Source organism: Nonomuraea sp. NPDC003707 (assembly GCF_053587055.1).
Genome location: NZ_JBSFNK010000009.1, coordinates 278,922 through 336,131, shown reverse-complemented (window position 1 = coordinate 336,131; position 57,210 = coordinate 278,922). Strand labels below are relative to the sequence as shown.

50 protein-coding genes (2 of these 50 running past the window's edge) are annotated in these 57,210 nt (G+C 70.3%); 22 read left to right on the top strand and 28 right to left on the bottom strand.

Annotated features, from left to right (window positions below; translation table 11 throughout):
- On the bottom strand, positions 1–638 hold the 5' end (the start) of the coding sequence (locus tag ACWDRB_RS25585) for an IucA/IucC family C-terminal-domain containing protein (RefSeq protein ID WP_449897453.1). It extends 898 nt beyond the left edge of the window; the window shows 638 of its 1,536 coding nt (coding positions 1–638); its start codon is at positions 636–638; its stop codon lies beyond the left edge, outside the window.
- A gap of 81 nt (positions 639–719) precedes the next feature.
- Between ACWDRB_RS25585 and ACWDRB_RS25580 the strand changes: the two genes are divergently transcribed.
- Positions 720–2,225 (top strand): IucA/IucC family protein, encoded by a 1,506-nt coding sequence (locus ACWDRB_RS25580; RefSeq protein ID WP_449897450.1) that lies wholly within the window; start codon positions 720–722, stop codon positions 2,223–2,225.
- Between the two features lie 4 nt (positions 2,226–2,229).
- On the opposite strand, the gene ACWDRB_RS25575 is transcribed toward ACWDRB_RS25580, so the two are convergent.
- Positions 2,230–3,318: a sialidase family protein gene (locus ACWDRB_RS25575; RefSeq protein WP_449897448.1), complete on the bottom strand. Its 1,089-nt coding sequence runs from the start codon at positions 3,316–3,318 to the stop codon at positions 2,230–2,232.
- A gap of 167 nt (positions 3,319–3,485) precedes the next feature.
- On the opposite strand from ACWDRB_RS25575, the gene ACWDRB_RS25570 reads away from it, so the two are divergent.
- Positions 3,486–4,892: a dihydrolipoyl dehydrogenase family protein gene (locus ACWDRB_RS25570; RefSeq protein ID WP_449897446.1), complete on the top strand. Its 1,407-nt coding sequence runs from the start codon at positions 3,486–3,488 to the stop codon at positions 4,890–4,892.
- Here the strand turns inward: ACWDRB_RS25570 and ACWDRB_RS25565 are convergent.
- From ACWDRB_RS25565 to ACWDRB_RS25550, 4 genes are read right to left on the bottom strand one after another with little or no spacing between them, the layout of a single operon-like run.
- Positions 4,880–5,320 carry an STAS domain-containing protein gene (locus ACWDRB_RS25565; protein WP_449897444.1) on the bottom strand — a complete coding sequence of 147 codons (441 nt, stop codon included), beginning with the start codon at positions 5,318–5,320 and terminating at the stop codon, positions 4,880–4,882. The genes ACWDRB_RS25570 and ACWDRB_RS25565 overlap by 13 nt on opposite strands.
- A gap of 30 nt (positions 5,321–5,350) precedes the next feature.
- Complete coding sequence (locus tag ACWDRB_RS25560) at positions 5,351–5,872, bottom strand: MarR family winged helix-turn-helix transcriptional regulator (RefSeq protein WP_449897441.1); 522 nt, start codon at positions 5,870–5,872, stop codon at positions 5,351–5,353.
- A 41-nt stretch (positions 5,873–5,913) separates the two neighbouring features.
- Positions 5,914–6,912 carry a hypothetical protein gene (locus ACWDRB_RS25555; RefSeq protein ID WP_449897439.1) on the bottom strand — a complete coding sequence of 333 codons (999 nt, stop codon included), beginning with the start codon at positions 6,910–6,912 and terminating at the stop codon, positions 5,914–5,916.
- A complete protein-coding gene (locus ACWDRB_RS25550; protein ID WP_449897437.1) occupies positions 6,909–8,201 on the bottom strand; it encodes a hypothetical protein in 1,293 nt (430 codons plus the stop codon). The genes ACWDRB_RS25555 and ACWDRB_RS25550 overlap by 4 nt, the downstream gene beginning before the upstream one ends.
- A 297-nt stretch (positions 8,202–8,498) precedes the next feature.
- On the opposite strand from ACWDRB_RS25550, the gene ACWDRB_RS25545 reads away from it, so the two are divergent.
- The 5 genes from ACWDRB_RS25545 (at position 8,499) to ACWDRB_RS25525 (ending at position 14,875) form a co-directional block, all read left to right on the top strand.
- On the top strand, positions 8,499–10,640 hold the full coding sequence (locus ACWDRB_RS25545) for a transglycosylase domain-containing protein (RefSeq protein ID WP_449897435.1): 2,142 nt from the start codon (positions 8,499–8,501) through the stop codon (positions 10,638–10,640).
- Positions 10,641–10,842: 202 nt separating this feature from the next.
- Positions 10,843–11,814, top strand: coding sequence for a LacI family DNA-binding transcriptional regulator (locus tag ACWDRB_RS25540; RefSeq protein WP_449897433.1), 972 nt, complete (start codon positions 10,843–10,845; stop codon positions 11,812–11,814).
- Entirely contained in the window at positions 11,801–13,054 is a 1,254-nt protein-coding gene (locus tag ACWDRB_RS25535; RefSeq protein WP_449897431.1) for a serine/threonine-protein kinase, read from the top strand. Before ACWDRB_RS25540 ends, ACWDRB_RS25535 begins: the two co-directional genes overlap by 14 nt.
- 241 nt (positions 13,055–13,295) lie before the next feature.
- Positions 13,296–14,351, top strand: a complete 1,056-nt coding sequence (locus ACWDRB_RS25530) for a lytic polysaccharide monooxygenase (RefSeq protein WP_449897429.1) — start codon at positions 13,296–13,298, stop codon at positions 14,349–14,351.
- Positions 14,348–14,875 carry a hypothetical protein gene (locus ACWDRB_RS25525; RefSeq protein WP_363977861.1) on the top strand — a complete coding sequence of 176 codons (528 nt, stop codon included), beginning with the start codon at positions 14,348–14,350 and terminating at the stop codon, positions 14,873–14,875. The genes ACWDRB_RS25530 and ACWDRB_RS25525 overlap by 4 nt, the downstream gene beginning before the upstream one ends.
- A 121-nt stretch (positions 14,876–14,996) precedes the next feature.
- On the opposite strand, the gene ACWDRB_RS25520 is transcribed toward ACWDRB_RS25525, so the two are convergent.
- The 3 genes from ACWDRB_RS25520 to ACWDRB_RS25510 form a co-directional block, all read right to left on the bottom strand.
- Positions 14,997–16,580: a cellulase family glycosylhydrolase gene (locus tag ACWDRB_RS25520; protein ID WP_449897426.1), complete on the bottom strand. Its 1,584-nt coding sequence runs from the start codon at positions 16,578–16,580 to the stop codon at positions 14,997–14,999.
- 65 nt (positions 16,581–16,645) lie between these two features.
- A complete protein-coding gene (locus tag ACWDRB_RS25515; RefSeq protein WP_449897669.1) occupies positions 16,646–19,207 on the bottom strand; it encodes a glycoside hydrolase family 9 protein in 2,562 nt (853 codons plus the stop codon).
- The gene (locus ACWDRB_RS25510; protein ID WP_449897424.1) at positions 19,150–22,095 is read right to left on the bottom strand and encodes a glycoside hydrolase family 48 protein; all 2,946 of its coding nucleotides are present in this window, start codon (positions 22,093–22,095) and stop codon (positions 19,150–19,152) included. The genes ACWDRB_RS25515 and ACWDRB_RS25510 overlap by 58 nt, the downstream gene beginning before the upstream one ends.
- Before the next feature lie 267 nt (positions 22,096–22,362).
- Between ACWDRB_RS25510 and ACWDRB_RS25505 the strand changes: the two genes are divergently transcribed.
- Entirely contained in the window at positions 22,363–24,717 is a 2,355-nt protein-coding gene (locus ACWDRB_RS25505) for a glycoside hydrolase family 6 protein (protein ID WP_449897422.1), read from the top strand.
- A gap of 131 nt (positions 24,718–24,848) precedes the next feature.
- Here ACWDRB_RS25505 and ACWDRB_RS25500 read toward each other — a convergent pair whose 3' ends face one another.
- The 5 genes from ACWDRB_RS25500 to ACWDRB_RS25480 all read right to left on the bottom strand — a co-directional run bounded on the left by ACWDRB_RS25500 (position 24,849) and on the right by ACWDRB_RS25480 (position 29,054).
- A complete protein-coding gene (locus ACWDRB_RS25500; RefSeq protein ID WP_449897420.1) occupies positions 24,849–25,244 on the bottom strand; it encodes a DnaJ family domain-containing protein in 396 nt (131 codons plus the stop codon).
- Positions 25,245–25,254: 10 nt separating this feature from the next.
- Complete coding sequence (folP, locus tag ACWDRB_RS25495; RefSeq protein ID WP_449897418.1) at positions 25,255–26,154, bottom strand: dihydropteroate synthase; 900 nt, start codon at positions 26,152–26,154, stop codon at positions 25,255–25,257.
- Positions 26,155–26,199: 45 nt separating this feature from the next.
- Positions 26,200–26,670, bottom strand: coding sequence for an ATP-binding protein (locus tag ACWDRB_RS25490; protein ID WP_449897416.1), 471 nt, complete (start codon positions 26,668–26,670; stop codon positions 26,200–26,202).
- 94 nt (positions 26,671–26,764) lie between these two features.
- A complete protein-coding gene (locus tag ACWDRB_RS25485) occupies positions 26,765–27,820 on the bottom strand; it encodes an NAD-dependent epimerase/dehydratase family protein (RefSeq protein WP_355193653.1) in 1,056 nt (351 codons plus the stop codon).
- A 52-nt stretch (positions 27,821–27,872) separates the two neighbouring features.
- Entirely contained in the window at positions 27,873–29,054 is a 1,182-nt protein-coding gene (locus tag ACWDRB_RS25480) for a zinc-dependent alcohol dehydrogenase (RefSeq protein WP_449897413.1), read from the bottom strand.
- Positions 29,055–29,249: 195 nt separating this feature from the next.
- Between ACWDRB_RS25480 and ACWDRB_RS25475 the strand changes: the two genes are divergently transcribed.
- The 4 genes from ACWDRB_RS25475 (at position 29,250) to ACWDRB_RS25460 (ending at position 34,919) form a co-directional block, all read left to right on the top strand.
- Positions 29,250–30,299 carry a polyprenyl synthetase family protein gene (locus tag ACWDRB_RS25475; RefSeq protein ID WP_449897411.1) on the top strand — a complete coding sequence of 350 codons (1,050 nt, stop codon included), beginning with the start codon at positions 29,250–29,252 and terminating at the stop codon, positions 30,297–30,299.
- 13 nt (positions 30,300–30,312) lie between these two features.
- Positions 30,313–31,254 (top strand): 4-hydroxy-3-methylbut-2-enyl diphosphate reductase, encoded by a 942-nt coding sequence (locus ACWDRB_RS25470; protein ID WP_350723657.1) that lies wholly within the window; start codon positions 30,313–30,315, stop codon positions 31,252–31,254.
- A 30-nt stretch (positions 31,255–31,284) separates the two neighbouring features.
- A complete protein-coding gene (locus ACWDRB_RS25465; RefSeq protein ID WP_350723659.1) occupies positions 31,285–32,703 on the top strand; it encodes a family 2B encapsulin nanocompartment shell protein in 1,419 nt (472 codons plus the stop codon).
- Positions 32,704–32,771: 68 nt separating this feature from the next.
- A complete protein-coding gene (locus tag ACWDRB_RS25460; protein WP_449897409.1) occupies positions 32,772–34,919 on the top strand; it encodes a terpene synthase family protein in 2,148 nt (715 codons plus the stop codon).
- Here the strand turns inward: ACWDRB_RS25460 and ACWDRB_RS25455 are convergent.
- Both ACWDRB_RS25455 and ACWDRB_RS25450 read right to left on the bottom strand, forming a co-directional pair.
- A complete protein-coding gene (locus tag ACWDRB_RS25455) occupies positions 34,904–35,245 on the bottom strand; it encodes an STAS domain-containing protein (protein ID WP_449897407.1) in 342 nt (113 codons plus the stop codon). The two genes, ACWDRB_RS25460 and ACWDRB_RS25455, sit on opposite strands and share 16 nt — an antisense overlap.
- Before the next feature lie 287 nt (positions 35,246–35,532).
- Positions 35,533–35,799, bottom strand: a complete 267-nt coding sequence (locus ACWDRB_RS25450) for a hypothetical protein (protein WP_449897405.1) — start codon at positions 35,797–35,799, stop codon at positions 35,533–35,535.
- Positions 35,800–36,226: 427 nt separating this feature from the next.
- On the opposite strand from ACWDRB_RS25450, the gene ACWDRB_RS25445 reads away from it, so the two are divergent.
- Complete coding sequence (locus ACWDRB_RS25445) at positions 36,227–36,748, top strand: C40 family peptidase (protein ID WP_449897403.1); 522 nt, start codon at positions 36,227–36,229, stop codon at positions 36,746–36,748.
- A 178-nt stretch (positions 36,749–36,926) separates the two neighbouring features.
- Here ACWDRB_RS25445 and ACWDRB_RS25440 read toward each other — a convergent pair whose 3' ends face one another.
- Positions 36,927–37,193, bottom strand: a complete 267-nt coding sequence (locus tag ACWDRB_RS25440) for a hypothetical protein (protein ID WP_350723666.1) — start codon at positions 37,191–37,193, stop codon at positions 36,927–36,929.
- A gap of 405 nt (positions 37,194–37,598) precedes the next feature.
- Here ACWDRB_RS25440 and ACWDRB_RS25435 point away from each other — a divergent pair, with 405 nt between their 5' ends.
- Positions 37,599–38,063 (top strand): hypothetical protein, encoded by a 465-nt coding sequence (locus ACWDRB_RS25435; protein WP_397368520.1) that lies wholly within the window; start codon positions 37,599–37,601, stop codon positions 38,061–38,063.
- 129 nt (positions 38,064–38,192) lie between these two features.
- Here the strand turns inward: ACWDRB_RS25435 and ACWDRB_RS25430 are convergent, their stop codons facing one another.
- Positions 38,193–38,639, bottom strand: coding sequence for a MarR family winged helix-turn-helix transcriptional regulator (locus ACWDRB_RS25430; protein ID WP_449897400.1), 447 nt, complete (start codon positions 38,637–38,639; stop codon positions 38,193–38,195).
- On the bottom strand, positions 38,636–39,253 hold the full coding sequence (locus ACWDRB_RS25425) for a type 1 glutamine amidotransferase family protein (protein ID WP_363977825.1): 618 nt from the start codon (positions 39,251–39,253) through the stop codon (positions 38,636–38,638). Before ACWDRB_RS25425 ends, ACWDRB_RS25430 begins: the two co-directional genes overlap by 4 nt.
- Before the next feature lie 61 nt (positions 39,254–39,314).
- Between ACWDRB_RS25425 and mads6 the strand changes: the two genes are divergently transcribed.
- On the top strand, positions 39,315–40,661 hold the full coding sequence (gene mads6, locus ACWDRB_RS25420) for a methylation-associated defense system protein kinase MAD6 (protein WP_449897397.1): 1,347 nt from the start codon (positions 39,315–39,317) through the stop codon (positions 40,659–40,661).
- 412 nt (positions 40,662–41,073) lie between these two features.
- On the opposite strand, the gene ACWDRB_RS25415 is transcribed toward mads6, so the two are convergent.
- Positions 41,074–43,764 carry a BTAD domain-containing putative transcriptional regulator gene (locus ACWDRB_RS25415; protein ID WP_449897395.1) on the bottom strand — a complete coding sequence of 897 codons (2,691 nt, stop codon included), beginning with the start codon at positions 43,762–43,764 and terminating at the stop codon, positions 41,074–41,076.
- Positions 43,765–43,872: 108 nt separating this feature from the next.
- Here ACWDRB_RS25415 and ACWDRB_RS25410 point away from each other — a divergent pair, with 108 nt between their 5' ends.
- A complete protein-coding gene (locus ACWDRB_RS25410; RefSeq protein ID WP_449897393.1) occupies positions 43,873–44,769 on the top strand; it encodes a M23 family metallopeptidase in 897 nt (298 codons plus the stop codon).
- Between the two features lie 38 nt (positions 44,770–44,807).
- On the opposite strand, the gene ACWDRB_RS25405 is transcribed toward ACWDRB_RS25410, so the two are convergent.
- Positions 44,808–45,614: an FKBP-type peptidyl-prolyl cis-trans isomerase gene (locus ACWDRB_RS25405; RefSeq protein WP_449897391.1), complete on the bottom strand. Its 807-nt coding sequence runs from the start codon at positions 45,612–45,614 to the stop codon at positions 44,808–44,810.
- A 114-nt stretch (positions 45,615–45,728) separates the two neighbouring features.
- Here ACWDRB_RS25405 and ACWDRB_RS25400 point away from each other — a divergent pair, with 114 nt between their 5' ends.
- Complete coding sequence (locus ACWDRB_RS25400) at positions 45,729–46,760, top strand: DUF2293 domain-containing protein (protein ID WP_449897389.1); 1,032 nt, start codon at positions 45,729–45,731, stop codon at positions 46,758–46,760.
- The gene (locus ACWDRB_RS25395) at positions 46,757–47,137 is read left to right on the top strand and encodes an MmcQ/YjbR family DNA-binding protein (protein WP_449897387.1); all 381 of its coding nucleotides are present in this window, start codon (positions 46,757–46,759) and stop codon (positions 47,135–47,137) included. Before ACWDRB_RS25400 ends, ACWDRB_RS25395 begins: the two co-directional genes overlap by 4 nt.
- Here the strand turns inward: ACWDRB_RS25395 and kynU are convergent.
- From kynU to ACWDRB_RS25370, 5 genes are read right to left on the bottom strand one after another with little or no spacing between them, the layout of a single operon-like run.
- A complete protein-coding gene (kynU, locus tag ACWDRB_RS25390; protein ID WP_449897666.1) occupies positions 47,130–48,326 on the bottom strand; it encodes a kynureninase in 1,197 nt (398 codons plus the stop codon). The two genes, ACWDRB_RS25395 and kynU, sit on opposite strands and share 8 nt — an antisense overlap.
- Positions 48,327–49,415, bottom strand: coding sequence for an ABC transporter substrate-binding protein (locus ACWDRB_RS25385; protein ID WP_355193619.1), 1,089 nt, complete (start codon positions 49,413–49,415; stop codon positions 48,327–48,329).
- A 17-nt stretch (positions 49,416–49,432) separates the two neighbouring features.
- Positions 49,433–49,864 carry a RidA family protein gene (locus tag ACWDRB_RS25380; protein WP_397368512.1) on the bottom strand — a complete coding sequence of 144 codons (432 nt, stop codon included), beginning with the start codon at positions 49,862–49,864 and terminating at the stop codon, positions 49,433–49,435.
- Positions 49,861–50,658 (bottom strand): 2-keto-4-pentenoate hydratase, encoded by a 798-nt coding sequence (locus ACWDRB_RS25375; protein WP_449897385.1) that lies wholly within the window; start codon positions 50,656–50,658, stop codon positions 49,861–49,863. The genes ACWDRB_RS25380 and ACWDRB_RS25375 overlap by 4 nt, the downstream gene beginning before the upstream one ends.
- Positions 50,651–52,060 (bottom strand): aldehyde dehydrogenase family protein, encoded by a 1,410-nt coding sequence (locus ACWDRB_RS25370; RefSeq protein ID WP_449897383.1) that lies wholly within the window; start codon positions 52,058–52,060, stop codon positions 50,651–50,653. Before ACWDRB_RS25370 ends, ACWDRB_RS25375 begins: the two co-directional genes overlap by 8 nt.
- A gap of 124 nt (positions 52,061–52,184) precedes the next feature.
- Here ACWDRB_RS25370 and ACWDRB_RS25365 point away from each other — a divergent pair, with 124 nt between their 5' ends.
- The 3 genes from ACWDRB_RS25365 to ACWDRB_RS25355 all read left to right on the top strand — a co-directional run bounded on the left by ACWDRB_RS25365 (position 52,185) and on the right by ACWDRB_RS25355 (position 54,386).
- Positions 52,185–52,898, top strand: a complete 714-nt coding sequence (locus ACWDRB_RS25365) for a dienelactone hydrolase family protein (protein WP_449897381.1) — start codon at positions 52,185–52,187, stop codon at positions 52,896–52,898.
- A gap of 40 nt (positions 52,899–52,938) precedes the next feature.
- Positions 52,939–53,481, top strand: coding sequence for a VanZ family protein (locus tag ACWDRB_RS25360; RefSeq protein ID WP_355193609.1), 543 nt, complete (start codon positions 52,939–52,941; stop codon positions 53,479–53,481).
- A gap of 152 nt (positions 53,482–53,633) precedes the next feature.
- Positions 53,634–54,386 (top strand): GntR family transcriptional regulator, encoded by a 753-nt coding sequence (locus ACWDRB_RS25355; protein WP_449897379.1) that lies wholly within the window; start codon positions 53,634–53,636, stop codon positions 54,384–54,386.
- A 634-nt stretch (positions 54,387–55,020) separates the two neighbouring features.
- Here the strand turns inward: ACWDRB_RS25355 and ACWDRB_RS25350 are convergent.
- Positions 55,021–55,983 (bottom strand): hypothetical protein, encoded by a 963-nt coding sequence (locus ACWDRB_RS25350; RefSeq protein ID WP_449897377.1) that lies wholly within the window; start codon positions 55,981–55,983, stop codon positions 55,021–55,023.
- Positions 55,984–56,132: 149 nt separating this feature from the next.
- Here ACWDRB_RS25350 and ACWDRB_RS25345 point away from each other — a divergent pair, with 149 nt between their 5' ends.
- Positions 56,133–56,654: a gamma carbonic anhydrase family protein gene (locus ACWDRB_RS25345; protein ID WP_185069301.1), complete on the top strand. Its 522-nt coding sequence runs from the start codon at positions 56,133–56,135 to the stop codon at positions 56,652–56,654.
- On the opposite strand, the gene ACWDRB_RS25340 is transcribed toward ACWDRB_RS25345, so the two are convergent.
- Positions 56,626–57,210, bottom strand: the 3' portion of a protein-coding gene (locus ACWDRB_RS25340; RefSeq protein WP_355193605.1) for a hypothetical protein. Its footprint extends 297 nt past the window's final position; 585 of the gene's 882 nt are visible here — the last part of the coding sequence; the start codon falls outside the window, past its right edge; its stop codon occupies positions 56,626–56,628. The two genes, ACWDRB_RS25345 and ACWDRB_RS25340, sit on opposite strands and share 29 nt — an antisense overlap.

Below are 57,210 nucleotides of genomic sequence, written 5' to 3'. Positions count from 1 at the left end.
GGGCCGCCCAGCAGCTCCACCTGCCAGGGATGAGCGGGCAGCAGGGCCAGGCCGTCGCCGGGATGCGGCCCCAGCCGGTCGAGCGCGCCCGCCTCCCCCACCTCCACCAGCCGCTCGGCCGGCACGCCGAACAGCGGCAGCGCGAAGCTCGCGTACGCCTCCGGCGCGTACGGGAGCCAGGCCCCCGGACCGGACCCGCCGCGGGCCTTGGGCGCGGGGTGGTAGCGATGGCCCGCGACGAGGGCCTGTTCGGAACGCAGGTAGAGGTCCGCGGGCGGCGTCCCGGCCCGCCTGGCGGCCAGCAGGGCGGCCATGACGTCCCGGCTGTGCGTGATCTCGGCGGGCAGCGTGTCGTTGTCGACCCCGGTCCCCGCACGCAGTTCGGCGGCCGTCAGCGCGACCAGGTCGTCCAGGGAGAGGAGGCGCCAGCCGTCGGACGTCCGCTGCTCGGCCCGGTCCGGGAACCGCCCGCCGGCGACGCGCAGGAGCCGGCCGGTCGCGGGCAGCAGGAAAGCGCCGGCGCGCGCGGGCCGGGCCACTTCGCGGATCAGGCAGTTGAGCAGTGCCGTCGTCGCGAGGTTCGCGGCGTCTGTCTGTGCCTCTCGCGGGAGAGGAAGAAGGCCGTCGGTAGGTGCCATGGCGACCTTATCCCTACCCTTTGTCCCTATTGGTGCCAACAGGGTAGCTACTGGGCGTGTTTCCTGGAAATGGTGGGAATTATGAGGCGTTGGGAGGCGGAATTCGCGGCCGACCTTTCCCTGGTGCGCCCGGAGCTCTCGGCGGCGTACTTCGCGGCCCTCCCGGACGCGCGGGCCGCCGTACTCGGCCGCCTCTGGCGCAGCCTCCTCCACGAACCGCTCCCCGGGCTCCTGGGCACGCGGGGACAGGACCGCGTCGAGCTGGCGGACGGCCGCGTGCTCACCGGGCCGGCGCGGGAGCCGTACGACCTCGGGGGCGAGCCGGCGCTCTGGCTGGACGACCACCCCCACACGCACCCCGCCGAACTGCTCGCCGCCCTGGACCTGCCCGGCACCGCCGGGCTGGTCGAGGACCTGGACAACAGCGTGGCCTCGCTGGCGCTGTCCCGCGCGGAGCCCGCCCGCGTCCCGGCCACCCCCGAGGAGTACGAGCAGAGCGTGGTGGACGGCCACCCGTACCACCCGGGCTGCCGCAGCCGCCCCGGCGTCTCCGTGGCGGAGCAGCTCGCCTACATGCCGGAGCACCGCGCCGTCGTCCGCCTGGACCTGCTCGCGCTGCCCGCCGCGGACTGCCTGGTCTCGGGCCCGTGGCCGGCCGCGCTCATGGACGGCGACCGGCTCCTGCTCCCCGTGCACCCCTGGCAGAGCGCCCACGTCCTGCCCGCGCTGGGCCTGCGTCCGCAGGTGACAGGCGCCGTCCCGGCCCGCCCGCTGATGTCCGTACGGACCCTCGCGCCCCTCGACGGCGGCCCGCACATCAAGACGGCGTTCAGCACCCGGATGACCTCCGGCGTCAGGGACATCTCCCCCGGCTCGGTACGCGACTGCGTCCACCTGTCGGACCTGCTCTTCACCCTGTCCGGCCGGCTGGGCGGGCGGCTCGGCATCGCCCGCTACCTGGCCGGCGCCGCCGGGAAGGTGAACGGCGAGCACAGCCCCGACGTGTCGGCCATGCTCCGCGAGCCGACCGGGAACGCGATCCCCGTCGGCGCCGTCACCCGCGCGACCGTGCGGGACCCGGCGGCCTGGCTGGCCGCGTTCGCCCGCCTGGTCTGGAGGGACGCGCTGGGCCTGCTGGCGCTCGGCGTGGCGCTCGAGGCGCACGGCCAGAACCTGCTCGTCGAGCTCGACCCGGACGGCCTCCCGCGCCGGCTGGTCTACCGGGACCTGGCCGACGTCAGGATCAGCCCCGCCAGGCTCGCCCGCAACGGGATCGAGGTGCCGCCGGTCAGCGCCAGGCTGCTCACCGACGACCCCGGGACGCTGCACGCCAAGCTCTTCGGCGGGCTCGTCGGCACCACGTTCGGCAGCCTGATCGCGCTGTTCTGCCGGGGCGACCGGGCCGCCGAGTCCCGGTTGTGGGACGTCGTGGCCGCGGCCGCGCGCTCCGCGGAGTTCGCGTGCGCCGAGGACCGCCGGGCCCTGTTCGGCCCGCACCTCACGGTCAAGGCCCACCTGCTCGCCCGCCTGGAGGGCGCGCCGCCCGGTGACAGCTGGACCAGGCTGCCCAACCCGCTCGGCTCGTGACCGGTCAGGGGGCGAGTTCGGTGACGGGGAGGCGGCGGAAGGCGATGCTCTCGTACGCGCCGAAGTCGCCGGTCTCGAACAGCAGGCCCACCGTGTCCCCGTCCACCCGGACCAGGTCGGAGTAGGCCGCCGGCAGACCCGACACCGTGTGCGCGACCCGCCAGGTCACCCCCAGGTCGTCGCTGGCGCGTACGGTCATCAGCGCCCGCGCGTCCGGAGCGGCCGGCCCCGAGAACAGGAGCACGTCCGGCGACGAGCACCACAGGGTGCTGCCCTCCACCACCGGCCCCACCAGCCCCGCCTGGGGCCGGAAGGGCAGCAGGAGGGTCTGGCCGCCGTCGGCCGAGTAGGCGTCGGCCCTGGTGCCGGGGGCGGTGGACTCGGTGCGCGTGTTGAGGTAGAGGCGCCCGTCCGGCAGCTCGGTGGCCGTGGTCTCGTTGACGTTGACGTATCCGTCCGGGTTGTCGTCGACGTATCCGATGCGCCAGGTCTGGCCGCCGTCGTCGCTCAGCAGCCCGTGGCCGCCGTTGTACTTGCCCTCGGTCCCGTTGTCGGACCCGCCGGGCGGCAGCGAGTGGTTGGCGGGGACCACGATCCGCCCGCTGCGCAGCGCTACGGCGTGGCCGGGAGCGGTCGCGTACCAGCGCCACTCGGAGCGCTTCACGCTGCCGGTGATCTCGCGAGGCGCCGACCACGTGACCCCGTCGTCCGAGCTGACCTGCACGAACACCCGCCGCCCGTCGGCCGCCGCCACCTGGCCGCGCCGGATCTTGTCCTCGGTGGCCTGCGGCCCCTGCCTGACGAAGACCAGCACGATCCGGCCGTCGGCCAGCGCCACGGGCGCGGGGTTGCCCGCGGTGCCCCGGCGCGGCTCCGTGGCGACCACCTGCAGCGCGCCCCAGGTCCTGCCGCCGTCCGTGGAGCGCCTGAGCACGACGTCGATGTGGCCGGAGTCCCCGGCAGAGGCGTGCCGCCCCTCCGCGAACGCCAGCACGGTGCCCGCCTTCGTCACCACCGCCGCGGGGATCCGGTACGTGTTGTAGCCGTCCGTCCGCTGCCGGTACGGCACTGACGTCGGGTAACGATCCGCCATGCGGGCACGCTACGGCCGCCGGGTGAACGAGACGTGAAGACGAGTGTGACGGGCGGTGGAGGAGGGATGTAAGGGACAGAGGGGGCGTCCAACCGGCCTGTCCTCAGCATGGCCGGGCCGGCGGCATGAAAGAGTTCACCCCATAAGCGAGTGCTCCTGGAGGCGTGGTGGCTGACGAGTTCGACGTCATCGTGATCGGTGCCGGTCCCGCCGGTGAGAACGTCGTGGACCGGGCGGTCCGCGGCGGCCTGACCGCGGCGATCGTCGAGGAGCGGCTGGCCGGCGGCGAGTGCGCCTACTGGGCGTGTGTCCCGAGCAAGGCGCTGCTGCGGCCGGTCGACCTGATAGGCGAGGTGGCGCGGGTCCCCGGGCTGTCGCTGGGGCCCGTCGACGCGGAGGCCGTGCTGGCCCGGCGCGACGAGACCGTCTCGAACTACAACGACTCCGGGCAGGTCGGGTGGATCGAGAGCGTGCCGGCCGAGTTCGTACGCGGGCACGGGCGGCTCGACGGCCCCAAGCGCGTACGCGTCACCACCGAGGACGGCGGCGAGCGGGTGCTGACGGCCCGGCAGGCCGTCGTCCTGGCCATGGGCAGCACGGCGGCCCTCCCCCGGGTCCCCGGGCTGGTCGAGGCGGAGCCCTGGACCAGCCATGAGGTGACCGCGGCCCGCGCCATCCCCGAACGGCTGGTCGTGCTCGGCGGCGGCGTGGTCGCCTGCGAGATGGCCCAGGCCATGCACGGGCTCGGCGCGCGGCAGACGACCGTGCTGGTACGCGGCGGCGGGCTGCTGGCCAGGATGGAGCCGTTCGCGGGAGAGCTGGTGGCCGAGTCGTTCGCGGAGGCGGGCATCGAGGTGCGCACCCGCACCGACGCCGTCAGGATCGAGCGCCCCGAGCCCGGCGGGAAGGTGACCGTCCACCTGCCCGAGGGCCCCCCGGTGGAGGCCGACGAGCTGCTGGTCGCGACCGGCCGCCGGCCCGCGACCGGCGACATCGGGCTGGGCACGATCGGCCTGGCCGACGGGAAGTACGTCGAGGTGGACGACAGCATGCGGGCGACCGGCGTCCCCGACGGCTGGCTGTACGCGGTCGGCGACGTCAACGGGCGCGCGCTGCTCACCCACATGGGCAAGTACCAAGCCAGGATCTGCGGTGACGTGATCGCCGCGCGGGCGCGTGGCGACGAGTTGCCCGCGATGCGGGATCTGGCGGACGGGTTCGGCGCGCCGCAGGTCGTCTTCACCGATCCGCAGGTCTGCGCGGTCGGCAGGACCGAGGCGGTGGCCCGGGAGGACGGGTTCCGGGTGCGCGTGGTGGACTACGAGCTGGGCTCGGTCACCGGGGCCTACCTGCTGGGCGACGGCTACCGCGGCCGGGCCAGGGCCGTGGTGGACGAGGACAGGAAGGTGCTGCTCGGCGTCACGTTCGTCGGGCCGGGCACGGCCGAGCTGCTGCACAGTGCCACGATCGCGGTGACGGCCGAGGTGCCGCTGGAGCGCCTCTGGCACGCCGTCCCGTCCTTCCCGACGGTCAGCGAGGTATGGCTGCGCCTGCTGGAGGCTTACGGCCTCTGACGCCCGGAGGAGTCAGGGGCGGGGGTCGAGGGGCGCGGGTGCGCGGACGACGGCGAGCCGCGGGCCGAGTCGTCCAGCATCAGCTCCGCCACCGTCTCCTCGACGCTCTCCCGCAGCTCCACCCGCGACAGCAGGTCAGTCAGCCGCAGCACCGACAGCAGGTGGTCCGACGGCCGGACCAGGATGATCCGGCCGCTCCCCTGCTCCTCCATCCGCTGCATCGCCATCGCCAGCACCCCAATGACGGACGAGTCGTAAAAATCCAGATCCGCAAGATCGAATACGAGCACGGGCCCCACACTCCAGTCCCACACCGCGTTGATGCAGGCGCTGAAGCGGACCCGGCCCGCGTGGTCGAGCTCGCCGCCGGCGCGCAAGACCGTGCAATGGAGGTGCCGGATCGTCTCGATGTACAAGCCGTTCCTCACCTAGAAACGACTTCCCCCTGAGCGGGGATATCACGGATTTTCGCGATTTTTTGGGAGCTCCGGGTTGCCGAGCGGCCCGTCCAGCAGCTTGCGCAGGATCGCGGCGAGCGTCTCGGTGTCCTCGGGGGTGAGTGGGGAGGCCAGGTCGGCCAGGTTGGCGGCGTGCTCGGTGAGCGTCTCGTCGATGATCCGCAGGCCCTCGCCGGTCAGCCGGACGTGGAAGCTGCGCCGGTCGTCGGGGTCGAGGCTGCGCTCGACCAGCCCCGCCGCCTCCAGCCGGTCGAGCCGGTTGGTCATGCCGGCCCGCGACATCATCAGCACCGCCGACAGCTCCGACGGGATCAGCGTGTACGGCGGGCCGGCCCGGCGCAGCGCGGCCAGCACGTCGAACTCCCCCTGCCGCAGCCCGCGCCGGGTGAGCACCCGGTCGACCCGCGGCTCCAGGACGCGCATCACCTGGGCGAGCCGCCCGAAGACGCCCATGGCCGTCAGATCGAGATCAGGCCGCTCGCGCCGCCACTCCCCGAGGATCCTTTCGACCGCGTCGTCCATGACCCAGGATTTTATTCGAGCAGGGATAGTTCACGCCCGTACTAGTGCGTGGCGCCCGACTCCAGCGTCGGCACCGCGCCCAGGCACTGACCCATGATCACCAGGTACGGCGATCCCGTGGGGCTGGGCAGCGTGAGCTCGGTGACGTTGCCGTCCGTGCGCAGCTCGGGCAGCCCCAGGTCCCCGTCCCTGATGCTGATGACCCGCTCCACCGGCGGCGCCGCGATGCCCAGCAGCTTCCTGGTGGCGTGCCGCATCCAGCGCCACTCGCTGTTGACCCGCCGCCACGTCGCGGGGATGAGGCTGGCCGGCTCCGCCTTCGTGCCCAGCCTGAGCGTGAGGCGGCCACTCGACCCGAACGTGTCCTTCAGCACCGGGTTGACCACGAACATGCCCGCGCGCAGCACGCGTGTGCCCTGCCGATTGCGGTTGGCCAGGCCGCCCGCGCTGATCAGCGAGGACACCTCGCAGCGCAACCCGTCGAGCGTGTCGGGATCGAAGTCCACCGCCGGCGGCTCCTCGAACACCACCTTGTCCAGCCGCAGCCCGGCCACGCCGTCGGGCACGACGTGCCCCGACACGGCCTGGCGGACCTCCTCGCTGACCCCGTCGCCCTCCGTGATGTCGAGCACCTCGACGCAGATCAGCCCGTCGTCGGGGATCTCATCCGCCGTCAGGTCGAAGGCCACCTGGGCGTGCGCCCGCCGCCCCCTGAGCAGCACGCACTGGCGCAGCCGCCCCTGGGAGCGCACCTGTACCAGGCGCGGCTGCAGGCCGACCAGGTCGGTCTTGCCGGCGTCCCAGCCGCTCACGGACCGATCGTCGGTCGACAGCGACACCAGCACCCGCAGCGCGCGCCCCTGCGCCGAGACCTTGAACCCGGCCAGCCCCGAGGTCTCGAACCTGCCCACGATCGAACTGCCGCGCTGCAGCCTGTCGGTCACCTGCAGCGCGGCGATCTGGCCGCTGCGCACGTGGACGGGCGGGATCGCGGGGAGGATCAGCTGGTCCAGCTCGGTGGCGGATCCTGGGGTGCTCATGGGGTGCTCCTCGTGAATGACGACTCTTCCGGCTCGTGGAAGCTGCTCATGGGGTCTTCGTCGGTACGGACGACATCGCCGAACCGCGGGAACCGGTCAAAGGCGTTCCTGATGAACGGCCCCGCCGGGTCGTGGAAGTCGAACCGCGTGAGCATGGGTTCGCGCCTGGTCCACATGCGGGCGACCGCGCTGTAGAGAGGGTCGCCGTCGCGCTCCACGTGCCACAGGTTCACGGCCAGCGCCCGCGCGTAGTCGACGCCGTACTCCCAGTGCGGCAGGAGCTGGGTGGGCACGTCCGCGCCGCAGCGGCGCAGCCAGAGCCACAGGCGGGCGCGGTCGCGCTGCTCGGGCTCCAGGATGGACTCGCCCTTCTCGTGCTTGGCGATGGCCTCGTCCAGCCACAGGCGGATGTCCGACGGGTCGCGCGCCACGTGCGTGCCGCCGCAGGCGCTCCCCACCGACCAGCCCGCCTGGACGACCGGGATGCCGAACGCGGGCAGGTCGCTGTCGCCGAAGGTGACGCACACGTCCGCCATGCTCCACAGGAGGTTCGTGGACAGGGCTCCCGTCACACACCTCACCCGGGAGTGCGGGTAGCCGACGGGGTCGAGGAACAGCCAGTTCGCCGACGGGTCCGACGAGGCGAAGTCCACCGTCGACTGGAACAGCTCGGTGTCCTCGCCCGGCGTGTGGCCGAAGACCGCGATGGTCGGCCGCCGCGGGTCCAGGCCCAGGCGGGCGCAGCCGTAGTCGCGCAGCTGGTTCCGCTCGGTCTCCGTGCGGATCTGGTAGCCGCTCTTGGCCCGCCAGGCCGTCCGCTCCGCGCCCGGCCTGATCGTGTCCCGGTACGGCCAGACGTGCCGCTCGAAGAACGCGCCGACCCTGGCGGGCAGCTCCTCGCGGAACGAGCAGGGCCCCTGGTCGGGGAAGATCGCGTACGCCTTCAGCGACCCCGTCCCGTGGACGTGCACGACCGGGATGTCCCTGATCACGTACGGATCCGCCCGGCTGGTGACCAGCGCGGCCGGCGGCACCCGCGGCCGGCCGTCCCCCTCGGCCCCGAACATCTCCGCCAGCCTCCGCCACTCGGGCTCGACCAGCGCGAACAGCCGCGCGGAGAGCAGCTCGCAGACCGCCTTCGCGACCATGAGCGTCCGTACCACGACTCTGATGTCCTGGTCGAACGCCTCGGCCACGACGCAGCTCTCACCGCTGGGGCTCTCGCCCCAATATGTCCTCGCAGCGGCGAGCAACCGATCGAAATGCTCGCCATCTCCGGCACGACGCATAAGTCCCCCCACCATGACCGGCAGGAAACAGACATTGCCAGACGGGCGGACGATCACCCGCGCGTCAACACGCTTCTTTGCCCGCACCTGGCAGAAACTGAAGATCGTCACAGGCGCCACAGGCGCCCCACCCGCCACGATCCGGCGTAACGACGCCAGAGCCGGAAAAATCCCGCTTCCCGTGCGAACAAAACTGCCCCATGCGGCGTCCAAGCTTTTACCGAGAGCACGTCATGGCGGGGTTTAGGATGCACCCTAATGCCACGAGGGGGAGGTTTTACAACCATGGGTTCCCGTTTGTCGAGTATCGCGCGCCTGACCGGGGCGGCGGCAGCGGCCGGTGTAGTGGCCGCGGCCATCGCACTGCCCGCGGTCGGAGGCACCGGAGCGATGTTCGTCTCGGCATCGGAGGACCTAGGCCTCAAGGCGCGGGACCTCAAGGAGCCGCCCCTCGCGGAGAGGACGACGGTGCTCGACTCCACGGGCAAGCCGATCGCGACGTTCTACGAGGAATACCGCGAGAACGTCAAGCTCGACGACATCGCCGAGATCATGAAGACGGCCATCATCTCGATCGAGGACTACCGCTTTTACGAGCACGGCCCGATCGACATCGAGGGCACCGTCCGCGCCCTGGCCAAGAACCTCACCTCGGGCGGCATCGCCCAGGGCGGCTCGTCCATCACCCAGCAGTACGTCAAGCAGGTGCTGCTCAACTCGGCGAGCACCACCAAGGAGAAGAACGCGGCCCTCGAGGCCAGCTACGCCCGTAAGCTCAACGAGCTGCGCTACGCGATGGCGATCGAGGAGAAGTACACCAAGAACGAGATCCTCGAGAAATACCTGAACATCGCGTACTTCGGCGCCCGGGCCTACGGCATCGAGGCGGCCGCGAAGCGCTTCTTCGGAGTCAAGGCCGCCGACCTGACCCTGCCCCAGGCCGCCACCCTGGCCGGCGCCGTGCAGGACCCGCTCCAGACCGACCCCAGTCGCGGCAAGGAGTTCAAGGAGCGGCTGCTGTTCCGGCGCAACGTCGTGCTCGACCGGATGGCCGAGCTGAAGAAGATCACGCCGGAGCAGGCCGCCGAGGCCAAGAAGACCAAGCTCGGCTACAAGGGCACCCCGCTGCCCGGTGGCTGCGAGGCCAGCGACTACCCGTACTTCTGCATGTACGTCCGCAACGAGATCCTCAGCAACACTGACTTCGGCAAGACGAAGAAGGCCAGGACCGCGTTCCTCAACCGGGGTGGCCTGGAGATCAAGACCACGCTCGACCCGAAGATGCAGAAGGCCGCCGAGCTGGCCATCAAGAAGCACGTGTTCGCCTCCGACAACCCGGTCGCCTCCGAGGCGCTCGTCCAGCCGGGCACGGGCGCGATCAAGGCCATGGCCGCCAGCCGCAAGTACGGGACCAGCAAGCGCAAGAACGAGATGTCCTACAACCTCGTCGCCAACGCGGTGCACGGCGGCGGCACCGGCTTCCAGGCCGGCTCGACGTTCAAGACGTTCACCCTGCTCACCGCCCTGAAGCAGGGAATGAAGATCAACGACGGGATCTCGGTGGGCAGCGGTTACCGCGCTCCGGCCTACTGGTCGTTCAAGAACTGCAAGGGCCAGAACATGGGTGAGCCCAGCTTCACCGTCACCAACGCCGAGGGCGGCGGCGGTGGCTTCAAGTCGCTGGCCACCGGCACCTGGGGCTCGGTCAACACCTTCTTCATGGCGCTGGAGCAGAAGGTGGGCCTGTGCAACGTGGTCAAGACGGCCAAGTCGCTGGGCATCGAGCGCTCCGACGGGCAGGACCTGCAGGAGTTCGAGACGTTCACGCTCGGCATCAACGAGATGGACCCGGTGACCGTGGCCAACGCGTACGCCGCGATCGGCGCGCGCGGCAAGTACTGCGAGCCGATGGCCATCTCCTCGATCAAGGACCGCGACGGCAAGGTCACGAACTACAAGCCCAAGTGCAAGCAGGCGCTCGACGCGGAGGTCGCGGACGCCGCCTCCAGCATCCTTTCCGGCGTGTTCACCAAGGGCACCATGAAGGGCGTCGGCGGCATCGGCCGGCCGGCCGCCGGCAAGACCGGCACCACGGACGAGCAGTCCACCGCCTGGTTCGCCGGGTTCACCCCCGACCTCGCGGGCGCGGTCAGCATCGGTGACCCGCGCGGCGCGGTGACGCACAAGCTGAACCGCATCACCATCGGCGGCCGGTACTACCCCTCGGTCTTCGGGGCGTCCATCCCCGGCCCGATCTGGAAGGACACCATGCTGTCCGCGCTGAAGGGCATCCCGGCGACGGACTTCACCCCGGTGAACACCGCGCGCTTCGGCGGCTGCGGTTCGAGCTGCCAGCCCCAGCAGCCGGTGCGCCCCCAGCCGGACGACACGGACGGGGGCCTCGACGAGGCAGAGATCGGCACCAACGTGACTCAATGACCGGATAGGGCAAAATCAGACACGCAAATATTGCGTGATCAACGTTCGGCACAAAAACAACTGTCGGTTACCAGGGCCTCTAGCTGAGCAAATTCGGAGTGCGTCCGCACAGTGGGACGCACTCCCAGCAAAGGCCCTATTAACAGCGCCGAAACATTGGTAACGTGGGAGCGCTCCCAGGATCTTTTCCGCGAGGTGCTCCATGACCGAGCAGCCCACACTGGCACAGGTGGCGGCCGCTGCAGGGGTTTCCCCCGCGACCGCATCTCGAGTCCTCACGGGCTCGGTGCGGGTCAGTACCTCGACCCGCCGGCAAGTCTACGACGCCGTGTCCCGCATGGGATACGTCCGCCAACGAGCCCCCCGGGGAACGGCCGCCAAGACCATGGCCGACGGCGTCACGGCGGTGATCTGCGACCACCTCCCACGCCTGTTCTCCGAGCCCTACTACGCACGGCTCCTGTCCGCCGCAGGAGCCGTGATCGCCGAACACGGCACCCATCTCATGGTGACCACCGTCACGCCCACGTCGTCCGTACTGCCGGTGCTGTCCGGCGCGGTGCTGATCGTGGGCGCGCGCGAGCGGCACCCCCTGGCGATCAAGTTGTCCACCTCGGGCGTCCCCGTGCGCAACATCGGCCGCCCGCCACACGACCTCAAACTCCCGTACGCCGACGTGGACAACCTCGACGGCGGCCGCCAGGCGGCGGAGCACTTCCTGTTATCCGGCCGCCGCAACGTCGCCGCCATCGGCGGACCACCGTCCTTACCCGGCGCGCGCGACCGATTAGAAGGCCTGGTACGCACCCTGCAGGCGGCGGGCGCACCCGACGTGCCCGTGGCCTACGGGGACTTCACCGCGGCCTCCGGCACCCACGCCATGCAGTGGCTGTTACGCCACGCCCCAGGTCTGGACGCCGTCTTCGTCGCCTCGGACCTGATGGCGGCAGGCGCGATCCAGGCACTGCGCAGGGCCGGGCGCAAGGTGCCGGCGGACGTGGCGGTGATCGGGTTCGATGACGCCCCGGTCGCCAGGCACACCGTCCCGACCCTGACCACCATCCGCCAGCCCGTCGAGGAGCTCGCCACCGTCGCCACCCGGCTGCTCCTGTCGGGGGCCGCGGGGATCGACCCCGTACTCCCTACGGAACTGGTCGTCCGTGAGTCGGCTTGAGCCGGGGGACATACTGGCCCGCAGGTATCTGTTGCTGGATCCGCTGGCCCGCGGGGGCATGTCGGTCATCTGGCGTGCCTTCGACCAGTCGCTGCACCGGATGATCGCCGTCAAGGTGCTCACCGCCTCACTTCATGCCGGCGGCGGCGAGCGCATGAGCGCCCGCAGCGAGGCGCGCGCCGCCGCCCGGTTCATCCACCCCGACTCCATCGACATCTACGACTACGGCGAGACCGTCACCACGAACGGCGGCGTCGCCGCCTACGTGGTGATGCCGCTGCTCGACGGCACACCGCTGGCCGAGCGCATCGAGCAGGGGCCGCTGCCGTGGACCGAGGCGGCGGCCATCGCGCTGCGGCTGGCCCGGGTCCTGATGGCCGGGCACGCCCGCGGCCTGGTCCACCGGGACGTCACGGCCGAGAACGTGCTGCTCACCGCCGACGGACCCAAGCTGCTCGACTTCGGCATCGCGGCCTGGGCCGGAGACCCCGACGACGACCGCGGCACCCCTCCCTACGTCGCCCCCGAGCGGCTGCTCGGCGCGCCGACCCATCCCGCGGTCGACGTGTACGCCCTCGGCGTGCTGCTGCACACCATGCTCACCGGGCGGACGCCGTACCCGGAGACGACGTGGGAGGAGATCGAGGCCGCGCGCAGGACGTATCCCCCGCCCCGCGTCGCCGGCGTGCCGTACTCCGTGGCCACGCTCTGCCAGCGCTGCCTGGCGGACCGGCCGGACCGGCGGCCGACCGCGGCCGAGATCGTCTCGGCGCTGACCTCCGCGCTGAGTGCGGCGACCCTCGGGCGGCATGTCAGACGTGGCCTCACGGTCGCCGGTTCGGCGGCCGTCGCGCTCTCGGCCCTGCTGTGGTTCCAGCAGACGGGACTTCAGCAGGAGCAGCAGAAGCCGCAGCCGGAGGTGACGGTCAAGGCGCCCCCGACCGCCAGGCTGATCGAGAGCACGCCGGCCACGGCCGCCACCGTCGAGCAGGCCGTGGACGGCTTCAACACGGTGCTGGAGGCCAGGACGCCGTGCGGCGCGACCGACGCGGACGTGGTGCTGGACCTCAAACAGGTGCTGCACGCCGCGGTGGGACCGCACGGCCCGTCGGTGTCGAGGACGGACAACCTGCGCCAGAAACTGTCCGACCGCTTCGGCGAGGGGCGGCTCGCGCCCGCCTGCCTGAGCGAGCTGCAGGCCAGGCTCGACGACATCGACGCCGCGCTGGATCGTGATTGAGGAGGGGTACGGCAGCACCCGCCGTACCCCTCATACGCGGTCCGTACCCCTCGCAAAGCACGCCGCGTGCCACATCCCCTGATGGGAGCGCTCCCAGAGTAGCGCCTGCACCGGCTATGACCAAGATCGAATGAAACTTTCACAGCGCGTTGTCGACGTCGTGCGGGGCGTGATTCAATGCGCTGGCCGGGCGGGCTGCTCGTGGGCGGGTTTCCTCATTCGTCAGCGCAAGGGAATCCCCATGAGGTTATTCAAGTCGGCGGCGATCACCGCCGTCATGGTCCTGATCACGACTGTTCTGATGGTGCCCACGCAGGCACTGGCGCACGGGGTGTCGATGTTCCCCGCGGCGAGGACGTTCCTGTGCTGGCAGGACGGCCTGCGGGAGAACGGCCAGATCATCCCCTACAACCCCGCGTGCGCGGCGGCCGTCGCGCAGAGCGGCACGACCCCGCTGTACAACTGGTTCGCGGTGCTGCGCTCCGACGGCGCGGGCCGGACCACCGGGTTCATCCCCGACGGGCAGCTCTGCAGCGGCGGCACCGGCGGCCCCTACGACTTCTCGGCCTACAACGCGGTGCGCAGCGACTGGCCGCTGACCCACCTGACCTCGGGCGCCACCATCCAGATGCGGCACAGCAACTGGGCCAAGCACCCCGGCGCCTTCAACTACTACATCACCAAGAACGGCTGGAACCCCAACGGGCCGCTGAAGTGGTCCGACCTGGAGCCGTTCGGCAGCGTCACCAACCCGCCCGACACCGGCCCCGCCGGCGCGCTCAACTACTACTACTGGAACGCTCAACTCCCGTCCGGCAAGACCGGCCGGCACATCATCTACACGCACTGGATCCGCTCCGACAGCAACGAGAACTTCTACAGCTGCTCCGACGTCACCTTCGACGGCGGCAACGGCGAGGTCACCGGCGTCGGCCCGGGCCAGAGCACCCCCACCGCCACCCCGACGGTGACGCCGACGGTCAACCCGGGCGCCTGCACCGCCACGTGGAAGGCCACGGACACCGGCTGGGCCGGCCACTTCCAGGGCGAGGTGACCGTGAAGAACACGAGCACCTCGTCGATCAACGGCTGGACGGTCAAGTGGACCTACTCCGGCGGCCAGGGCTTCGACGGCTCGCCATGGAACGGCGTGCTGTCCGGGCAACCGCCCAACGTGGTGGTCAAGAACGCCACCTACAACGGGCAGCTCGCGCCGAACGCGACCACCTCGTTCGGCTTCAACGCCACCGGTTCGATCCCCAACCCGGCCCCGGCCCTGACCTGCACCAGCCCGTGATCAAATCACGTCGCGGGCTTGCCGCGGCACTCGTCACCCTGGCCAGCCTGACCCTGGCCGGGGTGATGTTTTTCGCCGCCCGCCAGCCGTCCTCCCAGCTGAACCAGGAGCTCGCCGCCCAGGTGACGCTCATCCTCGAACAGTCCTCGCCCGACGAGCACCACGCGCACGGCCACGACTTCGACTCGCGCGTCGTGTGCGCCGTGGAGCCCTTCGGGTTCGATCCGCCCGACGCGACCTCCCTCGTCGAGGTGAAGTGGGTCTACGCCCGCCACATGTGCGCGATCACCGGCGCGGGCACCGACTGGGCCACCTCCGTACGGGCCGCGGGCCCGATCGCGGTGCGCGTCGGCATCCCTCCCCTGGTCCGGGTGCCGGAGCCGGGCGTGGGCTATCCGGACCGCGTCAAGCGGCTCATCCCCGCCCGCTACCACGAGGCGGCCTTCGCCGAGTTCCAGGACGAGTCGGCGATCGACGCCGCCCGCGAGCGCTTCGCCGAAGCCGTCAAGACCCAAGCCAAGTAATACAACGGACGCGGCCGACTGGAGGTATCGGCCGCGTCCGTCCCATCCGGGCGGGATGGTCTCATTGGGCAGGGATGTTCTTTCGCCTCACCTCCTCATACGCAGCGGTACGACGGGCGGTTCAGTTGGCACACGTGTAGCCGGACGGCACGGACGTGTTGCCGCTGGGCCGGCTCGCCTGCACCCCGAAGCTCGTGCCGGCGTTGGGTGCGAGTGTGCCGTTGTAGCTCAGGTTCTTGGCCGTCACGGTCTGGCCGCTGACCGTCACCGCGGCGTTCCAGGAGCCGGTGAGCGTGTGGCCGGCCGGCAGCGTGAAGGTCACCGTCCAGCTCGACTTGGTCGAGGTGCTGGTGTTGGTCACGGTCACGGGCTGCACGACGTACCCGGTGCCCCACTGGCTCTGCACGGTGCCGGCAGCGGTGCAGCCGCCGCCGGTGCCGCCGCCGCTGAGCGTGGTGAACGACGCCGTCGGCGACGCGGCGGACTGGTTGCCGGCCGCGTCCCTGGCCTTGACGTACACCTGGTACGTGGTCGCCGGCGACAGCCCGGTCAGCGTGATCGAGTTCGTCGCGGTCGAGCCGAGCGAGGTCCCGGTCGAGGTGTAGACGTCGTAACCGGTCACGCCGACGTTGTCCGTGGAGGCCGTCCAGGACAGGTTCGCCCCCGACGAGGTGATGCCGGACGCCGACGGGGTGCCGGGCGTGCTCGGCGGGGTCGGGTCGGTGGTGCCGCCGCCGTAGATCGAGGCCTGCTTGGAGGTGGCGGCGATGCCGTTGGCGCCGTTGAACAGCCGCCGGCCCCAATCCGTGAGCTGGGTGACGTCGAAGTTGGTGACCTGGTCGAGGTATTCGACGCCGCCGCCGTTGCCGCTCCACGACCAGCCCAGGTAGCCGAGGCCGCGGCTCACGGACTGGGCCATGATCGTGTCCTCGTCCGGGTTGCCGTCGGAGTGGTTGAAGCCGAACTCGCCGACGACCAGCGGCAGCCCCGCGGTCTTGAACGCGTCCATGTACGCGTTGATCTCCGCGGCCGTGTCGAAGACGCCGTACATGTGGATGGAGAAGATCGTGTTCTTGTTCGGGTCGCTGTCGAAGACCGCCCGCGCGTTGTCGCGCATGCCGAACTGCCAGTCCTGACCCCAGTTGGGCGCGTCCACCATCAGCGCGTGCTGGAAGCCGTTGCTGCGCAGCTTCTGGATCGCGGCCGTGGTGGCGGCGGCCCAGCCCGGGGTGACGGCGTTGTTGCCGATCGGCTCGTTGCCGATGTTGACGATGACGTAGTCCTCCTGGCCGACCAGGGCGGACTTGACGCTGATCCAGTAGTTGGCGGCCTGGTCGAGGGTGTAGGCGCCGCTCTGCTCGCCGTACCCGGTGGTGTCGTGGTTCTCCAGCACGCAGATGAGCTTGTTCTGCTTGCAGAGGGAGACGACGTTGGCCACGTCGGAGACGCTGTTGGGGGTCCAGCGGCCGCCGCTCAGCACGACCCGCACGGTGTTGGCCTTCAGCGACTTGATGTCCGCGAACGCCTTGGTCTGCGTCGCGTACCACGTGTGCGCGTGGCTGGTGCCGCGCATGACGAACTCCTGGCCGTTGGCCTCGACGATCTTCGTACCGCTCACGTGAATGCCGACGGCGGCGTTCGCGGGGGCGACGGGGGCGACGAAGAAGGCGAGGAGGCAGGCCAGCGCGGTGATCAGTGATCTCATGTGCTGCCTTTCACTGAGCTGTGGAACCGCCCCCGCCGCTACTGCGGCGGGGGCGGGGTCTTCACTCAGGCGGGAGTGCAGGTGATGGGGTCGGGGACGGTGGGTGTGCCGTTGGCGATGAAGCCGAACGTGGTGGTGGCGCCCGGGGCGAGCGCTCCGTTGTACGCCTCGTTCCTGACGGTGACGCCGGACCCCGACTGGGTGTGCTTGCCGCCCCAGAGTTGGGTGATCTGGTTCGCCGACGTCCAGGCGACCGTCCATCCGGTGGTCGCCGAGGTGCCGTTGTTCTTCACCGTCACCTCGGCCTGGAAGGCGCCGCCCCACGAGCTCGTCACCTTGTACGTCGCCGCGCACCCGCCGGTCGGCGGCGGCGTCGTGTTCGTCGTGGTGAACGAGGTGCCGTCGGACGACGCCGAGGCGTTGCCCGCCGCGTCCCGCGCCACCACGGAGGCGGTGTAGGAGGTGCTAGGGGTGAGCCCGCTCAGGTTGAAGGACGCGCTCGTGGCCGTGCCTACCTTTTGGGACCCCAGGTAGACGTCGTAGCCGCTCACGCCCACGTTGTCCGTGGAGGCGGTCCAGCTCAGCTTGGCCGTCGAGCCCGTGATCTCGGAGACCGCGGGCTTGCCCGGCTTGCTGGGCGCTGTCGTGTCCTGCTCCTCCGGACCCGGGGGCTCACCCCAGATCTTGGTCGCGCCGCTGTAGAGAGTGATGTTCCCGGTGCGCACCGGCGTCGCGCCGGGCGTGGTGGGGATGTTCCGGTACGACCAGTCGTTCGCCGGGTCCCACGTGCCCGTGCTGGTGATCCTGAACTGCACCTCTCTGCGGTGCTGCGACTGCCCGGCCGGGGCGATGGCCTGCCCGGAGCAGTCGATGTTCACGTAGTACGTGCTGCCACTCGTCTGGTGCAGCGTGGGCGCCTTGCACTGCGTGTAGGCCGACGACACGGTGATCTGCGAGGCCGTCGTCGTGCCGTCGAGCGTGAAGTAGTAGCGGAACGAGCCGTCGGACAGGACCCTGGCGGGCCAGGCCGACTGGTTGCGGACGATGGCCTTGATCTCCGTGAAGCCGGTGCCCGAGGCGTTCACGCCCGCCTCGACGAAGAGCTCGGGACCGTCCGGGGTCTCCGCCACCGGGAAGTTCGCCGCGGGAGCGCCGCCGTACTCCTTGTAGAGCCGGGCCAGCGCGCTGGTGAAGCCGGCGTTGTAGTCGGTGGCGACCTCGTTCATGACGTAGTCGTCGCGCTTGTCGGTGTAGGCGTCGTTCGGGTCGGGCGGTCCGCCGACGAGCGCGCCGTACAGGGTGTGGCGGGTCTGCTCGGGATTGGTGATCTGGTCGGTCCACGAGCCGTGCGCCGTGCGGTGATGCGGGTTCTTGGGCGGGTTGGCGCCGAACCCGATCAGGTACGAGGAGTTGCGCGGGTTGTCACCGAGCGCGTAGTTGATCTGCCGCACCGCGAAGTCGTGGTAGCGGGCCTTGCGCGTGGTGTCGGTGATGGTGTCGCTGTGCACGAGCGCCGCGAACGAGGTGTTGGCCGCGTACCGCAGTGAGCCCCACCGGTCGAGCACGGCCTGGCCGCCCGGCGAGTACGCCACCTTCGCGCCGTTCACGCCGACGGTCCACCAGTCGAGCCAGCGGTTGGCGTCGTCCAGGTAGCGCTGCTTACCGGTCAGCTTGTACAGCAGCACGTACGCGCCGTACGACTTGTCGTCCCACGCGATCGTCCACTTGTACGACTTGGTGGTGGTCTGCGGCTCGTTGCCGAGGTTGTCGTACCCGGTCTCGGCCTTGGCCAGGTAGGAGGCGTCGTTCGTGGCCCGGTAGAGCCAGATCGCGCCCCACACCAGCTCGTCGTTGTAGCCGCTCCACGAGTTGTAGTAGCCCTGCGCGTCGGTGATGCAGTCGGTGTACTTCTTCCTGACCGTGTCGGCGAAGGAGTACAGCTGCTTGGCGTGCGTCAGGAGCGTGTCAGCATAAGCCGGATTTGTCGGGCGGAAGACGATCGAGGAGGCGGCCATCGCCGCCGCCGTCTCGCCCGCCAGGTCCGACCCGCCGCACGACGCGTCGATCTTGTACGCGGGCCGCGACATCTGCATGGCCTCGGCCGGGCCCCACCAGGCGTGGTCCGTGCCGCCGTTGCCGACCTGCCCGTAGAGCACGTTCGCCGACGGGTGGGCCTTGATGAAGTAGTCGTTGACGAACTTGAGGTTGTCGAGCAGGTGCGTGAGCTGCCCGGAGCTCGCGTACGCGTCGCGGTACTCGACCGCGCCCCAGGCCAGCATGGTCGTGGAGAACGCCATCGGGAAGCCGAACTTGACGTGGTCGCCCGCGTCGTACCAGCCGCCCGTGAGGTCCACGCCCACGTCCTTGCCGTCGTTCATGCCGGAGTCGCCGCGCCAGCCGACGCGGTTCCAGCTCGGCAGGTCGCCCGACTGCTGGGCCTCGTAGAACCACAGCGCCTTCTGCAGCGCCTCACCGTACGCGAACGCCGGTGCGGCGGCGTGGGCCGCCGGCCCCACCCCTGCGAAACACAGGGGCAGGACCAGCGACGCCACGGCGATCAGTGCTTTTCTCACGGGAAGAGCCGTCCGTACTCGCCCAGGGCGACGGCGACGTCCACCTGTGCCCAGAACCGGTGGTAGTTGAAGACCGGCGCGGGGCCCGTGCCCTTCAGGAAGGCGTCGACCTTCGGCCAGTCCGGGTCGTTCTTGTAGAAGGACCTGATCGAGATGAAGGTCGAGCTGGAGTTGATGGTGTCGCCGTTGGGCATCTTGCCGCTCCAGCCGGACGGCACGTAGACCGGGTCGTCCACGCGGTTGTAGTCGGTCTTGGTCTCGGGGACCGACACGCCCTTGGCGTCGCGGTTCTTCCACACGCCGTCGAGCAGCGCCTTGGCCATGTTCTTGGCCGCCGTGTTGTTCGCCTTGGCCGCGTAGTACATGAGCGTCTTGGCGTACGCGCCGGCCACGCCCACGTCGTTCGTGTAGTCGGCGATCGTCACGTGCAGGCCGGGGTTGGCCGGAGGCATCCCGGAGGTGGCGGTGAAGTCACCCACGGGCTGACCGGTCCACCGCAGCGTGGACGGGATCTGGTACGAGCCGTCCGCGTTGATGGTGGTGTTGTTCATGGCCCAGGTGACCCACTTGTCGAGCAGCGCCTTGGCGTCGGCGTTGCCCGAGGCGTAGTACAGCTCGGCCACCCGCTCCATCGTCCACGCCTGGAAGCCGAACCACTGGTTCGACGGCGGGTCGTGGTAGACGGGCTGCCAGTCGTAGGTCAGGCCGTGGAACTTCGGCAGGCCGGCCGGCGGCGCCGCGTAGTGGCCCTCCCAGCTGTTGGTCGCGCCACCGGCGATGGCGCCCTCGGCCGACTGCAGCCAGCCGTAGAACTGCAGCTGCCGGGTGAGGCTGGTGCTCCAGTCGGCCACGCCGGTGCTGCTCTTGGGCTTCAGCTCGGTCACGTTCGCCAGCGCCCAGGCCGCGAGCGGGTTCTGGTAGCCGGAGTGGTTGTGGCTGGAGCCGATGCGCCATGCCCAGCCGGCGCTGGAGTCGGTCGCGCCGCCCCAGGCGTAGTACCAGCTCAGCAGGTAGTTGGAGGCGTCCTTGCCGGTGCCGGCCGCGCACTGCGGGCTCGTGCAGCCGGGCTTCTTGAAGTACTTGTCGTACATCGCGTAGCGCAGGTAGTCGCCCATCTTCGCGGCCTTGGCGACCGACCCGGAGATCTGCGACTCCTTGCCCTGCGCCTTGGCCCACGTCTGCGCCCAGTAGGCGGCCTGCACGGCGCGCGCGTCGGCGTCGGGGGCGTTGGTGTACTTCCACTGCTTGGCGTAGGAGCTGTCCTTGATGAACAGGTCCAGGTAGCCGTTGGTGCCGCCGTGCTTGAAGGTGTCGCAGGACGGCTGCGGGATCGTCTCGAAGACCGACTCCTCCGGGCCGCGCTGGTAGGTGTTGATGTAGGCGGGCTTGGTGGTGCCGTCGCCGCAGCGGCCGAAGCCGTAGGTGTTGTCGACGTCGAGCAGCCAGTGCATGCCGTAGATGTCGCGGGTGCCGTACGCGCTCTGCAACTCGCCCGAGATCGGGTCGACGCCGGGCGTGACGCCGGAGTCGAGCGCGGTCGGGTAGTTGCTGATCTGGTTCCACTCCGGCGCGTACGTGGCCGGCTTGTTCGGCGTGTAGAAGGAGTTCGTCGGCTGGTCGGCCGCGGCCGGGATGATGTACTTCTCCATCGAGGCCCAGGCGTTGTTGAACTTCGTCCAGTCGCCGGTGACCTGCCCGTAGACCGCCTCCAGCCACAGGTAGTAGCTGTAGGCCTCGGACGTGGTCTCGTGCCCGTGGTCCGGCGCCTCGACCATGAACGTCTCGATCGAGTGGTACGGCACGCCCTCGGGCGAGAAGTAGCCGTTCGCCGGGTCGTGGAGCTCGTTGTACATCTCGACGAAGCGCTGGACGTAGGTGTTGTTGCCGCCGACGTCGTCGTCCGCCTCGGTGGCGGTGACGTCGACCGCGGTGTAGCCGGTGGCGCTCACCCGGAACACGCCGGAGCCGGCGGTGGTGTCGCTGTCGTTGGCCGCCGCGAGCGTGACGTTCTGCGCGGTGTTCCAGTTGGACGGCGTGAAGGTCAGGCTGGCGCCGCCGGAGACGGTCAGGTCGGTGTCACCGCTGGCGCGTGCCGTGGTGACGGTCACGTTGGCCGAGGGCGCCTGCGACAGCTTCACGCTGAAGCTCGCGGTCCCCGCCTCCGGCACGGACAGGCTCGTCGGGCTCACCACGAGCGCGGGACCCGTGTTCTGCGAGACCGTGATCCCGACCGGCGCCGAGGTGGTGGTCGCGCCGCCGTTGTCGGTGGCCCGCGCGGTGATCGAGTAGCTGCCGGCCGCCACGTTCGTCCAGCTGTAGCTGTACGGCGCCGAGGTGTCGGTGCCCAGCAGCGTGGAGCCCTGGTAGAAGTCGACCTTCGAGATCGTGCCGTCGGAGTCGGACGCGTTCGCCGCGATCGGCACGGTGGCCGGGGCGGTGAACGTCTGCCCCGCGGTCGGCGAGGTCAGCGACACCGTGGGCGCGGCGTTGGCGCCGCCGCAGGTGACCCCGTTCACGCTGAACGTGGTCGGGTTCGGGTTGCTGCCGGTCCAGGTGCCGTTGAAGCCGATGGACACGGACGCGCCGGTGCTCAGGCTGCCGTTGTAGGGCATGTTGGTGCCCGTGACGCGCGTGCCCGACTGGCTCCAGTTGGCGCCCCAGCCCGTCGGGGTGTACTTCTGACCTGTGGTGGGGAAGTCGAAGCCCAGGTTCCACGAGGTGATGGGGTCACCGGTGTTCTTCAACGTGATGCTCGCGGTGAAACCGCCCTGACCGGGGCTGCTGGTCCATTGATTGGCCGTGTACGTCACGTCGCACGCCACGGCCGCCTGCGCGGGTCCGGCCGACACGGCCGAGGTCACACCCGCCACAAGGACAAGCGTCGCGGCCACGGCCAGCCGCCGCGACAAGCGGGAGAGAAGGGGAGGAGGTCTGTACTTCACGGGGTCTCCATGGGAGTAGAGGAGTGGGAGCGCTCCCAAACGGGATTGTGGGTGCCCCAACGCGTATGTCAACGGAATGGCGGTTCGGTAACCCCCGTGTTTCCTCTCACCAGGGTGCCCGGGATGAAAGTTTCATCCGCGTTCCGGGGCATTCAACGAGCATGCGGCGCGGCGGACACCTCCGCGAGCATCGCCCTCTGTACACGGATGGAACCACGACGGACCATGGGAGCGCTCCCAGCCCTCTAACACTGGAGATGATCGCTCGTGAGACTCCAACGCGGCCTCCGCAAATGGGCCGTGACCGTGACCGCCGCGAGTGTCGCGGCCTTAGGGCTCGTCGTCGGCCAGAGCACGGCAGCCAACGCCGCCGTCGCCTGCGACGTGACCTACTCTGCCAATTCGTGGACGAGCAGCCCCGGCCAGGGCGGTTTCACCGCGAGCATCACGTTGAAGAACACCGGTGACCCCATCACCTCGTGGAACCTGGGCTTCGACTACCCGACCACGGGGCAGAAGTACACCCCGACGGGCTGGGGGGCCAACTGGAGCCAGTCGGGCACGCGGGTGACCGGGACGAACATGCCGTACAACGGCAGCCTGAGCACCGGCGGCTCGGTCTCCATCGGCTTCAACGGCACCTGGACCGGCAGCAACCCGAACCCCACCACGTTCACCGTGAACGGGGTCACCTGCGGCGGCGGCGGGAACCCCACCACCCCGTCGGTGGTCACCTCGGCCAGCTCGGTCGCGGTGAACGAGGGCGGCACGGCCACGTTCACGGCCCGGCTCTCCTCGGCCCCGTCCGCCAACGTGACCGTCACCACCACCCGGACCAGCGGTGACACCGACCTGTCCGTCAGCTCGGGCGGCTCGCTGACCTTCACCCCGTCCAACTGGAACACCGCCCAGACCGTCACCCTGGCCGCGGCCCAGGACGCCGACACGACCGCGGGCACCGCCTCCTTCACCGTCGGCGGCACCGGCGTCACCCCGGCCACGGTCTCGGCCACCGAGGTGGACGACGACGCCGTGGTGGAGCAGTCGATCATCGTGACGCCGACCGCGGTGACCGTGCCCGAGGGCGCCACCGCCTCGTACACCGTGCGCCTGGCCGCCGCGCCGACCTCGAACGTGACCGTCACCTCGACGGCGGGCACCGGCGACACCAACATCACCGTCTCCAGCGGCGGCAGCCTCACCTTCACGCCGTCCAACTGGAGCACGGCGCAGACGGTCACCCTGGCCGCCTCCGAGGACTCCGACACGGCCAACGGCAGCCGCACCATCACCGTCGCCTCGACCGGTCTGACCTCCAGGACGGTCACCGCCACCGAGGCCGACAACGACGGCGGCACCACCCCCGGTGGCCACGTCGAGAACCCGTACGCCGGCGCCACCGGCTACGTCAACCCCGACTGGAAGGCCAAGGCCCAGGCCGAGCCCGGCGGCTCCGCGGTGGCCAACACCTCCACCGCCGTCTGGCTGGACCGCATCGCGGCCATCGCCGGCTCCTCCTCCGCCATGGGCCTGCGCGCCCACCTGGACGAGGCCGTCAGGCAGGACGCCGCCAACGGCTCCACGCCGCTGACCGTCCAGTTCGTCATCTACGACCTGCCCAACCGCGACTGCTCGGCGCTGGCCTCCAACGGCGAGCTGCTCGTCGCCGAGAACGGGCTCAACCGCTACAAGACCGAGTACATCGACCCGATCTCGGCGATCATGAGCGACTCCGCGTACTCGAACCTGCGCATCGTCACGATCATCGAGCCCGACTCGCTGCCCAACCTGGTCACCAACCTCAGCTTCGCCAAGTGCGCCGAGGCCAACTCGACCGGTGCCTACGTCGACGGCGTCCGCTACGCGCTCAACAAGCTGCACGCCATCACCAACGTCTACACCTACGTCGACGCCGCCCACCACGCCTGGCTGGGCTGGGACTCGAACTTCAACCCGTCCGTCAACATCTTCTACAACACCGTGGCCGGCGCCACCGCCGGTGTGGACAGCGTGGACGGCTTCATCGTCAACACCGCCAACACCTCCGCGACCACCGAGCCGTACTTCACGATCAACTCGACCGTGAACGGCACGTCGGTCCGGCAGTCCAAGTGGGTGGACTGGAACTGGTACGTCGACGAGGCGACGTTCGCCACGGCCCTGCGCAGCGCCCTCATCTCCAAGGGCTTCAGGAACGGGCTCGGCATGCTGGTCGACACCTCGCGCAACGGCTGGGGCGGCTCCGCCCGCCCGAGCGGGCCGAGCACCTCGACCGTCCTGGACGACTTCGTCAACCAGTCGCGTACCGACCGCCGCATCCACGCCGGCAACTGGTGCAACCAGAGCGGTGCCGGTATGGGCGCGCGGCCGACCGCCAACCCGGCGGCCGGGTTCGACGCCTACGTCTGGATCAAGCCTCCGGGCGAGTCGGACGGCGCCAGCTCGGACATCCCGAACGACGAGGGCAAGAAGTTCGACCGGATGTGCGACCCGACCTACCACGGCAACAACCTCAACGGCAACAACCTGTCGGGCGCGCTGCCCAACGCGCCGCTGTCGGGACGCTGGTTCTCGGCGCAGTTCCAGGAGCTGCTGAGGAACGCCTACCCGCCCGTCAACTGACGACCGTCAGGACCGGGGGCCATCGCCCCCGGCATGAGCCCGAGAGACCCGCCTGACCCGGGTCTCTCGGAGGGACCCGCCTGACCCGGGTCCCTCGATTCACCCGAAGGGGCCCCGTCCGCGGGGCCCCTTCACCTCTGCGCTCTGCGCCACTCCGAGACGATCTCGTCAACGTCGAAAGGCATCAGGTTGAGCGGCGGCCCGGACAGCCCCGTCCTGATCGCGTCGCGGATCTTCTGGTTGATCTCGTCGAGGATCCGCCGCACCTCGGTCTCCGACCGGGCCCCGCGCGCGTCGGCCAGCGCCTCCTCCGCCTGCTTGCGCAGCGCCAGCGTGGGCGGAAGGGGCATCGACAGCCCTTCGCTCTCGATCTTCTGCTTGATCCACCACATGTCGTCGTGCGGCCGGTCCGGCAGCGGCTTGCCGGCCCCGGGCAGGTCGTCGAACTCGCCGCGCTCCTGCGCCTCGCGGATCTGCCGGTCGATCCAGCTCTCGAACGGCATGCCCAGGGGTTTCCGCTCGGTCAAGACGGCCTCCTCAGGCCAGGTTGTGACTCGGGGTCAGCGGGCCACGCCAGCCGAGCATGGCCTCGGTCATGCGTACGGACGCGACCGTGGCGGCCACGTCGTGCACCCGCAGGATGCGGGCGCCCTTGACGATCGAGAAGACGTTGGCGGCGATCGTGCCCTCCCTCCGCTCCTCCTGCGGCCGGTCGAGCGTCTCGCCGATGAAGTCCTTGTTGGACAGCGCCACCAGCGTCGGGTAGCCGATCGCGGTGATCTCCTCCAGCCGCCGGGTGATCTCCAGGGAGTGGAAGGTGTTCTTGTTCAGGTCGTGGCCGGGGTCGATGATGATCCGGTCCGGGGCGATCCCGGCCTCCAGCGCGTACGCGACCCGCTCACGCAGGTAGCCGGCCACCTCGGCGACGACGTCCTGGTAGCTCGGCCGGAAGACGCGCCTGCCCGGGCCGCCGAGGCTGTGCGTCACGATCACGCTGACCCCCGACTTGGCCGCGAACTCCGCCATGCCGGGCTCGCGCAGGCCGTTGGTGTCGTTGATCACGTCCGCGCCCGCGTCGACGGCCGCCCGCGCCACGTCGGGCCGGTGGGTGTCGACGGAGATGACGGCGTCGGTGGCCTTCCTGACCTCGGCGATGACCGGGGCGACCCGGTCGATCTCCTCGTCCGCGCCGATCTGCGCCTGGGCCGCGCTGAAGGCGAACCCGCCGATGTCCACCCAGTCGGCCCCGTCGTCCACGGCCCGGCACGCGGCCGCCACGGCATTGTCGAGCTCGAACGTGCTGCCCTGGTCGTGGAAGGAGTTGGGCGTCCTGTTGACGATGGCCATGACGGCGACCTGGCGCGCGAAATCGAACTCCCGCCGCCCGATGCGCCGGACGGGCGAGATGATCCCCGGGGAAAGCGCTTCGCCGCTCACGTAGCGAGCCTACCTGGCACCCCACCGCCCGGCGCGGAGCGGGGGTCAGGCCATGAAACGGCCGAAGGGGCGGCAGCCGGCCATCACGCGGATGCGTTTCATGACCTCGTGGGCCGCGCGATCGGGCCCGCCCGGCAGCCGCATCGTGAGCAGGACCGTCGTCCCCCCGGGACCGGTGTCGAAGTCGGCCGTGTCGCACAGCCGGCGGATGAGGTAGATCCCCCTGCCGCCCTGCGCGAGTTCGAGCGGGGTGATGCTGCCGTTGACGTACCCGTCGGGGATGCCCCTCCCCTCGTCGGAGGTCTCCGAGCGGATGACGCCGTCCACCGTCCACAGCTTGAAGTACCCGTGCCCACCCCCGTGCTCCACGGCGTTGACGACGCTCTCGTGCACGGCCAGGACGAAGTCGTCCAGCCGAGGGCTGCTCAGCCCGCAACTCCTGGCGCACTCGGCCACGGCGCGGCGCAGCCTGGTGACGTCGTCGAGGGCGAAGGGCTGGGCCATCAGGGTCCGCATGCGCTCCCTCCGTGTCGTCCGACAGGGCGACTACAGGGCGGCTCTCGCGCTTCAGGACCTCGCGTCGTGTGTCACGTTCCCCGGAGGAGACGACTTACACCCCGGACGCCCCACCGACACCGGCGGCGAGCTCCTTGACGCGGCCGACGGGTCCGCCATCGGGGGCCAGCGGCGCGGTGTCCATGCCGGCCCCGTCGTGCAGCCCCTCGAACAGCTCCCGCACGGCCTCCCACGACGGGTGCCGCGGCGTCCACCCCAGCACGTCCCTGGCGCGGTCGGTCTTCATGATCGGGGCCCGCAGGACCAGGTCCAGCAGGCCGGGCGCGGCCGGCAGGAGCCGCAGGTGCCAGGCCGCCGACATGACCGTCCTGGCCACGGCGGGCGAGACCGGGACCGTACGGGTGCCGAGCAGCTTGGCCAGGTCGGGCGGGTCGAGCACGGGCGCGGCGGCGAGGTTGAACGCCCCCCGCACCTCCTTGGTGACGGCCAGCCGGTACGCCTCCGCCGCGTCCTCCGCGTGCAGCGCCTGCAGCCGCAGGCCCGGGATGTCCGGCACGAACGGGATCCGCCCCTCCTTGATCAGCCACCCCGGCACGAACGGCCCGCCGAACAGCCTGCGCTGCTCGGTGGCGGCCACCCGCTGGAAGACGAACCCCGGCCGCATCCGCACCACCCGGATGCTCGGGTGATCGTTCTCGAAGACGTCGAGCACCCGCTCGACGTACGCCTTCTCCCGCCCGTACGCGGCCCCCGGCCAGCCGTGCGTGGGCCAGCTCTCGTCCACCGCCCGGTCCTCGGGCCCCGGCGAGTACGCGCCCACGGACGAGGCGTGGACGAGCGCGGGCACCCCCGCCTCGGCGACGGCGCGGAAGACGCGCATGCTGCCCAGCACGTTCGCCCGCCAGGTCGTCGCCGGGTCCCTGGTGGGCTGGAACAGCCACGCGAGATGGACGACGGCGTCCGCCCCGTCGAAGATCCGCGTCAGATCCGCGGTCGCGACGTCCGCCTGCCGCCAGTCGGTGCGGTCGATCCGCCATCCGGGCAGCCGACGGGCGACCCCGACGATCGAGGTCACGCCGTCGTCGGCGGCCAGCGCACGCACCAGGCTGGTGCCGACGTTGCCGGTCGCACCCACCACAACGACTCTCATGGGTGCTTCGCTGCCCGCCGATCGGGCAGCGAAACCCCTCTGACCTGCCAGATTATGGCTGGAGCAGGATCTTGACGGCTCCGTCGGACTTCTTCTGGAACATCTCGTACGCGAGGGGCGCCTGCTCCAGGGGCATCCGATGGGTGGCGAGGTCCATCACGCCGAGCGGATCCGACTCGTCGATCACCAGCGGCATCAGCGCGCTGGTCCACCGCCGGACATGGGTCTGCCCCATGCGCATCGTGATGCCCTTGTCGAACATGCGCAGCATGGGCATGGGGTCCGTCATGCCCCCGTAGGTGCCGACGACGGAGATGACACCGCCGCGCCGTACGGCGTCGATGGCCTGGTTGAGCGCGGCGAGGCGGTCGACGCCCGTGTGCGACATGAGCGGCGCGGCCACCGCTCCGGGCAGCATCGTGGCGATCGTCTGGGCGAGCTTGGCGGCCGGGGAGCCGTGGGCCTCCATGCCGACCGCGTCGATGACGGAGTCCGTGCCGCGCCCGGAGGTCCGCTGCCGGACCTCCTCGGGGACGTCGGTGACCTCGCTCGCGTCGATGACCTCGATGCCGTGGCGGCGGGCCATCTCCAGGCGCTGCGTGACGCCGTCCACGCCGATCACCCGGTAGCCGAGGTGGCGGGCGATGCGGCAGCACATCTGGCCGATGGGACCGAGGCCGAAGACGGTGACGCTGCCGCCCTCGGGGATGTCCGCGTCCGCGACGGCCTGCCAGGCGGTCGGCAGCACGTCGGACAGGTAGAGGAAGCGCTCGTCCGGCGGCCCCTCGGGCACCTTGATCGGGCCGAACTGCGCCTCGGGCACCCGCAGGTACTGGGCCTGCCCGCCGGGCACCTGGCCGTAGAGCTTGGTGTAGCCGTACAGGGCCGCTCCGGTGCCCTGCTCGCGCACCTGCGTGGTCTCGCACTGCGCGTAGAGCTGCATGTCGCACATGTGGCAGTGGCCGCAGGAGATGTTGAACGGGATGACCACGCGGTCACCCGGCTTGATGTTCTCGATCGCGGAGCCGACCTCCTCGACGACGCCCATGGGCTCGTGCCCGATGATGTCGCCCTCGGCCATGAACGGCCCGAGCACCTCGTACAGGTGCAGGTCGGAGCCGCAGATCCCGGTGGTGGTGATCCTGATGACCGCGTCGTTGGGCTCCTTGATGGCGGGGTCGGGAACCTCCTCGACCCGGATGTCGCGCTTGCCGTGCCAGGTGACTGCCTTCATGGTGCCTCCTTACGGAATAGCCACAAATGCCGCATACCCGGACATATGCCATCAAATCGGCAGTGACTCCAGGTGGCCTCCCGACACGCCTGGATCTTGGCAAAGGGCGAACGCTCCACGCCAAAACGCTTTACACGCTCTGTATTGGGTGAGTAACTATTGGTAGCTGACGCCCTGACAGAAGGAGCCGCGCGCATGCCGGTGAGCTTCACTCAGCACAACGTTGGATCACGCATCGACCGTCGCCTGGCCGGTTTCCTCGAGACCTGGCGAGCTCCCGTCGACGACCCCGACGTCGAGGCGGCGTACCAGTTGCTCACCGACTTCGTCCTCAACGGCGGCAAGCGCGTCAGGCCGCAGCTCTGCTACTGGGGCTGGCGGGGCGCCGGCGGGGGCGACGGCGACGAGATCATCACCGCCGCCGCGTCCCTGGAGCTCTGCCACGCCGGCCTGCTCATCCACGACGACATCATGGACGGCAGCGAGCTGCGGCGCGGCCGGGCCACCGTGCACAGGAGCCTGGCCGGGCTGCACCGCGGCCCGGGCTCGGACGCGTTCGGGCAGGCGGGCGGCATCCTGCTCGGCACGCTGAGCCTGGCCTGGTCCGACACCATGCTGTCGTCGTGCGGCGTGGAGCCGCACCGGCTGCGGGCCGCGCACCACGTGTTCGACACCATGCGCACCGAGGTCATCAGCGGCCAGTATCTCGACGTCCTGGCCCAGCTCCGCTCGGGCGCGAGCGTGGACGAGGCGCTCACGGTGATCCGGTTCAAGACCGCCAAGTACACCGTCGAGCGGCCGCTGCAGATCGGCGGCGCGCTGGCCGGGGCCTCGCTGGAGCTGCTGGAGTCCTACTCGCGCTTCGGCCTGCCGCTGGGCGAGGCGTTCCAGCTCCGCGACGACGTGCTCGGCACGTTCGGCCTGGAGTCGGAGACCGGCAAGTCGGCGCTGGACGACCTGCGCGAGGGCAAGCACACCGTGCTCGTCGCGCACGCCGTGCTGCGGGCCACCCCCGCCCAGCTCGCCCATCTCAAGAGCTGGCACGGCAACCCGGAGCTGACCGAGGAGCGCGCCGAGGAGCTGCGGCAGATCCTGCGCGACACGGGAGCGCTGGACGAGGTCGAGGAAATGATCGAAGACCGTGTGCGCGAGGCCGTGACGGCGCTGGCCGCGGCGCGGATGGAGCCGGACGCGGCGAGAGCGCTGGCCGTGCTGGCCGACCAGCTCGCGCACCGCACCAAGTAGAGGGGTTCCCCAGATGGGACAGGTTCTTCTTGCGGCCCCGCGCGGCTTCTGCGCGGGTGTCGAGCGTGCGATCAGCACCGTCGAAGAGGCGTTGAGACGCTTCGGTCCACCGGTCTACGTGCGCAAACAGATCGTGCACAACACGTACGTGGTCGACGACCTCACCCGGCGCGGCGCGATCTTCGTCGAGGAGCTCGACGAGGTCCCCGACGGCTCGCTGGTCGTCTTCTCCGCCCACGGCGTCGCGCCGGCGGTGAAGGACGAGGCGGGGCTGCGCGGCCTGCGGACGATCGACGCCACCTGCCCGCTGGTCACGAAGGTCCACAAAGAGGCCGTACGCATGGCCGAGGCGGGCTACGAGATCGTGCTCATCGGCCACGCCGAGCACGAGGAGGTCGAGGGCACGTTCGGCGAGGCCCCCGAGCGCATCCACGTCGTGGACCCGGCCAGGCCCGACGAGCTGACGGCGGGCGGCTCGCGCCCGATGAGCTGGCTGTCGCAGACCACGCTGGCCGTGGACGAGACCATGCAGGCCGTCGCCGAGCTGCGCAAACGCTTCCCCCAGCTGGTCGACCCGCCCAGCGACGACATCTGCTACGCCAGCCAGAACCGCCAGGAGGCGATCACCAGGATCGCCCCGCGGTGCGAGCTGGTCATCGTCGTCGGCTCCGCCAACTCGTCGAACTCCCGGCGGCTGGTCGAAGTGGCCCTCAACGCGGGCGCGGGGGCGGCGTACCTGATCGACCGGGCCGCCGACGCCGACGAGCGCTGGCTCGACGGCGTGCGGACGGTCGGGGTCAGCTCCGGCGCCTCCGTCCCCGAGCGGCTGGTCGGGGAGTTACTCGGCTGGCTCGCCGCCCACGGATACGACGACGTGGAGCCGGTGACCGTGACCGAGGAGACCCTCACGTTCTCCCTGCCGCTCGAAATCCGATCCACCCGCAACCCCGGCTAGGTCCCAAACCCAGATTGGTGGTGCAGCACGATGACCGAAACGACCAACTCGCCCACACCTGAGGCCGCCAACGGCAACAGCCAGCTCAGCCTCAGCACCGAGGCCGCCAGACAGCTCGCGACCACGACCAAGACCGCGCCGCAGATGCAGGAGATCACCTCCCGCTGGCTGCTGCGGCTGTTGCCGTGGGTGCAGTGTTCGGGCGGTGTGTTCCGGGTCAACCGGCGGCTGACGTACGAGCTGGGTGACGGCCGCATCACGTTCAGCACGACCGGTTCGGACGTGCGGGTCATCCCTGCGGAGCTCACCGAGCTGCCCATGCTGCGCGGCTTCGACGATACGGAGGTGCTGGGGGCACTGGCCGATCGTTTCGCCCAGCGTGAGGTGGAGGCGGGCGAGGAGATCGTCTCCGAGGGCCGCCCCGTTGACCGGCTCGTGCTGATCGCCCACGGCCGGGTGGCCAAGGTGAGCCGCGGCGCGTACGGCGACGAGCAGAACCTCGGCGTCCTGGCCGACGGCGACTATCTCGGTGAGGCGACGCTGACGAGTGGCGGCAGTTTCGACTTCACCGCGCGGGCCAAGACCAAGACCACCGTTCTCACGCTGTCCCGGCAGGACTTCGAGCAGCTCGCCGACCAGTCTCCCGGCCTGCGCGAGCACCTGGACCAGTGGCTCTCGGCGAGCGGGGAGCACGCCCACAACGACTACGGCGAGGCGGCGATCGACCTGTCGGCCGGCCACAGCGGCGAGCCCGTGCTGCCCGGCACGTTCGTGGACTACGAGCTGAGCCCGCGCGAATACGAGCTGAGCGTGGCGCAGACGGTCCTGCGGGTGCACACCCGGGTCTCCGACCTGTACAACCAGCCGATGAGCCAGCTCGACCAGCAGCTCCGCCTCACCATCGAGGCCCTGCGCGAGCGGCAGGAACACGAGATGATCAACAACAAGGAGTTCGGCCTGCTCAACAACGCCGACTTCAGCCAGCGCATCCGCACCCGCTCCGGCCGCCCCACCCCCGACGACCTCGACGACCTGCTGGCCACCGTGTGGAAGGACCCGGCGTTCTTCCTCGCGCACCCGCAGGCCATCGCGGCCTTCGGCCGGGAGTGCAGCAAGCGCGGCGTCTACCCGCAGTCCATCGAGGCCTTCGGGCACAAGGTGCCGGCCTGGCGGGGCGTCCCGATCTTCCCGTGCAACAAGATCCCGGTCTCCTCCACGTACACGACGTCGTTCCTGCTCATGCGTACCGGCCAGGAGAACCAGGGTGTCGTCGGCCTGCACCAGACCGGCATCCCCGACGAGTACCAGCCGAGCCTGTCGGTCCGGTTCATGAACATCAACGAGAAGGCGGTCATGTCCTACCTGGTGAGTGCTTACTACTCGCTGGCGGTGCTCGTGCCTGACGCGCTCGGCGTGCTGGAGGACGTCGAGGTCGGCAGGAACGGCTGAGCGAGAGACCGGACGGCCGGCACCGCCTGCGCGCGGTGCCGGCCGATCACTTACGTGGAGGAGCTGCCATGAGCCAGCCGTTCGAACTGCCGGACTTCTACATGCCGTACCCGGCGCGGCTGAACCCGCATCTCGAAGAGGCTCGCGCGCACTCCAGACAGTGGGCGCGCGACCTGGGCATGTCCGAAGGCTCCGGCATCTGGGAGGAGGCCGACCTCGACGCCCACGACTACGCGCTGCTGTGCTCGTACACGCATCCCGACTGCGACGCCGTCGAGCTCTGCCTGGTCACCGACTGGTACGTGTGGGTCTTCTTCTTCGACGACCACTTCCTGGAGGTCTTCAAGCGCACCGGCGACCTGGCGGGCAGCAAGGCGTACCTCGACCGGATCGCGCGGTTCATGCCGATGGGCGATGACCTGACCATGCCCGAGCCCACCAACCCCGTCGAGGCGGGCCTGGCCGACCTGTGGGTGCGTACGGTGCCCAGCAGGTCGGCGGACTGGCGGGCGCGCTTCGCCGAGAGCACCAGAAACCTGCTGAACGAGTCCCTCTGGGAGCTGGCCAACATCAACCGGGGGCGGGTGGCCAACCCGGTCGAGTACATCGAGATGCGCCGCAAGGTCGGCGGGGCTCCCTGGTCGGCGGGGCTCGTCGAGCACGCGGTGGGCGCCGAGGTGCCCGCCCGGCTGGCCGGGACCCGGCCGCTGCGGGTGCTGAAGGACGCCTTCGCGGACGCGGTCCACCTGCGTAACGACCTGTTCTCGTACGAGCGGGAGGTCGGGGACGAGGGTGAGCTGAGCAACGGCGTGCTGGTGCTGGAGAGGTTCCTGGGATGCGGCACGCAGGAGGCCGCGGACGCGGTCAACGACCTGCTGACCTCGCGGATGCAGCAGTTCGAGCACACGGCGCTGGGCGAGCTGGGGCCGCTGTTCGTGGAGTACGGCGTCGACCCGCTCACCGCGGCCGGCGTGCTGGCCTACGTCAAGGGGCTGCAGGACTGGCAGTCGGGCGGGCACGAGTGGCACCTGCGCTCCAGCCGGTACATGAACCAGCGGGTCGCCGCCCGCAAGCCGCTGGGCATGCCGTCGATCGTCAACATGCTGGGGGCCAAGCGGCTGCGTAACTTCACGTACGTGCCGTACCAGCGGGTGGGGCCCTCGCGGATCCCCGACCTGCCCACGCCGTTCCAGGTCCGGCTGTCGTCCCATCTCGACGCCGCCCGGCGCAACACCGTGGCCTGGTGCGGGGAGATGGGGATGCTCGACTCGACCCTGTGGGACGAGCAACGGCTCGTCGACCTCGACCTGCCTCTGTGCACCGCGGGCCTGCATCCCGACGGCAGTCCCGAGGAGCTGGACCTGGCGTCGTACTGGATGGCGTGGGGCACGTACGCGGACGACTACTTCCCGGCCGTCTTCGGCCGGTCCCGCAACCTCGCGGCGGCCAGGATCGCGGTGGAGCGGTTCTCGGCGTTCATGCCGCTGGACGGCTCGCCCGCGCCGACGCCCGCGAGCGTGCTGGAGCGGGGCCTGGCCGACGTCTGGGCGCGTACGGTGGGGCCGATGCCGCCGGAGGGACGCCGCGAGCTGCGCGAGGCGGTCGAGAGCACGTGCCTCGCCTGGCTGTGGGAGCTGGGCAACCAGTTCGCCAACCGCATCCCCGACCCCGTGGACTTCGTCGAGATGCGCCGGCAGGCCGCCGGCAGCGAGCTGACCATGAGCTTCAGCCGGATGCGGCACGGCCGGCGGCTCCCCCGTGAGCTGCGCGAGAGCGGGCCGATCCGGTCACTGGAGAACACCGCCGCCGACTGCGGGACGCTGATCAACGACGTCTTCTCCTACCAGAAGGAGATCGAGTTCGAGGGGGACCTGCACAACGGCATCCTGGTGGTGCAGCACTTCTTCGACTGCGACTACCCGACGGCGCTCGGCATCGTGACCGACCTGCTGGACTCTCGGGTGGGCCAGTTCCAGCACATCGTCGAGCACGAGCTGCCGGTCGTCGCCGACGACCTCGACCTCGACGCGGACGCCCGGCAGGACCTCGACGCGTTCGTGGACGGGCTGCGTAACTGGGTGGCCGGGGTGTTCCACTGGCACCACCACTGCTCCCGGTTCGACGAGGCCTCGCTGCTCCGCCACAACCGGGTGCCCGAGCGGCGGCTGGGCGGGCCGACGGGCCTCGGCACCTCGGCGGCCTACGCGGGCAGGTGATGGGTGCGGGGCTCGTAGAACCAGCCCATCATGCGGAGCAGTCGCCGCTGGTACGGCGTGACATTGTGCAGGCGGATCCACCGCTCCGCGGGCGGCAGCGTGGGCATGACGAGCACCCGCAGGCCGGAGACGTCGATGAAGGTCAGCTCGCCCGTGTCGACGACGATGTACGTGCCCTGGCGGCACCCCGCCAGGGTGTCGGCCACCGCGGGGCTGTTGGAGGCGTCGATCTCGCCGACCAGCGCGACGGCCGGCGGTCCGGGCACAGCGCGCACCGTGATCGTCAGCTGCCCATCCTGGTAGAGCAACCGCTCTTGGACGCTCACGCTCTTCGCCCCCCAACACGCACGCTCTGGGGGTGTAATCCGGTCTCTGGCAAATAACCAGAACCCAGGTTACACGAAGTATGTTTGGCTATGTAATTTTCGCCGGAAAATGACCGAATTACGGGGAAATTATGAAGGGCACGGCATGGCCGTGCCCTTGACTGCTGCGAAAGATCCGACTCGGACGGTGCCGCCCCCGGCCCGGGGAGCGCTCCGATAAGGTGCCGCCACTGGTGCCGCCACAGGGGCCGTGGCTACCGGAGCGCCCTCACGTCAGGCGTACGCGCTCAGTTGTTGTCGCCCACGTGGGACTGGTTGTTGAGCAGGTTGACGTCGAGGTCCTGCAGGTGACCGATGGTCGCGGCGTCGATGTACTTCACGGAGTCGTTGAGGACGTCGTTGGCCAGCGTGAGGTCGTCGAGCAGGCTCAGCTGACTGAGGATCTGCTGCTTCTTGTTGAACGCGTTGGGGCCGACGTCGGCGGAGGCGCTCATGGCCGAGAACCCGAGCAGGCAACCCGCGATCGCTGCACCAGCGAGAATGCGACGCATCATTTCTTGTTTCTCCTTCGTCGGAATTTGCGCGGGATGCGCGTCATCGTGAATCACTCGCACCGGGCTGCGAGATTCCAGGAATACCATTTCGCGGCGCCTCGACGGGCCGCAACCCGACTGTGCCAATCCGGAGTCAAATGCGCGCACCAATTCCTTGATTGTTGATCATGGATCGTCCGGATATATACGACTAGCACGCATTTGCCCTGGGGTGGCGTGAGGGCAGTTTTTCAGCTTATGGCCATACGGACCTCCCGTATGGCCAAAGTCCGTTTTATCGCTATACAGAAGGAGGAATGCTATCGGGGGAACGGGCCGGCAGAGGCGGGTCGACGGGAGCGCTGAATATGTCATGAATGGAACACGGCGGCTGCTGCCAATAGCACTGGCACCGATGATTCTGTGCGCGGTTCCGGCCATTCCCGCGATGGCCCGGCGATCGGCGAGCGGGGCGATCGCGATGCGTGCGGCGATAGAGATGATCGGCGTCCCGTACTCGTGGGGCGGCGGCGGGGTGAACGGCCCCGGATTCGGCACCGGAAGAGGCGCGAAGACGTGGGGATTCGACTGCTCGGGGCTCGCGGAATACGCGTGGGCGCGGGCGGGGGTGTCGATCGGCACGACCACGCGGGAGCAGTGGCGCTCCGGGATCCGGATACCCAAGGAGCGGGCGGAGCCGGGGGATCTGGTCTTCTTCGACAGCGACTCTCACAGCCCCGGGCCCGAGCACGTCGGCATCGTCGTGGACGCGACGCGGATGGTGCACGCCCCGTACACCGGGCAGTCCGTCCGGGTGGACCCGCTCGGCAGGCGTACCTTCCTCGGCGTGGTCCGGCCGAGCGACACCTGGATGAACGGCCACGCGCTGAGCTCCGCGGCCCCGGACGGCGGCGACGCTCCGAGCTCCGCCGCCGTGAACGGCCACGCGGCCCAGGTCGTCCTGCAGTGATCGACCTGGGCCGCGGGACGGAGAGCTCGGTGCGCACCGGGCCCGTGCCGTGGGTTCGCGAACGTCCACGGCCCGTTTTCGCGGTTCACCTCAAGGCACCAGGAAGACGACCTTGGCCGGGCGGAGTCCCTCCCGGGAACCGCCGATCGGCTTCCTGCCTACGCCACGAGAGGAGCCGTCAGTTGTTGTCGCCCGTGTTCTCCTGGTTGTTCAGGATGTTGGCATCGATGTCCTGCAGGTGGAGGAGGGTCAGGATGTCGACGTACTTCACGGAGTCGTTGAGGACGTCGTTGAGCGCGGTCAGGTCGTCCAGGGCGCTCAGCTGACTCAGGATGGATTGCCCGCTGTTGTGCGGGTTGGGGCCGACGCTGGCCGAGGCTCCCGTTGCGGAGAGACCGAACGCGGCGGCCGCGATTGCTGCACCGGCCAGAATGCGACGGATCATGTGTGGTTTCCTCCATGGAACGGCGCCGGAATTCAGCGCCTAGTCGTTTGTGCAGGGCTGTGAGGTGCCGGAAATAACCATCGCGGCAGGCGGCCGGAACTGCAACTCAAAAAGCCCACCTCGAAGTCAAGGCGGCACCTCGCTTTCTTGGCACGGAGTTTTCCCGACCGTCGCCGAAACGGGACTCACGCGCAGGGTTCGAAGCCCTTTTGGCGGGATTCATTTTGGCCCGTCACGCACCCGATGGGCCGAACCTGCACTGTCGTTTAGGAAACGATCACCCGAAACTTGAGAAGCGCCCCTACGCCTGCCGGCGTACCCGGAGAGCCCTCCGGAGGCTGACGTGCCGAACGAACAAAGCGTCGATGATGGCCGGCGAGTTCACTCAATGCGGAGGTGAGATCGATGCGGCCGAGTATCCGCAAGACGGTCATGGTTATCCATGTCATCGCGTCCGTCGCGCTGGTCGGAGAGGTGTGGGGCCTGGTCGTGCTGAATACGGCGGCGGCCCTGACAAAGGACGCCGGACTGGCGCACGCGGCCTATCGGCTGATGCCCGCCTTGGTCTTCGCGGGCGGCATACCGCTCAGCCTCATCGCATTGATCAGCGGCATCACACTGGGGCTGACCAGCCATTGGGGGCTGTTTCGCTATTACTGGGTGGCGGCCAAGCTCGTACTCCTGGTGGCCGTGATCTGCGTGGGCATGTTCCTGTTCGACCCCGAGGGAATGGCGGCCGCCACCGAAGGCGGCGCCGCCGTCCCCGCCACTCGCCAGTGGGGGCAGGTGGCCGCACTGGGGACGCAGATCGCCATGCTGATGACCGCGACCACGCTCTCGGTCTTCAAACCCCGCCGCAAACTCCGGTGACGGCCGGGTGGGCGGCGGGATTCAAAAACGACCATGAATTCCGCCCCACCCTTCGCACCCGCCGCACCACGTCCCGCCGACGCGGCGCTCCAGGACGCCGGGGTGCTGTCCGCGTGCGGCGGCGGGGGCCTACGAGGGGGTGGTGAGGCGGTCGAGGGTGGTGGAGAGGAGGTGGAGGGCGGCGAGGCAGTCGCGGGCCGCGTCCACCCCCATCTCCGCCACCAGCCGATCGGCGAAGGCCTGGTGGCCGGGGTTGATCTTGGCGACGGCGGCGCGCCCGGCGGCCGTGGGCTGGAGGAGCTTGGCGCGCCGGTGCGCCGGGTTGGGCTGGTATTCGGCCAGCCCCCGCTCCACCAGCAGGTCCGCGATCCGCTGCACCCCCTGCCTGGTCATCCCCATGACGCGGGCCACCCCCGCCACCGGGAGCGGCTCCCGCAGGACCGCCCCGAGCACCTGCCACCAGGCCGCCGTCATCCCTGACGGGCGGGCCAGCCCCTCCGCCACCTGCAGGAACTGCCCGTTGAGCCGGAACGACCCCAGCGCCAGGCCCGAGAGCAGCTCCCCCGTGTCGGTCATGCCGCCATCAACACCCCGAACGCCGCCGGGTCGCTGCTCGCGAACAGCCGGAACCACGCGTCCAGCACCTCAGGACGGTAGATGTCGAGCCGGCGGAAGATCTCCCGCGCGAACGCCACCGGCTCCGTGGGACCAGCCGTGATGAGGTCGCCCCCGAGCACCGCGTCCCGGTCGAGGTAGTGACCGGCGCCGGCGTAGCCCTCCTGCGCCTCCAGATACTGCACCACCGCGCTCGTGTGGTCACGCGAGTCCAGGAGCCCTTCGCGGGCGAGCCCGGCGGTGGCGCCGCAGATGGCCGCCACCGGCACCCCCGCGTCCAGGAACTCCCCGGCCTTGGCGGCGAACGGCGCCAGCGACGGGCCGGCGTCCCACAGGTCGGCCCCGGGCAGGATGAGCAGCGCGCTGGAGGCGGGCGAGAGCTGGTCGAGCGCCAGGTCCGGGGTGACGCGCAGCCCGCCCATGCTGACGACGGGATCCGTGGTCAGCCCCACGGTGACGATCTCGAAGCCGCCCGGCTCGCGCTGGTAGCGCCCGTTGCGGAGGTGCGTGGTCGCGTGACCGGTCTCCCAGTCGGCGAACGTGTCATAAACGGCGTGGTGCACGATTCCCTTCATGACAACATCCTGTCATTTCGACAACATGCTGTCAATACACAATCGTGGGAGGATACCTCTCATGGCAGAGATCGTCGGCGGGGGACGTCCGGTCAACGACGCCGAACGGCGGGTGATCGCTTATCTGCGCGACCAGGCGCCCGCCGACTGGCTGCTGCTGCACAACATCGAGGTTCCGCGCGGCCACGACGTCTTCGAGGTCGACCTGATCGTGCTGACCGGCCACTCGATCGTGGTCGTCGACGTCAAGGGCACCAGGGGCCGCATCGAGGTGTCGGGCACGCGCTGGTTCCCGCCGCGCAGGGAGGCGTTCGGCTCTCCCGTGGCCAAGCTGAGGGGCACCGCCAAGGCGCTGAAGGGCCTGCTGGTGTCCAAGGCCACCCAGCTGGAGCGGGTCTACGTCGACAGCCTGGTCGTGCTCTCCTCGCCCGATGCCGAGCTGATCGACCCGGCCGGGCGCGACTCGATCAACGTCACCGATCTGCCCCGCCTGCTCGCCACGCTGAGCGACGTCTCCAGGGTCAGGCGCGGCTGCAGCCCGGACACCAAGCCGTACCTCACCGCGATCCTCGACGCGCTCAACCAGAGCGTACGCCGCAGCACCGCGCCGCCGAGGTTCGGCAACTGGGAGGTCGAGGAGCAGCTCGGCGGCGACACCAAGATCACCGAATACCGCGCGTTCAACGCCACGCTGCCGGGCAGCGAGACCGTGCTGCTGCGGGTCTACCAGGCCGACCCGCTGGCCGATCACCACGCGCGGGCGGCCGAGCGGCAGCGCATCGCCAACGCGTACCAGACCCTGGCCAGGATCCCCCCGCACCCGTGCGTGGTGCGCTCGCGCGACTTCTTCGCCATCGACGACGAGAGCCGGTTCGTGCTGGTGCTGGACGACGTGCACGGCGAGACGCTGCAGCTGTCCCTGGGCAAGGGCGCCCGGCTGGGCGTGATCCAGGACCTGCTGCGCGGGCTGGCGCACGCCCACGCCCACGGCGTCGTCCACCGCGCGCTGACCCCCGCCTCCGTCCTGGTGACCGACGACGGGCACGCGGTGCTGACCGGGTTCGACTACGCCAAGCCGGGCCCGCGCAACTACACCGTCGCCCACGAGCTGGGCAACGTGCTCGACGCGCACTACGTGGCGCCCGAGTGCCAGGAGCGGCCCGACCTCATGACGACCGCCTCCGACGTCTACGCGGCCGGCGCCATCGCCTACCAGCTCCTCACCGGCCAGTTCCCGACCAGCGCCGACGCCCACGGTCCCGACGTGCCGGAGGTCGTGCGCCGGATGCTCGACCACTCCCCGGCCAAGCGCCCGACCGCCGCGGAGGCCCTTGACGCCCTTGAGGGCGCCCCGCTCCAGGAGTCCCGCCTCAAGCGACTGGTACGTCGTCTAGTGTCCCGATCATGACCATACGACTGCGTCCTGTCGAAGATGTTGATCTGCCCGGCTCACGAGCGACCCCGGCAGCACGCAGTGGTACGGCTTCCAGAACCGTCCCTTGACACTGAGGAGGAATAGGTCCCGCGCAGCGGCACGCCCCGAACGGTCTTGGGCGCACTGGTCCCCCGCGTACAACCCCAGGCGGCGACGCACGTCCCGCGTGCGGTCCGATCCAGAGCGGCAGGCTCCCTCACGACCCGGCCATGACAGCGCGGCCATTGGCAACGGGGAGGCCCCGGGCCATCGCTCCGGTGGAACGGGGGCCCCGACAGCTGGCGCCGCACTATCATCCAGATCGCATACGGAGCGTACAAGCGCCGTGTCAGAGCGTCAACGGCGCACCCTACAGCGTAATCCGCTCCGACCTCCGTGAGAAGCCCTAGACGGGGAGGCTGCGGCGCAGCGCGCTGGCGTGGCTGAGATAGGTGCGCGCCAGCCCCGTACGACCGGCCGAGCGGTAGAGCTCGCCCAGGAGTTGGGTGGAGGAGGCCGCGCCGCTGAGGTCGCCGAGCTCCTGGAAGATCTCCAGCGACCGCTCGAGCCCGGTGGAGGCCCGCGCGAGGTCCCCGCGCGCCGCCTGCAGCCCGGCCAGGCTCTGCAGCGCGTACGCCCCGCAGTGCCGGTCCCCCAGCGACTCGAAGATCTCCAGAGCGTGCTGGTGGAACGACATCGCCTGGTGCAGGTGCCCCATCTGGAGGCACACGCACCCCTCCCGATGGGCGTCCCCCAGCTCCTGGGCCAGCCGCATGGCCTGGCCGAGCGACTCCGACGCCTGCTCCAGGTCCCCCGACTTCAGGCAGGCCCGGCCGATGGCCTGGCGGGCGAACGCCTCGCCGTGCCGGTCGCCGGTGGCCACGAAGATGGCCAGCGCGTTCCTGAAGTGGATGAGCGAGTGCGCGGGCCGGCCTCTGAACTGGCTCACGGCCCCGAGCCCGCAGATGGAGGTGGCCTCGGCCCGCCGGTCGCCCAGGTCGCTGAATATCTGGCGGGAGCGGGTGAAGCCGTCGGCCGCCTCCTCGTAGCGGTCCTGGTAGAGGCTGACCTGAGCCAGGCCCCTGAGCATGGCGGCCTCGCCGTACCTGTCGCCGGCCGCCCGGGCGGCGACCAGCGCGGCCGTGTGGGTGCGCCGCCAGGTGCCGAGATGGCAGTGCAGGTCGAGGTACGGGACCATGGCCGCGGCCAGCCCCCACGCCGACTCCGCGAGGCCCGACCCGGCCGCCAGGTCCACCGCCCCGGCCAGCGCCTCGTGCTCGGCCTCGAACCACGCGACCGGGTCGGCCGTCAGCCGGTCGAGGGTGCGGTCGGGCAGCCGCCAGCGCGGCGCCCGAGCGGCCGTGAGGCTGAACACAGTGGTCGGCAGCCGCGCCATGGCGTGCTCCGCGGTCGCCGTCCACGCCGCCAGCACCCTGCCCACCGCGTCCAGCCGGGGTTCTCCGAGAGGGAGGGCAGGAACGCGTTCGAGCGCGTGGCGGCCGATGAGGTCGGGGACGCGGTAGCGCGGCTGGCCCACCGCGTCGGTGCCGATCAGGTCCAGCAGGCTGACGTCCACCAGCAGGTCGGTCACGTCGTCGGCCCCGTGCCGCCCGAGCGCCGCGTCGACCACCCAACCGGGCTGCGCGGACGCGCCGAGCAGGCCGAACGTCGCGAGCGTACGAGCGGCCTCGGCGGGCAGGCGCGCGTACCCGCCGTCGAAGCTGGTCCGCACGTCCCGTAACTCGCCGAGCCAGTCGTCCGCCAGCCGCTGCCTGAGCACCGACAGCGACCACCCGGGCCGGGCGGCCAGGCGCGTGCCCGCGTTCCTGACGGCCAGCGGCAGCCCGCCGCAGGCGGCCACGATGGCCAGCGCGGCCTCGCGCTCCCGGGCCACCCTGTCCCCGCCCGCGATGGAGCCGAGCAGGGACAGCGCCTCGTCGGGCGCCAGCGGTCCGAGCTGGACCAGCACGGCGCCGGGCAGCTCGGTGACGCGGCGGCGGCTGGTGACGATCACCGCGCTGCCGTCGCCGGGCAGCAGCGGGCGCACCTGGTCCGCGTCGCGGGCGTCGTCGAGCAGCACCCGCATCGGCCGTTCGGCCAGTAGCGACCTGAACAGCGCGGACCGCTCGCCCACGGTCGGCGGCGCACCGGGAACGCCGAGCCCTCGGAGCGCCTCGGCCAGCAGGTCACCCGGCTCCCGCAGGCCGAGCTCCAGGTGGAGCTGCCCGGCGGGGTAGGCGCCGCACAGCGCGTGCGCCGCGTGCACGGCCAGCGCCGACTTGCCCGAGCCCGGCGGCCCCGAGATCACCGCGACGGTGAACGGCCGGCCCAGCGCGGCCACCTCACCGGCCCGGCCGGTGAAGTCGGGAAGGCGGGGCGGGAGCTGGCGGGGCACGGCGGGCAGCGCCTCGTCCGCGAGGATCAGCTCGTACGCCCCGCGCAGGTCGGCCCCCGGCTCGACGCCGAGCTCGTCCACGAGCTGGGCCCTGACCGTGGCGTAGGCACGCAGGGCCTCGGCCTTCCTGCCGCCGCTGTGCAGGGTCAGCACCAGCCGCCCCCACAGGTCCTCGCGGTACGGGTGCTCGGCCAGCAGCCCGCGCAGCTCGGACACGGCCCCGTCGTGGTCCCCGCGCTGGATCCGCCGGTCGATCAGCGCCTCGGCGGCCCACAGGCGTACCCGGTGGAGGGGTTCGAGGCGGCGGTCCCAGACGGGGCTGCCGGGCAGGTCGGACAGCGGCGCCCCGCGCCAGAGCGCGAGCGCCTCGGCGAACTCGCCCCGGTCGACCAGGGCCTCGAACGCCAGCAGGTCGAGCGCGCCCGCCCCCACGTCGATCGCGTACCCGACCCCGTCGGCCCGGAGGAGCGCGGGCCCGAGGTCGGAGCGGAGCGAGCTGACGTACGTACGGAGGTTGGCCTGGGCGGAACGCGGCGGGCGGTGCGGCCAGAGCACGTCGGCGAGCCGATCGGCGCCGACCACGCGGCCCGCGTCGAGCAGCAGCGTGGCCAGCAACATACGGGGCTTCCTGCCGGAGATCCGGACGGGACGGCCATCGCGACGGACCTCCAGCGGCCCGAGCACATGGAAGGTGACCGGCACATCGGCTCCTCTACGGAGGTCTGACAGCTTCCTGTATCGGTTCTGGACGATTCCTGTGCGCTTTGTCCAGACCCTGGTCTCAGAGATCCCACGGGAAAGGATCACCCCATGAAGCTCGGCGCAGCAATGGTCGCGGGCCTCGCCTTGTTACTCAGCCTCGGTACGACGTCAGTCGCCGCGGCCGACCCCGTGCCGGGGGCGGACGCGCAGATCCTGGCCACGAACTTCCAGCTCCCGTTCCCCTGCAACCAGACGTGGACGGGCAACTCCAGCAACAGCAGCGCGCACCAGTCGTGGGAGATCGACTTCAACCGGGGCAGCACCGCGGACGCCGACCTCGGCGACACCGTGGTGGCGGCCGCGGCGGGAACCGTGGTGATCTCCGCGCACCAGGGCTCGACCAACGGGTACGGCAACCTCGTCAAGATCGACCACGGCGGCGGCTGGACCTCGTACTACGCCCACCTGAACTCCCGTACGGTCAGCGAGGGCCAGACGGTGTCGCAGGGCCAGCAGATCGGCACGGTCGGCAACACCAGCAAGCCGGGCAACAACATCAGCCCCCACCTGCACTACGAGGTGCGGCTGGGCACCAACTACCCGGACAACATCCAGAAGGCCGTCTTCAACGGCGTCACCTTCGGCTACCCGCAGCAGTCGGTGACCTCCAAGAACTGCGGCAACCCGCACACCCCGACGGAGGTCTGCGGCTCGGGCTACGACGTGATCGACTCGGCCACGCTCGGCAGTGACGGCGCCGTCTACCTGCTCTACAACTCCTCCAACGGCAACAACTGCGTGACGACGCTGAAGTACAAGAACGTCGGCACGGCCACCGCCACCACGGCCTACCTGGAAGTGGAGGGCAGTACGAGGAAGACGGACTCAGGCAACTTCGCCTACTACGCGGGACCGGTCATCGCCTCGGCGTCCGGCAAGTGCGTCAAGTGGGGCGGCAAGGCCGGCGCCTCGACCTACGACAGCCCGCTCGAACACTGCGATTGACGATGCGGAGGGGTCGGGTGGAATGCGCCCGGCCCCTCTCATACGTGAACCGTGCCCAGCACGTCTATGACGTAGAGCGACGGCTGGTCACCGAGGCCGGAGACCGCCACCCGGCTCCCGACCTGCCGGCCCACGAGCGCGCCCAGCCAGCCGTCGGGGACGTCCCCCTCCTTCAGCGTGTACGCGCTCGGCCCGCCCCTCCGGTAGGACGAGTCCACGACCGTCCGCTCGGGCCATGACGCGGCCACGTACTGGACCACCACCTTCGAACCGGCGAGGACTTCCTCGCCGGAGCCGGCGATGAGCGTGCGGGGCGGCGAGCCCGGCCCGAGGTCCGCCGGGACCACCGGCAGGGCGCGGCCGACCAGCCGGGCGTCGGGCGGGTAGCCGCCCAGGATGTCGAAGATCAGCACCATCGTGTCGGCGGGCGCGAGATCGGTCAGCGTGAGCGGCGCGTCCGGGCCGAGGGCCTCGCCCGCCTGGCTGACCAGCATGATCCGGCTGCCCGCGGACCGGCCGATGAGCGCCTGCCGCCAGGTCTCCGACACCCGCCTGCCGTCGAAGACGACCGAGGTGGGCTGGTGGCCGTCGTACGTGCTCAGGTACGGCTGGTTGCCCGACCACCGCCGGATGTCCACGTCGGCGAGCACCACGTCGCCCGGCAGCGTGCGCCGTCCACTGCCCGTCGACAGCACGGTGATCCGCGGCGTGCGGCCCGGGCTGCCCTTGGGTATGGCCACGACCGGCTTGGTGCCGAACGCGCCTGTGACGACGGGCTGCGTGCCCTCCTCGGCCAGGCCGCACGAGGTGGCGAGCATGAGCACGGCCGGCAAGAACAGGCGCACGATATCCTCCATGGCCTCACGGCCGGTGGTCCGAACGTGTTACTTGCCGCAATGGGCAAAAGCAAAGCTGCCGGTCTCGCCATCTCACGACAAAGGCGCGGGAGACTTGAGGCCATGAGCAAGCCCAATCTGGCGCGCAGGGTCGCGGAGGCGGCCGAGATCGCGCTGACCACGCGGAAGTACGTGACGTTCATCGACGTGGTGACGGGCCTGCGCTGGCTGCACTCCAGGCACGTGGACATCTGGCGGCAGGGCCGGGCCGGCACGCTGGCCGAGCTGGCGGCCGTCGACGAGGACCGCCTGCTCGCGACGGCCGGCCTGCTGCGGGAGTGGGCGCTGGCCAAGGGGCTCAGGCCGGTGGACACGCCGTACGTGGCCGGCACCCGCGACCGCCGCGAGCTGCGCTTCACCTCCGGGGACGGGCAGGAGCCGTACCGCGTGCACTGGCTCTCGCCGGACCTCAGCGAGGCCAGGGTCCGCAAGCTGAGCGAGCCCAAGGTGCCCGACCTGGTGGTGGTGGCCCCGCTCAACGCCTGGACGTGCGCCTCCTGCGGCGACACCGGCCCCTACCTGATCATGGAGGAGGACCGGCCGCACTGCCTGACCTGCGCGGACATGGACCACCTGGTGTTCCTGCCGTCCGGAAACGCCGCGCTCAGCCGCCGCGCCAAGCAGGAGAGCGGATTGTCGGCGGTGGCCGTGCGGTACAACCGGCGGCGCAAGGTCTACCAGCGCTTCGGCCTGCTGGTGGAGGAGGCCGCGCTGGCCGCCGCCGAGGAGCGGTGCCTGGCCGACGAGGAGGTACGCGAGCGCCGCCGCGAACGCGACCGCGACCGCAGGGCCGAGCAGGACGTCGACTTCCAGGCCAGGATGGCGGCCGAGATCGCCAGGCTGTTCCCCGGCTGCCCCCGGGACCGGGCCCAGGAGATCGCCGAGCACGCCGCCCAGCGCGGCAGCGGCCGGGTGGGCAGGACGGCGGCGGCCAAGGCGCTCGACGAGAACGCCATCACGCTGGCGGTCATCGCCTCCATCAGGCACCTCGACACCGACTACGACAGCCTGCTCATGTCGGGCGTTCCCAGGATGGAGGCCAGGGACAGAATCAGGGAACGCATCGAGCGCAAACTGGAGGAGTTCCGCGGATGAGCGACTGGCACGACGTACGGGAAGAAATGCGCGCCTTCGCGCTCCGGCTGCCCGAGGCGCACGAGGACCACCCGTGGGGCGAGACCGTCATCAAGGCGAACAAGAAGGTCTTCCTCTTCCTCGGCATCGACGAGCAGACCGAGAAGTGGGACCCGATGTTCAGCGTGAAGCTGGTCTCGGAGGCGCACGGCCACGCGCTGACCGTCGAGGGGGCGGCGCCCACCGGCCACGGGCTCGGCCGGGCGGGGTGGGTGACGGTGCCGTTCCTGTCGGAGCTGCCCGAGACGGAGGTGCTGCTCGACTGGGTGGAGGAGAGCTACCGGGCCATCGCGCCCAAGCGGGCGGTCAAGCAGCTGGACGAGAACCCGGTCAGGTGACGGCCAGGCGCGTGGCGTACCGCTCGTCCCGCCACAGCTCCTTGTCCAGCACCTCGAGCAGCGTGGCCGCCGCGTCGTACACGTCGGCGTAGCCGATGTAGAGCGGCGCGAAGCCGAACCTGAGGACGTCCGGCGCGCGGAAGTCCCCGTGCACGCCCCGGTCGATCAGCGCCCGCATCACCGGGTAGCCGTGGGGGTGGCGGAAGCTCACCTGACTGCCCCGGGCGGCGGCGTCGGCGGGCGAGACCAGCTCCAGCGCGTCGCCGACCAGGTCCACGAAGAGCGAGGTCAACGCCATGCTCTTGGCCCGCACCTGGTCCATCGGCACCCGCTCCCACACGTCGAGCGCCGCCTCCAGCGCCGCGAACGACAGCACGTGCGGGGTGCCCACCGCGAACCGCCGAATGCCCTCCGCCGGGCGGTAGCCGGTCTCGAACGCGAACGGCTCGGCGTGCCCGTGCCAGCCGGACAGCACGTTCTCGGCGGCGGCGTGGTGGCGCGGGTTGACGTAGAGGAAGGCGGGCGCGCCGGGCCCCGCGTTGAGGTACTTGTACGTGCACCCCACCGCGAAATCGGCCCCCGAGACGTCCACGTCCATGGCCCCCACGCTGTGGCACACGTCCCAGACCATCAGCGCGCCGGCCTCGTGCACCCGGGCGGTGACCGACGGCACGTCGTGGCGGGCGCCGGTGCGGTAGTCGACCTCCGACAGCAGCACCACGGCCGCGTCGTCGAACCGCCCCTGCGCGAAGTCGCGCACCTCGTAGCCGCCGAGCAGCCCGGCCAGGCCCTGGACCATGTAGTGGTCGGTGGGGAAGTTCCGGACGTCGGAGACGATCACCCGGCGGTCGGGACGCAGCCGCAGCGCCGCGGCCACCGCCTGGAAGACCGCGATCGAGGTGGTGTTGCCCACCACGACCTGCCCGGGGCCCGCGCCGATCAGCGGGGCCAGCCGGTCGCCCGCGGTCAGCGGCTGCGCGTACCAGCCGGCCTGGTTCCAGCCGCCGACGAGCTGCCTGCCCCACTCGTCCTCCACCGTCTGGCGCACCCGTTCGGCGGTACGGCGGGGCAGCGCGCCGAGCGAGTTGCCGACGAGGTAGACGACCCCCTCCGGCAGCACGAACTCGTCCTTGAAAGCCCGCAGCGGGTCGTTCGCGTCGAGGGCGAGGCACTGGTCGCGGTCCACGATTCACTCCTGTCGCGGGGGGATGGTGGCGATTATCCGGTTCACGCCATTCTGGTACTCGCGGACGTACCAGTTCTGCACCGGGTTGTGGGTGGCGTCCAGCCGGAACGTCCCGCGCGGGCCGCCCAGCTCGCCCACCGCCGCCATTCCCCCGTTCGCGGACAGGCCCCGGTCGATGAGCCGCATGGCGTCCCAGCCCTGGAGCGCGACCGCGGACGGGTTCCTGCCGGTCTTGGCCCGCCACCGGGCCACGAACGCGGCGTTGTCCGGGTTGTACAGCGCGGGCGAGTACATGCCGACGGTGGTGATGCCCTCGGCCTCCCGGCCGACGGCCCGCAGCACGTCCTCGTCCGTGAGGTTCTGGCAGCCCAGTAACGCGATCTCGGAGGCGTGCTGGCGGTACCCCTTCAGGAACTCGACCGCCTCTCCCCCGGCGTAGAACGCGTACAGGAGCTTCGTCCCGGGCGGGATCCGCGCGAAGTACGGCTCCAGGTCGGTGACCCTGCCGTAGGGCGTCAGGATGCGTTTGAGGGGCTGCGCGCCGTATCCCTCGGCGAAGCCTCTGAGCGTTTCGACGCCCGCCGAGTAGTCGGAGGCCATGAGCACCACGCCCTCCTTGCCGTACCGCTCGGCGGCATACCGGCCGGCCGCGTAGCCGTGGTCGCGGTTGGTGTACGACACGCGGAAGACGTTCGGTCCGCCCAGCGCGTCGGCGCCCGCGTTGGCGATCACCACGGGCGTGCGGCCCGCCACCTTGACCACCGACTCGGCGACGGGCGAGGAGAGCAGCCCGGTGATCACGTTCACGCCCTCGTCCTCGATGAGCCGCCTGGCCTGCTTCTGGCCCTCCTCCGGGTTGCCCGCGTCGTCGGCCACCACCAGCCCGGCCGGGCGCTCGCCCAGGCGTCCGCCGTGGTCGTCCAGGTAGAGGCGCATGGCGGCCTCCATGTCGTCGCCGAGCGCGGCGTACACGCCGGTCTGCGAGATGATCGCGCCGACCTTGACCGGGGGATCGCCCTCGGCCAGGAGCGGCGCCGTCCCGCCGCAACCGGCGGCCATCAGCACCACCAACCCCAGGACGGATACGCGCACGGCTCACCCCCGGCAGGTCATGACCGCTCCTGCGGACGGTAGGCGACGGCCTGCATCTCGATGAGCAGATGGGGGTGCGGGAGCTGGTGCACCGCGACCGTGGCCCTCGTGGGCCCTTCCTCGTCGAAGAACTCGGCGTAGACCTCGTTGTAGCCCGTGAAATCGTTCATGTTGACCAGATACGTGGTGATCTGCACGAGGTCGCCGAGCGAGCCTCCGGCGGCCTTGAGGATGTCGCCGATGTTCTCGATGACCGCTCTGGTCTGTGCGCGGATGTCCAGGTTCGTCGCGCCGTACGTGTCCACTTCCACACCCACGAAGGTGCCGTCGGTGCGCCGGCAGTTCGTGCCCGAGACGTACAGGAGGTCGCCTGCCTGCTTGACGTGCGGGAACCTGCCTCGGGGAGTGGCCTTGCCGGGCACCAGGAGCCCTTTGGTGCGTTCGATCACTTGGCGAACACCGCCCGGACGGAGCCCAGCCCCTCGATGCGCACCTCGAACTCGTCCTGCGGGCCGACGGGCACGACCGGGCCGAGCGCGCCGGTCAGCACCACGTCTCCGGCGCGCAGCGCGTAGTCGGTGCGGCCGAGCCGGGAGGCGAGCCAGACGGCGGCGTTGAGCGGGTTGCCCATGACCAGCTCGCCGGAGCCGGTCGAGACCTCCTCGCCGCCCCGGGTCATCGTCATCCGGGCCGCCCGCAGGTCGAGCCCGGCCAGCGGGACGGGCGTGCTGCCCAGCACGAACGCGCCGGCCGAGGCGTTGTCCGCGACCGTGTCGGCCAGCGTGATGTCCCAGTCGGCGATCCGCGAGTCGGCGATCTCGATGGCGGGCAGCGCGAACTCCACGGCCCTGAGCACGTCGGCGGCCGTGAAGGGCCCGCCGGCCAGGTCCTTGCCGAGCACCAGCGCGACCTCGGCCTCGGCCCGCGGCTGCAGGAAGGCGTCCACGGGCACGGAGAGCCCGTCGCAGTACGACATGTCCGCGAAGAGCATGCCGAAGTCCGGCTGGTCGATGCCGAACTGCCGCTGCAGCACGACGTTGGTCACGCCGATCTTCCTGCCCACCAGCCGCCGCCCCGCTCCGAGCGCCCGCCGCGTGTTGATCTCCTGGATGGCGTACGCCTCGGCCACCGTGCCGACCAGGTCCCTGATCGGCGGGCACGGTTTGCCGGAACTCGCGGCCTCCGCCAGCCGGTCGGCGACCTGGGACCGCGCGTCCACGGCCTCGGACCATTCGTCATGCATCGGGCTGCTCCAGTCTGATGGTGATCGTGGTGGGTTGAGAGTAGAAGTCGAGTGACTGGACGCCGCCCTCCCTGCCGATGCCCGACAGCTTCATACCGCCGAACGGGGTGCGCAGGTCACGCAGATACCAAGTGTTCACCCAGACGAGCCCGGCCTCCAACCGCTGCGCCACCCGGTGGGCGCGGTCGAGGTTACCCGTCCAGAGCGTGGCGGCCAGGCCGTACTCGCTGCCGTTGGCCAGATCGACCGCCTCGGCCTCGCTGTCGAAGGGGGCGACATGGCACACGGGGCCGAAGATCTCTTCTCTGTTGAACCTCGACCACTCCGACAAGCCTGCCACCACCGTCGGTTCCACGAAATATCCGGAATCGCGGTTGTCGCCGAACGTGGGGACGCCACCCCCCGTGAGCACCTTGGCTCCCTCCGAGCGGGCCAAGGCGTAGTAGGAGAGCACCTTCTCGCGGTGCTCCTTCGAGATCATGGGCTGCGGCTCGAACTCCTGCGCGCGGGCCGCCAGCCGGGCGCTGAACTCCTCGAAGATCGACCGCTGCACGTAGACCCGCTCGGTGCACAGGCACACCTGCCCGCCGTTGGTGAAGACCGACTTCGCCGTCCCCTCGACGGCCCGGTCGAGCCTGCAGTCATCGAAGATCAGCCCCGCGTTCTTGCCGCCCAGCTCGAACGAGATCGGCTTGACCCGGTCGGCCGCCGTGTTCATGATCGCGGTGCCGGTCCTGGTGGAACCGGTGAACGACACGGCGTCCACCCCCGGGTGCTCGACCAGGAGGTGGCCGGAGGAGCCGTACCCGAAGATGATGTTGACGACGCCCGCGGGCAGCCCGGCGTCGGCGCAGATCTCGGCGAAGACCGCCGCCGAGCCCGGCGTGTGCTCCGACGGCTTGACCACCACGGTGTTGCCGGCGACGAGGGCGGGCGCGAGCTTCCAGGTCATCAGCAGGAACGGCAGGTTCCACGGGACGATCACCGCGACCACGCCGAGCGGCCGTCGCACGGTGTAGCTGAGCACCCCGGACAGGTGGAAGGCGTCGTCCGGGCGCTGGGCGGCGATCTCGGCGAACGCGCGGAAGTTGGCGATGCCGCGCGGGACGTCGAGCGTGCGGGTCTGGTCGATCGGCTTGCCCGTGTCGGCGATCTCCGCGTCCACCAGGTCGTCGAAGCGGGACTCGATGCCCTCGGCCAGGCGCCGCATCCACCCGGCGCGCTCGCCGACGGGCAGAGCGGCCCAGTCGCGGGCCGCCTCCCTGGCCGCGCGCACCGCCCGGTCCACGACTTCGGGGTCGGCCTCGTGCACCTGCCTGATCACCGCGCCCGTCACGGGGTCATGGACGGGGAACGTCTTACCCGCGCCCACCGGCTCGCCACCGATGAAATGCGTCAGCACCACACTCTCCTCTACTTCCCTGTATAGATCGCTGGTCGATCGGCGGACAACGGGTGCGTCGGGACCTTTCTGATCGCATCGTCTCCCCGGAACGCGGCCCGCGCCATGCGCGATGCTGTTGCACATGCGAACCAGAACCGATCAAGTGGTCGCCCACGACGGCGGCTTCGACGTCCATCTGTGGTTCCCCGACGCCGGGACGGGCCCCGGCATCCTGCTCGTCCAGGAGATCTACGGCGTGGGGCCCTACATCGAGAAGGTCGCCCTGGACCTGGCCTCGCGCGGCTACGTGGTGGCCGCGCCGGACCTGTTCTGGCGCCTGCACCCCGGCTGGCTGGGCGAGCACACTCCCGAGGGCACGGCGGCCGCGATCGAGCTGGCCGGCCGGTTCGACTTCGCGCAGGGGGTGGCCGACTGCGCGCTCACGGTGGCCCACCTGGGCGAGTTGCCCGAGGTAGCGGGCGGGGTCGGCGCGGTCGGGTTCTGCCTGGGCGGCTCGATCGACTACATGCTGGCCACGCAGGTGGAGCTGGCGGCGGTGCTGTCCTTCTACGGCTCCGCCGTGCCCGACGCGACCGGGCTCATGGACCGCGTCACCGCGCCGCTCCTGCTGGTCTTCGGCGGCAGCGACCCGTTCATCCGGCGCGACCGGGTGGCCGTCGTCGAGCAGGCCGCGCAGGGCCGGCCAAACGTGGTCATGCACGTCGAGGAGGAGGCCGGGCACGCCTTCCACAACAGCGAGGCACCGATGTTCCACCACCCGGAGGCGGCCGCGCGCACCTGGGAGGTGGCGCTCACCTTCCTGTCCGAGCACCTGCCGGTGACCCTGTCCAGATAGACATCTTCCGGTACCCCTAGATCATCGCCATTATGGGCGGATGGCGCGGACGTGGGAATTGTGGGGAAACGTCATTATTGCTGGTACTTTTGCACTTCCCCTGGCCTTGCTAGCAATCTTGCTCCTCTCCCGTCACCGCGCCCGCGCCGGCCACCCGGCACCGCTGCGCACGTCGATCGCCGACGTCGGCATAGCGGTCGGCACGGCCCCGTGGATCTGGATGACCCTCACCCCGCGCAACGGTCAGACCGGAGTCAGTCTCGTCCCGTTCAAAGATCTTGCCGACCTGGTCAGCGCGCCGTGGGAGGCGGTGTTGGTGCAGGTCGGAGGCAACCTGCTGGTGTTCGCCGCGCTCGGCGCGCTGCTCCCGGTACGCAGCCGGGCGATGTCCTCTCTCGCGCGCGTTGCGGCGGTCGCGGCCGCGTTTTCGGTCATCGTCGAGGTCCTCCAGTACGCCTTGCGACTAGGCCGTTTCTCCTCCGTCGACGACGTGCTCATGAACACGGCAGGCGCCGTGATCTTCGCTTTGGTTACTCGGCGCTGGTGGGCCGATCGGATACCGGCCGGGACCGTTCCACGGTAACGGTCTGCTAAAACCCGCCGGAATTCACCACTCGGGCACGATCCGCTCAAAAGAAGGCCGCGACCAACCTTTCCATCTGTGCGATCGTGGACAAGACGGGGCAAGTTCTCTGGAGACGCCACAACCTGGTTGGTGACAGAGGGTGATCAAAGTTGTCTGAATCCCCGGTACCCCACGAGCCCCCTATCTATCGCCGCATCGCCGACGGCCTCCGCGCCCGGATTCTGTCCGGCGAACTGCGCGACGGGGACCGACTACCGGGCGAGAACGCGCTGATGGCCGAATACGCAATCGCACGAGCCACCGCCAGGCAGGCGCTTGCCGTACTGATCAACGAGGGGCTGGCGGTGCCCAAACGAGGTTCGGGGGTATATGTGCGGCTGTTCAAACCGATCCGCAGGCACGGCTCACGCCGCCTGTCGAGAGAGCAGTGGGGTCAGGGGCGGGCCATCTGGGACGCCGACACGCGTGGCCGGCCTTTCACGGTGGACGGGGTGGAAGTCGTGTTGGAGCGAGCCGGCGAGGAGGTGGCGAGCGTCCTCGAGAGCGGCGAGGTATGGGTACGTCGCCGCCGCTACTCGGTCGACACCAGACCCGTGCAGCTGGCCACCTCGTATTTCCCCGCGCACCTGGTCGAAGGCAGCGCGATCACCCTCGCGGACACCGGACCCGGTGGCGTCTACGCCAGGCTGAGCGATCTGGGCGTCTCCCCCGCCCACTTCACCGAGGAGGTGCGGGCCAGGATGCCGTCACCCCGCGAGATCACGATGCTCGACCTGCCGGGGGGCACGCCGGTGATCGTGATCGCCAGGACCGCCTACACCTCGGGCGGGCTGCCCGTCGAGCTCAACGAAATGGTGCTCGACTCCGCCGCGTACGTACTCCAGTACGACTTCGATGCCTAGTTTGTCAAGGAAGGTGACCCTGTCCGGCACGATCATTGTGTTCTCTAGAGAAGTGCCGCATCGTCGAAGGAGATGGAAACCTCGCCTGGGGCCGGGAAAGGCGAACAGCGATGTCCTTTGATCGGCATCTTGCCGAGATTGCCCGGGAGTACCCCCAATGGACCATCTGGCGGAGCGACGCGGGCCGCTGGTGGGCCACGAGACACCGTCCGCTCAACGCGGCGCAGCGCGATGCGGGATGTGCGATGACCATCGACGCGGACGACCCGGACGGCCTGCGCGGCCGGCTCCGGGACCAGGAGAAGCGGGCCGGCGGGCAGCACCCGCGGGCCGGCCCCGCACCTCCATGACGCCGGCCGTGGCGCGTCCCACGGCCGGCGCACAAGAGCAGCCCGGTGCCGTGTCCAGCGTCTCGGCGGCCCCGGCACCGGGCCACCAGGACAGGAGGGGCCACTGACGCGGAAGCCTCCGACCCGATCGGGGGCGGGGGCTTCCGCTCCGTGGACCGCCTGCACCGCCGGGCCGCGCACCCCTTCCCCAATCGCGCGGCCCCGCGGCTCTCACCGCCCGCTCGGCTGTGGGGCGGTCCCAGCCGGGCGGGCACGCCTCCAGCCGTGCCCGCCCGGGGTGTGGACTACTTGTGCACCTCGGACAGCCGGACGACGTGGATGTCGGTGTCGTCGGAGACGCCCGCCTCCTCCAGGGGCTTCTTCTCCTCCTCGCTCTCGTCCACGATGACCCGCACGTCCTCCTGCGGCGAGACCGGGGACGCGACCGCGTCGGGGATCAGCGGCCCGGCCGCAGACTCGGTGCGCATGAGGTCGCCGAGCACCGAGCTGATCTCGGTCAGCCGCCGCACGACCTCCGAGTGCGTGTTGGTCAGATAGTCGACCCGCCGCCCCGTCTGCTCGTCGAGCGCGGCGGTGCGCTGCTGCGCGGAGGCCAGCATCGACTCCGAATCGTTCCGCGCGCCCGCCACCAGCTGCTCGGCCTGCGCGTTGGCGGCCTGCATGAGCTGCTCCGACTCCGACTGGGCGGCCGTGACCAGCCGCTCGGACTCGGCGCGCGACTCGCGCAGCAGGTCCTCGGCCTCGGTGCGGGCCGCCGCGAGCTGCTCCTCCGCGTCCGAACCCGCCTGGGCCAGCATCCGCTCCGCCGCCTGAGTGGCCTCGTTCACGCGCCGCTCCGCCTCCGCCTGGGCGGAAGTGAGGATCTTGTCGGCGGTCTCGCGGGACGACGTCTGCAGCCGGTCGGCCTCCGACTTGGCCGCGTCGCGCACGCTGGCGGCCTCGGCCTCGGCGTCCTCCCGCTTGGCCGCGGCCTCCTCCTCGCCGAGCCGGAGGATCTGGGCGAGCCTCGGGCTGAGGTCGTCGTAGCTCTGCGGCGCCTCGACCATGCGCCGCCTGGCCTCCGCGAGCTCGATGCGGCCCTGCTCTGCCTGGTCGATGGCCCGGGCCAGCCGCTCTTCCAGATCCCTTACCTGGTTACGGGTACGGATCATGAAGTCGTGAACCTGACGGCGGTTGTAGCCGCGCATCACGACCTCGAAGGTGTCCTCTTGCATCAGATCGGGAATGCTCTCGTGCTGGTTCATCATGGGGGTACCTAAGGGTGGTTTGCGTGAGGCGGGGGAAAATTGCGGGTTGTGAGGGTCTGACAACGAGACGTCAGGAAACGACTTTCCTGCCATCTGCCCACGTCCGCAACCGGAACGCCACAGCCGGACGGGGAATTACGATGGCTCGGATGTACATCGCATCTTTGGATAACGGGGCAGTCCCGGACATACACCCTGAAGCCTTCATAGCCCCCGGCGCCGTCGTGGTCGGCAGTGTGCGGGTGGGCCGGGCGTCCAGCATCTGGTACGGCTCCGTTCTCCGGGGGGACGACGAGCGGATCGAGATCGGCGAGGAGTGCAACGTACAGGATCTGAGCTGCTTGCACGCCGATCCCGGCGAGCCGGCGATCCTGGAGGATCGGGTCAGCCTGGGCCACAAGGCCATGGTCCACGGCGCCCATGTGGAGACCGGCGCGCTGATCGGCATCGGCGCGATCGTGCTGGGCGGCGCCCGCATCGGTGCGGGCACCCTGGTGGCCGCCGGTGCGCTCGTCGGACCGGGCAAGAAGATCCCGTCCGGCGTGCTGGTGGCCGGTGTTCCCGGAAAAATCGTACGCGAACTCACCGACGACGACCGGGCGTCCTTCGCCCGCACGCCGGACAACTACATGGCCAAGGCGCTCAGGCACCGGCAGGCGTCATCGCTTTGATCAGGACTTCGTCCGACACCGAGGCGGTGTTGAGCGCGTCCGCGTACTCGGGCAGCTCAGGGCGTAAAAACCGGACGAAGTCGACGGTCATCTTCAGATCGGGCACGCCCTTGACCTGCTTGGCGTTGGCCTTGGTCGCGTCCTTCTTGAGCAGGTTGTAGCTGTCCCAGTCGGTGTAGGCGGTGATGCCCCACTGGAGCACGTCGGGGAGGTTGGACGGCCAGCGCCGGCCGACCTTCCACTTGCCGCCGTCCTCCCGGTAGAGCGCGACGAAGACGCGGCCCACCCGGCCGAGCGCCAGGTCCACCCAGCCTGTCTTGACGGCCAGCTCCTGAGGTTTGGAGCTGCCGTCCTGGGTGTACTTCACCTCGACCTGGCCGCCCTGGTCGGCCGTGCCGGTGGTGACCGACACCCAGTTGGGCTTGGCGTACGAGCCGGGCTGGCGGGCCATCAGGCCCCCGAGCGAGAACTTCCGCTTGGGCTGCCCGCCCTTCATGCCCTCCACCTTGACCCTGGCGTACATGAGGACGTCGCCCGCCAGCTCCTGGTACACGTA

Excerpts from the sequence above, each read along its gene's own strand:
- ACWDRB_RS25445 (WP_449897403.1), top strand. The coding sequence starts at position 36,227 with ATGGCCCGGCGATCGGCGAGCGGGGCGATCGCGATGCGTGCGGCGATA.
- ACWDRB_RS25395 (WP_449897387.1), top strand. The coding sequence starts at position 46,757 with ATGAGCGACTGGCACGACGTACGGGAAGAAATGCGCGCCTTCGCGCTC.
- ACWDRB_RS25465 (WP_350723659.1), top strand. The coding sequence starts at position 31,285 with ATGACCGAAACGACCAACTCGCCCACACCTGAGGCCGCCAACGGCAAC.
- ACWDRB_RS25580 (WP_449897450.1), top strand. The coding sequence starts at position 720 with ATGAGGCGTTGGGAGGCGGAATTCGCGGCCGACCTTTCCCTGGTGCGC.
- ACWDRB_RS25350 (WP_449897377.1), bottom strand. The coding sequence starts at position 55,983 with ATGATGAACCAGCACGAGAGCATTCCCGATCTGATGCAAGAGGACACC.
- ACWDRB_RS25530 (WP_449897429.1), top strand. The coding sequence starts at position 13,296 with ATGAGGTTATTCAAGTCGGCGGCGATCACCGCCGTCATGGTCCTGATC.
- ACWDRB_RS25485 (WP_355193653.1), bottom strand. The coding sequence starts at position 27,820 with ATGAGAGTCGTTGTGGTGGGTGCGACCGGCAACGTCGGCACCAGCCTG.
- ACWDRB_RS25540 (WP_449897433.1), top strand. The coding sequence starts at position 10,843 with ATGACCGAGCAGCCCACACTGGCACAGGTGGCGGCCGCTGCAGGGGTT.
- ACWDRB_RS25480 (WP_449897413.1), bottom strand. The coding sequence starts at position 29,054 with ATGAAGGCAGTCACCTGGCACGGCAAGCGCGACATCCGGGTCGAGGAG.
- ACWDRB_RS25560 (WP_449897441.1), bottom strand. The coding sequence starts at position 5,872 with ATGGACGACGCGGTCGAAAGGATCCTCGGGGAGTGGCGGCGCGAGCGG.
- ACWDRB_RS25550 (WP_449897437.1), bottom strand. The coding sequence starts at position 8,201 with ATGCGTCGTGCCGGAGATGGCGAGCATTTCGATCGGTTGCTCGCCGCT.
- ACWDRB_RS25375 (WP_449897385.1), bottom strand. The coding sequence starts at position 50,658 with ATGCATGACGAATGGTCCGAGGCCGTGGACGCGCGGTCCCAGGTCGCC.
- ACWDRB_RS25400 (WP_449897389.1), top strand. The coding sequence starts at position 45,729 with ATGAGCAAGCCCAATCTGGCGCGCAGGGTCGCGGAGGCGGCCGAGATC.
- ACWDRB_RS25450 (WP_449897405.1), bottom strand. The coding sequence starts at position 35,799 with ATGATGCGTCGCATTCTCGCTGGTGCAGCGATCGCGGGTTGCCTGCTC.
- mads6 (WP_449897397.1), top strand. The coding sequence starts at position 39,315 with ATGGCAGAGATCGTCGGCGGGGGACGTCCGGTCAACGACGCCGAACGG.
- ACWDRB_RS25410 (WP_449897393.1), top strand. The coding sequence starts at position 43,873 with ATGAAGCTCGGCGCAGCAATGGTCGCGGGCCTCGCCTTGTTACTCAGC.
- ACWDRB_RS25475 (WP_449897411.1), top strand. The coding sequence starts at position 29,250 with ATGCCGGTGAGCTTCACTCAGCACAACGTTGGATCACGCATCGACCGT.
- ACWDRB_RS25430 (WP_449897400.1), bottom strand. The coding sequence starts at position 38,639 with ATGACCGACACGGGGGAGCTGCTCTCGGGCCTGGCGCTGGGGTCGTTC.
- ACWDRB_RS25575 (WP_449897448.1), bottom strand. The coding sequence starts at position 3,318 with ATGGCGGATCGTTACCCGACGTCAGTGCCGTACCGGCAGCGGACGGAC.
- ACWDRB_RS25490 (WP_449897416.1), bottom strand. The coding sequence starts at position 26,670 with ATGCGGACCCTGATGGCCCAGCCCTTCGCCCTCGACGACGTCACCAGG.
- ACWDRB_RS25435 (WP_397368520.1), top strand. The coding sequence starts at position 37,599 with ATGCGGCCGAGTATCCGCAAGACGGTCATGGTTATCCATGTCATCGCG.
- ACWDRB_RS25470 (WP_350723657.1), top strand. The coding sequence starts at position 30,313 with ATGGGACAGGTTCTTCTTGCGGCCCCGCGCGGCTTCTGCGCGGGTGTC.
- ACWDRB_RS25520 (WP_449897426.1), bottom strand. The coding sequence starts at position 16,580 with ATGAGATCACTGATCACCGCGCTGGCCTGCCTCCTCGCCTTCTTCGTC.
- ACWDRB_RS25555 (WP_449897439.1), bottom strand. The coding sequence starts at position 6,912 with ATGAGCACCCCAGGATCCGCCACCGAGCTGGACCAGCTGATCCTCCCC.
- ACWDRB_RS25360 (WP_355193609.1), top strand. The coding sequence starts at position 52,939 with ATGGCGCGGACGTGGGAATTGTGGGGAAACGTCATTATTGCTGGTACT.
- ACWDRB_RS25365 (WP_449897381.1), top strand. The coding sequence starts at position 52,185 with ATGCGAACCAGAACCGATCAAGTGGTCGCCCACGACGGCGGCTTCGAC.
- ACWDRB_RS25440 (WP_350723666.1), bottom strand. The coding sequence starts at position 37,193 with ATGATCCGTCGCATTCTGGCCGGTGCAGCAATCGCGGCCGCCGCGTTC.
- ACWDRB_RS25345 (WP_185069301.1), top strand. The coding sequence starts at position 56,133 with ATGTACATCGCATCTTTGGATAACGGGGCAGTCCCGGACATACACCCT.
- ACWDRB_RS25425 (WP_363977825.1), bottom strand. The coding sequence starts at position 39,253 with ATGAAGGGAATCGTGCACCACGCCGTTTATGACACGTTCGCCGACTGG.
- ACWDRB_RS25460 (WP_449897409.1), top strand. The coding sequence starts at position 32,772 with ATGAGCCAGCCGTTCGAACTGCCGGACTTCTACATGCCGTACCCGGCG.